Source organism: Acidovorax sp. NO-1 (assembly GCF_000238595.1).
Lineage (GTDB): Bacteria > Pseudomonadota > Gammaproteobacteria > Burkholderiales > Burkholderiaceae_C > Acidovorax.
Window position 1 is genome coordinate 1 of sequence record NZ_AGTS01000137.1, and the last position, 55815, is coordinate 55815.

General features: G+C 63.9%; 56 protein-coding genes, 1 tRNA gene and 1 pseudogene (1 of these 58 only partly in view). 13 read left to right on the forward strand and 45 right to left on the reverse strand.

Going from position 1 to position 55815, the window contains the following annotated elements:
- From KYG_RS18770 to KYG_RS18905, 28 genes are all read right to left on the reverse strand, one after another.
- On the reverse strand, positions 1–1385 hold a 1385-nt coding region (locus tag KYG_RS18770), incomplete at its 3' end, for a TerB N-terminal domain-containing protein (protein WP_008906510.1).
- A complete protein-coding gene (locus KYG_RS18775) occupies positions 1354–3651 on the reverse strand; it encodes a DEAD/DEAH box helicase (protein ID WP_008906511.1) in 2298 nt (765 codons plus the stop codon). The genes KYG_RS18770 and KYG_RS18775, both read right to left, overlap by 32 nt.
- A gap of 10 nt (positions 3652–3661) precedes the next feature.
- Positions 3662–4960, reverse strand: coding sequence for an ATP-binding protein (locus tag KYG_RS18780; RefSeq protein WP_008906512.1), 1299 nt, complete (start codon positions 4958–4960; stop codon positions 3662–3664).
- Positions 4961–5786: 826 nt separating this feature from the next.
- Positions 5787–5863 (reverse strand) — tRNA-Met (locus tag KYG_RS18785).
- Between the two features lie 22 nt (positions 5864–5885).
- Positions 5886–6278 carry a 50S ribosomal protein L17 gene (gene rplQ / locus KYG_RS18790; protein WP_008906513.1) on the reverse strand — a complete coding sequence of 131 codons (393 nt, stop codon included), beginning with the start codon at positions 6276–6278 and terminating at the stop codon, positions 5886–5888.
- Between the two features lie 87 nt (positions 6279–6365).
- The gene (rpoA, locus tag KYG_RS18795) at positions 6366–7358 is read right to left on the reverse strand and encodes a DNA-directed RNA polymerase subunit alpha (RefSeq protein WP_008906514.1); all 993 of its coding nucleotides are present in this window, start codon (positions 7356–7358) and stop codon (positions 6366–6368) included.
- A 113-nt stretch (positions 7359–7471) separates the two neighbouring features.
- Entirely contained in the window at positions 7472–8095 is a 624-nt protein-coding gene (gene rpsD, locus KYG_RS18800; protein WP_008906515.1) for a 30S ribosomal protein S4, read from the reverse strand.
- Positions 8096–8185: 90 nt separating this feature from the next.
- A complete protein-coding gene (gene rpsK, locus KYG_RS18805; RefSeq protein ID WP_005793662.1) occupies positions 8186–8590 on the reverse strand; it encodes a 30S ribosomal protein S11 in 405 nt (134 codons plus the stop codon).
- 16 nt (positions 8591–8606) lie between these two features.
- Positions 8607–8972 carry a 30S ribosomal protein S13 gene (rpsM, locus tag KYG_RS18810; RefSeq protein WP_008906516.1) on the reverse strand — a complete coding sequence of 122 codons (366 nt, stop codon included), beginning with the start codon at positions 8970–8972 and terminating at the stop codon, positions 8607–8609.
- Positions 8973–8995: 23 nt separating this feature from the next.
- Complete coding sequence (rpmJ, locus tag KYG_RS18815) at positions 8996–9109, reverse strand: 50S ribosomal protein L36 (RefSeq protein ID WP_005793651.1); 114 nt, start codon at positions 9107–9109, stop codon at positions 8996–8998.
- 145 nt (positions 9110–9254) lie between these two features.
- Positions 9255–10574, reverse strand: coding sequence for a preprotein translocase subunit SecY (secY, locus tag KYG_RS18820; protein ID WP_008906518.1), 1320 nt, complete (start codon positions 10572–10574; stop codon positions 9255–9257).
- 24 nt (positions 10575–10598) lie between these two features.
- The gene (gene rplO, locus KYG_RS18825; protein WP_008906519.1) at positions 10599–11030 is read right to left on the reverse strand and encodes a 50S ribosomal protein L15; all 432 of its coding nucleotides are present in this window, start codon (positions 11028–11030) and stop codon (positions 10599–10601) included.
- 10 nt (positions 11031–11040) lie between these two features.
- Positions 11041–11223 (reverse strand): 50S ribosomal protein L30, encoded by a 183-nt coding sequence (gene rpmD / locus KYG_RS18830; protein ID WP_007861725.1) that lies wholly within the window; start codon positions 11221–11223, stop codon positions 11041–11043.
- Positions 11224–11237: 14 nt separating this feature from the next.
- On the reverse strand, positions 11238–11756 hold the full coding sequence (gene rpsE / locus KYG_RS18835) for a 30S ribosomal protein S5 (RefSeq protein WP_008906520.1): 519 nt from the start codon (positions 11754–11756) through the stop codon (positions 11238–11240).
- 17 nt (positions 11757–11773) lie between these two features.
- Positions 11774–12139, reverse strand: a complete 366-nt coding sequence (gene rplR / locus KYG_RS18840) for a 50S ribosomal protein L18 (RefSeq protein ID WP_008906521.1) — start codon at positions 12137–12139, stop codon at positions 11774–11776.
- A gap of 11 nt (positions 12140–12150) precedes the next feature.
- Positions 12151–12684 carry a 50S ribosomal protein L6 gene (gene rplF, locus KYG_RS18845; protein ID WP_034695394.1) on the reverse strand — a complete coding sequence of 178 codons (534 nt, stop codon included), beginning with the start codon at positions 12682–12684 and terminating at the stop codon, positions 12151–12153.
- Positions 12685–12709: 25 nt separating this feature from the next.
- Positions 12710–13105: a 30S ribosomal protein S8 gene (gene rpsH, locus KYG_RS18850; RefSeq protein WP_008906523.1), complete on the reverse strand. Its 396-nt coding sequence runs from the start codon at positions 13103–13105 to the stop codon at positions 12710–12712.
- Positions 13106–13125: 20 nt separating this feature from the next.
- Positions 13126–13431, reverse strand: a complete 306-nt coding sequence (gene rpsN / locus KYG_RS18855; RefSeq protein ID WP_007861712.1) for a 30S ribosomal protein S14 — start codon at positions 13429–13431, stop codon at positions 13126–13128.
- A gap of 8 nt (positions 13432–13439) precedes the next feature.
- Positions 13440–13979 carry a 50S ribosomal protein L5 gene (rplE, locus tag KYG_RS18860; RefSeq protein ID WP_005793632.1) on the reverse strand — a complete coding sequence of 180 codons (540 nt, stop codon included), beginning with the start codon at positions 13977–13979 and terminating at the stop codon, positions 13440–13442.
- A gap of 9 nt (positions 13980–13988) precedes the next feature.
- A complete protein-coding gene (gene rplX, locus KYG_RS18865) occupies positions 13989–14309 on the reverse strand; it encodes a 50S ribosomal protein L24 (RefSeq protein ID WP_008906524.1) in 321 nt (106 codons plus the stop codon).
- A 9-nt stretch (positions 14310–14318) separates the two neighbouring features.
- Positions 14319–14687: a 50S ribosomal protein L14 gene (gene rplN / locus KYG_RS18870; RefSeq protein ID WP_007861702.1), complete on the reverse strand. Its 369-nt coding sequence runs from the start codon at positions 14685–14687 to the stop codon at positions 14319–14321.
- Positions 14688–14892: 205 nt separating this feature from the next.
- A complete protein-coding gene (locus tag KYG_RS18875; protein WP_008906525.1) occupies positions 14893–16485 on the reverse strand; it encodes a glycerol-3-phosphate dehydrogenase/oxidase in 1593 nt (530 codons plus the stop codon).
- 185 nt (positions 16486–16670) lie between these two features.
- Positions 16671–18404, reverse strand: a complete 1734-nt coding sequence (locus KYG_RS18880) for an ABC transporter substrate-binding protein (protein WP_008906526.1) — start codon at positions 18402–18404, stop codon at positions 16671–16673.
- Between the two features lie 186 nt (positions 18405–18590).
- Positions 18591–18899: a DUF2160 domain-containing protein gene (locus tag KYG_RS18885; protein WP_008906527.1), complete on the reverse strand. Its 309-nt coding sequence runs from the start codon at positions 18897–18899 to the stop codon at positions 18591–18593.
- A gap of 150 nt (positions 18900–19049) precedes the next feature.
- Positions 19050–19862, reverse strand: coding sequence for a carbohydrate ABC transporter permease (locus tag KYG_RS18890; RefSeq protein ID WP_008906528.1), 813 nt, complete (start codon positions 19860–19862; stop codon positions 19050–19052).
- Positions 19855–20751: a carbohydrate ABC transporter permease gene (locus tag KYG_RS18895; RefSeq protein WP_008906529.1), complete on the reverse strand. Its 897-nt coding sequence runs from the start codon at positions 20749–20751 to the stop codon at positions 19855–19857. The genes KYG_RS18890 and KYG_RS18895 overlap by 8 nt, the downstream gene beginning before the upstream one ends.
- Before the next feature lie 148 nt (positions 20752–20899).
- A complete protein-coding gene (locus KYG_RS18900) occupies positions 20900–21976 on the reverse strand; it encodes an ABC transporter ATP-binding protein (RefSeq protein ID WP_008906530.1) in 1077 nt (358 codons plus the stop codon).
- Position 21977: 1 nt separating this feature from the next.
- On the reverse strand, positions 21978–23069 hold the full coding sequence (locus KYG_RS18905; RefSeq protein WP_008906531.1) for an ABC transporter ATP-binding protein: 1092 nt from the start codon (positions 23067–23069) through the stop codon (positions 21978–21980).
- A 190-nt stretch (positions 23070–23259) separates the two neighbouring features.
- On the opposite strand from KYG_RS18905, the gene KYG_RS18910 reads away from it, so the two are divergent.
- The 3 genes and pseudogenes from KYG_RS18910 (at position 23260) to proC (ending at position 26774) form a co-directional block, all read left to right on the forward strand.
- On the forward strand, positions 23260–24024 hold the full coding sequence (locus KYG_RS18910; RefSeq protein WP_008906532.1) for a DeoR/GlpR family DNA-binding transcription regulator: 765 nt from the start codon (positions 23260–23262) through the stop codon (positions 24022–24024).
- 191 nt (positions 24025–24215) lie between these two features.
- Positions 24216–25710, forward strand: a pseudogene (gene glpK, locus KYG_RS18915) (glycerol kinase GlpK).
- A 212-nt stretch (positions 25711–25922) separates the two neighbouring features.
- Entirely contained in the window at positions 25923–26774 is an 852-nt protein-coding gene (gene proC / locus KYG_RS18920; protein ID WP_008906534.1) for a pyrroline-5-carboxylate reductase, read from the forward strand.
- 45 nt (positions 26775–26819) lie between these two features.
- Here the strand turns inward: proC and ubiA are convergent, their stop codons facing one another.
- Complete coding sequence (gene ubiA / locus KYG_RS18925) at positions 26820–27707, reverse strand: 4-hydroxybenzoate octaprenyltransferase (RefSeq protein WP_008906535.1); 888 nt, start codon at positions 27705–27707, stop codon at positions 26820–26822.
- Between the two features lie 163 nt (positions 27708–27870).
- Here ubiA and KYG_RS18930 point away from each other — a divergent pair, with 163 nt between their 5' ends.
- The 4 genes from KYG_RS18930 to KYG_RS18945 are packed head-to-tail and all read left to right on the forward strand — an operon-like array spanning position 27871 to position 34000.
- Positions 27871–31356: a response regulator gene (locus KYG_RS18930; protein WP_008906536.1), complete on the forward strand. Its 3486-nt coding sequence runs from the start codon at positions 27871–27873 to the stop codon at positions 31354–31356.
- 15 nt (positions 31357–31371) lie between these two features.
- Complete coding sequence (locus tag KYG_RS18935) at positions 31372–32208, forward strand: protein-glutamate O-methyltransferase CheR (protein ID WP_008906537.1); 837 nt, start codon at positions 31372–31374, stop codon at positions 32206–32208.
- The gene (locus tag KYG_RS18940) at positions 32208–32825 is read left to right on the forward strand and encodes a chemotaxis protein CheB (protein WP_008906538.1); all 618 of its coding nucleotides are present in this window, start codon (positions 32208–32210) and stop codon (positions 32823–32825) included. Before KYG_RS18935 ends, KYG_RS18940 begins: the two co-directional genes overlap by 1 nt.
- A 44-nt stretch (positions 32826–32869) precedes the next feature.
- Positions 32870–34000: a hybrid sensor histidine kinase/response regulator gene (locus tag KYG_RS18945; RefSeq protein WP_008906539.1), complete on the forward strand. Its 1131-nt coding sequence runs from the start codon at positions 32870–32872 to the stop codon at positions 33998–34000.
- Between the two features lie 9 nt (positions 34001–34009).
- On the opposite strand, the gene KYG_RS18950 is transcribed toward KYG_RS18945, so the two are convergent.
- The 6 genes from KYG_RS18950 to recG form a co-directional block, all read right to left on the reverse strand.
- A complete protein-coding gene (locus tag KYG_RS18950; RefSeq protein WP_008906540.1) occupies positions 34010–34384 on the reverse strand; it encodes a response regulator in 375 nt (124 codons plus the stop codon).
- Between the two features lie 240 nt (positions 34385–34624).
- Positions 34625–35128 carry a Dps family protein gene (locus KYG_RS18955; RefSeq protein WP_008906541.1) on the reverse strand — a complete coding sequence of 168 codons (504 nt, stop codon included), beginning with the start codon at positions 35126–35128 and terminating at the stop codon, positions 34625–34627.
- Between the two features lie 60 nt (positions 35129–35188).
- On the reverse strand, positions 35189–36154 hold the full coding sequence (locus KYG_RS18960) for a LysR substrate-binding domain-containing protein (RefSeq protein ID WP_008906542.1): 966 nt from the start codon (positions 36152–36154) through the stop codon (positions 35189–35191).
- A gap of 18 nt (positions 36155–36172) precedes the next feature.
- Positions 36173–36652: a hypothetical protein gene (locus tag KYG_RS18965; RefSeq protein WP_008906543.1), complete on the reverse strand. Its 480-nt coding sequence runs from the start codon at positions 36650–36652 to the stop codon at positions 36173–36175.
- A complete protein-coding gene (locus KYG_RS18970; RefSeq protein WP_008906544.1) occupies positions 36649–37422 on the reverse strand; it encodes a hypothetical protein in 774 nt (257 codons plus the stop codon). Before KYG_RS18970 ends, KYG_RS18965 begins: the two co-directional genes overlap by 4 nt.
- A 76-nt stretch (positions 37423–37498) precedes the next feature.
- Complete coding sequence (recG, locus tag KYG_RS18975) at positions 37499–39664, reverse strand: ATP-dependent DNA helicase RecG (RefSeq protein ID WP_192810336.1); 2166 nt, start codon at positions 39662–39664, stop codon at positions 37499–37501.
- Positions 39665–39746: 82 nt separating this feature from the next.
- On the opposite strand from recG, the gene KYG_RS18980 reads away from it, so the two are divergent.
- The 3 genes from KYG_RS18980 to queA all read left to right on the forward strand — a co-directional run bounded on the left by KYG_RS18980 (position 39747) and on the right by queA (position 43231).
- Positions 39747–41027, forward strand: a complete 1281-nt coding sequence (locus tag KYG_RS18980; protein WP_034695403.1) for an HD-GYP domain-containing protein — start codon at positions 39747–39749, stop codon at positions 41025–41027.
- Positions 41028–41036: 9 nt separating this feature from the next.
- Complete coding sequence (locus tag KYG_RS18985; protein WP_008906547.1) at positions 41037–41993, forward strand: 1-phosphofructokinase family hexose kinase; 957 nt, start codon at positions 41037–41039, stop codon at positions 41991–41993.
- 86 nt (positions 41994–42079) lie between these two features.
- Positions 42080–43231 carry a tRNA preQ1(34) S-adenosylmethionine ribosyltransferase-isomerase QueA gene (gene queA / locus KYG_RS18990; RefSeq protein WP_008906548.1) on the forward strand — a complete coding sequence of 384 codons (1152 nt, stop codon included), beginning with the start codon at positions 42080–42082 and terminating at the stop codon, positions 43229–43231.
- A 77-nt stretch (positions 43232–43308) separates the two neighbouring features.
- Here the strand turns inward: queA and KYG_RS18995 are convergent, their stop codons facing one another.
- Together KYG_RS18995 and KYG_RS19000 are read right to left on the reverse strand one after the other, a co-directional pair.
- Positions 43309–44910, reverse strand: a complete 1602-nt coding sequence (locus KYG_RS18995; RefSeq protein WP_034695405.1) for a gamma-glutamyltransferase family protein — start codon at positions 44908–44910, stop codon at positions 43309–43311.
- A 142-nt stretch (positions 44911–45052) separates the two neighbouring features.
- A complete protein-coding gene (locus tag KYG_RS19000; protein WP_034695406.1) occupies positions 45053–46039 on the reverse strand; it encodes a tripartite tricarboxylate transporter substrate binding protein in 987 nt (328 codons plus the stop codon).
- Positions 46040–46235: 196 nt separating this feature from the next.
- On the opposite strand from KYG_RS19000, the gene KYG_RS19005 reads away from it, so the two are divergent.
- Complete coding sequence (locus KYG_RS19005) at positions 46236–47183, forward strand: LysR family transcriptional regulator (protein ID WP_008906551.1); 948 nt, start codon at positions 46236–46238, stop codon at positions 47181–47183.
- Between the two features lie 68 nt (positions 47184–47251).
- On the opposite strand, the gene KYG_RS19010 is transcribed toward KYG_RS19005, so the two are convergent.
- The 8 genes from KYG_RS19010 to trpE form a co-directional block, all read right to left on the reverse strand.
- Complete coding sequence (locus tag KYG_RS19010) at positions 47252–48028, reverse strand: uracil-DNA glycosylase (RefSeq protein WP_008906552.1); 777 nt, start codon at positions 48026–48028, stop codon at positions 47252–47254.
- A 54-nt stretch (positions 48029–48082) separates the two neighbouring features.
- Positions 48083–48892: an indole-3-glycerol phosphate synthase TrpC gene (trpC, locus tag KYG_RS19015; RefSeq protein WP_008906553.1), complete on the reverse strand. Its 810-nt coding sequence runs from the start codon at positions 48890–48892 to the stop codon at positions 48083–48085.
- Complete coding sequence (locus tag KYG_RS19020) at positions 48889–49374, reverse strand: hypothetical protein (protein WP_034695407.1); 486 nt, start codon at positions 49372–49374, stop codon at positions 48889–48891. Before KYG_RS19020 ends, trpC begins: the two co-directional genes overlap by 4 nt.
- A 70-nt stretch (positions 49375–49444) precedes the next feature.
- Positions 49445–50476: an anthranilate phosphoribosyltransferase gene (gene trpD, locus KYG_RS19025; protein WP_008906555.1), complete on the reverse strand. Its 1032-nt coding sequence runs from the start codon at positions 50474–50476 to the stop codon at positions 49445–49447.
- A gap of 23 nt (positions 50477–50499) precedes the next feature.
- Complete coding sequence (locus KYG_RS19030; protein ID WP_008906556.1) at positions 50500–51171, reverse strand: LysE family translocator; 672 nt, start codon at positions 51169–51171, stop codon at positions 50500–50502.
- Positions 51168–51758 carry an aminodeoxychorismate/anthranilate synthase component II gene (locus tag KYG_RS19035; protein WP_008906557.1) on the reverse strand — a complete coding sequence of 197 codons (591 nt, stop codon included), beginning with the start codon at positions 51756–51758 and terminating at the stop codon, positions 51168–51170. Before KYG_RS19035 ends, KYG_RS19030 begins: the two co-directional genes overlap by 4 nt.
- On the reverse strand, positions 51755–52090 hold the full coding sequence (locus tag KYG_RS19040) for a chorismate mutase (RefSeq protein WP_008906558.1): 336 nt from the start codon (positions 52088–52090) through the stop codon (positions 51755–51757). Before KYG_RS19040 ends, KYG_RS19035 begins: the two co-directional genes overlap by 4 nt.
- Entirely contained in the window at positions 52087–53586 is a 1500-nt protein-coding gene (gene trpE / locus KYG_RS19045; RefSeq protein ID WP_008906559.1) for an anthranilate synthase component I, read from the reverse strand. The genes KYG_RS19040 and trpE overlap by 4 nt, the downstream gene beginning before the upstream one ends.
- 365 nt (positions 53587–53951) lie before the next feature.
- Between trpE and KYG_RS19050 the strand changes: the two genes are divergently transcribed.
- Complete coding sequence (locus tag KYG_RS19050) at positions 53952–54542, forward strand: chalcone isomerase family protein (protein WP_008906560.1); 591 nt, start codon at positions 53952–53954, stop codon at positions 54540–54542.
- A 226-nt stretch (positions 54543–54768) separates the two neighbouring features.
- A protein-coding gene (locus KYG_RS19055; RefSeq protein WP_008906561.1) for a methyl-accepting chemotaxis protein crosses the window boundary here: on the forward strand, positions 54769–55815 show its 5' portion. It continues 627 nt past the right edge of the window; only the first 1047 of its 1674 coding nucleotides appear in the window; its start codon is at positions 54769–54771; the stop codon falls past the right edge of the window.

The following is a 55815-nucleotide window of genomic DNA, read 5'->3' on the forward strand; positions in this document are numbered from 1 at the left end:
CCAAGCTCCGGCACCGGCTGGGGAGGTGCCGCCTGCGCGGGATCGGGTGCGGGTTCAGGCGTCGCTGCAACAACCGGCAGCTTGCCCACCAACAACGGACTCTCGAATGGTGTCTCGGGGAGCACCGCCGGCACGGTCGGTGATGCGCTGTGAGGTGCGTGCGTTTCGTAGGACGACGAGTCTCGGGTCAGCTTCTGGACTGCCTCCTGCTCGCTTGAGGAGCGCAGACTTTCTTCTCTGGAGCGGAGGTAGGATTCCAGCTCGTTCGAAACCTCGTCTACGATGGCTTGCAGTTCCGCGAGCGGCTCGATAAGGCCCCCGCTGTCAGGTGCACCACCAAAGCCGAGGTGGATATCTTCCCCGAGCATGCCGGGTGAAGCTGCTCGGTAGGTGAGCTTCAGGACCGCATTGCTGTGTGGAAGCACCATGCCGGCGCCAAAGCGCTCGACGTATTTCTGCATGAACAGCCTTGCGAACATCTTCGGGACACGCTTCATCGGTTTGCTCACCGCAATCTGCGGCGCCAGCCTCACCCATTCCAGCGCGAACTCCGCAGGCAGGGGCGCTTGGTCCCGGGAGGCCTGCCCGAGCGCCAGGCGCAGATGGAAGGGCAACTCGGGCTCGCGCGTCATGGGTGGCGCAGGTTGCTCATACAGCTTATCGCCGCATTGCTGGGCATAGATGCTCCGGTCAACCCATTTCAGTAGTCCATAGGCGTGGCTTTTGAAGGAGCGGTCGTCTCCGTAGATGACCAACAGCCGACGCAGCTCATTACCAATCGCAGGCCAGTCCGCCTTGGCAACCGCGTGGCGCTGGGCGTCGACGATGGCCCGGCGCTCCAGGCCGTAGAAGAACAGGTACACGTAGCCGTTGTCTGCAAGCGGGTCGCAGCGGCCGCTGGCGAGCCACTGCAGGTACGCACGACGCGCGACCGGTGTTGCCGTGGAGTAGCTGGGCCAGTGGTCGACCAGCCGAAACTGGAAGTCACCCGTCTTCGCAATTGGCAGCTTCGGGTTGATGAGAGCCGGGTCGATGCCGCCGTTCGGTGCATTCAGGGTGGTCCCGACGTAAACCATGCCGCCCGGGATGGTCAGGCCGTCGATGGCGATGGGATGTCCCTCGGGAACCCAGGTTGCATTGTCCGAAGGCCACGGAGAGACTGGAGCGGCCGAGGAGCTGGGATGTACTGGCACCGGCAGGCCGACAACTGCAACACCTTTGACGCTGCGATAGATGCTGTGGCCGAAGTAGGCTACGGCGGCGAATGCGACGAGGTACCAGACTTCCGCGGGAACTTCACTGACGAACCAGATGACGCCGCCGATGGCGACGACGACCGCAAAGAGCAGGCTCTTAACTGCTGCTGCCTTCTTCTTGCGTCCCATCTGGTCCCTCATTCGCGTTCAGTGGAGTGTTCTCGTTCTCGACAGTCATTTTCTGAGCCCAAGTGCGCGCTTCGTCAAGGTTCAGGTTCAGGCTCGCATAGGCTTTGCGTAGCAGGTTGTCCGGCAGCGCCCAGTCCCAGCGTTCCTTCATCAGGTTCTTGGCTTTCCCCAGCAGCAGCTCCAGCGGCGGTGCGTCCGTTGAAGCGATGGCGGCCAGCGCGCGCATGATTTCGTCGTTGGAGGTCCCTTCCTTTTGTACCTCTACGCCCGGGCCGCCGGCTGTGGCGGAGAACCCTAATGCGCCAAACCGCGCCGCCAGTGCAACGTTGCCGGAGTCGCCCAGCCAAGTCATTAGCACCAGCTCACGGCCTTGGTCAATGGCGAACTCGCTTTCCAGGTTCAGGCGCTTGTAGGCGTCGCGGCCCTGGGCCAGCAACCGCTTGGCGCCGTCATCAAGGAACACCGGCACCTTGTCGGACGCGAGCAGTTCCCGCATCCGCTGGCGCACCTTGGTGTGGGTACTACCGGTGCCACCTGAGAACGCAGGCGGGACGCCGCCCCGGGTGCGGCTCACGTGGATGGCGCGCTGTTTTTCGTCTACCGCGTCCACCCGCCAAGTTTTTCCTGCAAAGAGGATACGTTGGTCCACCAGGAGCATCTGCTCGATCGGAAGTGTCCCGAGTGTCTTGCCGCCGGCCAGCACTCGGTATTCCTCCTTGGTCGCAAAGGCCGAATAGAAGCTGAAGTGGCCGATTAATTTCTCGCCTTTGACCCCTGGCAGCAGGACACCCGAGGACTCCTGCATGATGACGTCCTTCTCGCCCAAGTGCCGCAGCAGTACGGCGAATTCAGCCGACGTGACCCCGGCGAATGGGGCACCCGGTGCGCACAGCAGATTGAAGAGCGCCCCAGCGGAGGCGCCTCCGCTCTGGGCAATTGACGACAACAGCTGCTGCACCAGCGTCGAGAGGTGTACGCCCTGGACGCGCGGCGGCTCGAACCAGTTCTCCAACAGCAGTGTGACCATTGCCACCATCTGAATGGTGTCCAGCCGCAGCACGTTACGCAGCGAAGCGGTAGGTCCGATCTCGTCTTCGGTGCTGTAGGCCCGAAGGATGGCAGGCTCGCCGGCGCGCCGCCCTGAGCGGCCCAAACGCTGGCGCAGGCTAGCCACGGACGGAGGCGGGCCTATCTGGGCGACGCTCTTCACAGCGCCGATATCGATGCCCAACTCCAGCGTGCTCGTGCAAATGGCGGTGGCAGGGGCCTCCTTCTGCTTGAGGGCCGCTTCGGTCTCCGCTCGGATTTCTTTTGACAGGCTGCCGTGGTGAGGCCAGAACTCGTTGGGCACCCGATGCGTCTCGCACAGCTTGTTGAGCAGATGCGTAAACTGCTCCACCTGGCGCCGCGAATTCGGGAACACGAGGTTGTTGGACCCTCGTAGCGTCTGGAAAAGGTGAGAGGCGATGTACGCGGGAGTCTCCGGCTCATCATCGTCAGTATCGTCTGCCTCTGCTTGCGAGGCGGCAGTCTTCGGAGCAGGGCGGCTGTTGCGAACCGTGATGGGCTCCTCGTAGCCTTTGACCATTACCTTGAACTCAGCCCCTTCGGAGCGGGAGTTCACCTGCGCAGGGGTCGAACCCGGCCTGAGAAAGCTTCCGGCGAGCGACATGTCGCCTAGGGTGGCGGACAGCCCGATGCGCGGCACGCGTCTGCCGAGCACCGTCTCGACGCGGTGCATGAGAGCCTGCAGTTGCTTGCCGCGCTCCGAGCCAATGAACGCGTGCAGCTCGTCAACCACGAAGAAGGTCAGGCTCTGGAAGATGCCGCCCACCGAGGTGCCGCGGTTGCATAAGGTGGCCTCCAGCGCCTCCGGCGTAATGAGCAGCACACCCTCCCGCTTGGCCATGAACTTGCTTTTCTTGCTGGCGGAGATGTCGCCGTGCCAGGGCCACACGGAGATGTCTAGGTGCTCGCAAAGGCGCTCCAGGCGGCCGAACTGGTCGTTGATGAGCGCCTTCAGGGGGCTGATGTAGACGATAAGCCCTTTGCCACCGGCGGCCAACAGGTGCGTCAGTGCAGGCAGGAAGGCCGCCTCAGTCTTGCCAGCAGCCGTGGCGGCCGAGATGACGACGTCGCGGTCGGCCTTGACCACAACCGGGATGGCCTGCTCCTGGACGTCGCGCAGTTCCTCCCACCCTTCTGACCAGATGTAGCGCTGGATGCGCTCATCCAGCAGAAAGAAAGACGAACTGTCGCTGGCCATCGATGGCTGTTCAGAGCTTGAAGGAGGCTAATTCGTCGCCGTCTTCCACCTTCAGGTCGGCGGCGGCGCCCATGTCCGCCGTCATCTCCAGTCCGCCCAGTAGCTGCTCCCACTTGGCGTCCTTGTTCTGCTCGAGGACCGCCAGCAGGTTCACGAACGACGTGATGGTCGTGCGCGGTGTGCGAAAGTAGGTGTTCCCCAGCTTGTTGGCACAGTGCTCCATGAAGCTGACGAGGCCTTGGTCCGGCAACAGGTGTTTGGCCGAGTCACCGAACGCGTACACGTCGCGAATATTCTGCAGCAGGACAAAGAATTCCTCGGGCGTCAGGACGGCCAGGTGCACTACTGGTCCGCTGAAGTCGACCAGCCCGCCGGTGGCGAATGAGTTCTGCGACAACCGTCCCTGCAGGGCAGGGTAACTGTAGAGACCGCGCCGGGCGTCTAGCAGGAACTCAGGGGTACCGCCCATGATGAACCCAAGACCTATGGCATTGCCCTGCAGGGAGTCATTCAAGATGCGCAGAATCTGTTCGAAGTTCGAAGTGCGCGCCTGTGAATTAGCCAGTTTGTACAGGTTGACCATCTCGTCTAGGCAGATGATGAGACCGCCGAAGCCAGCCAAGCGCACGAAGCGGGCCATCAGCTTCAGCTGGTCGTACATATTGGCATCGTCGACGATGGTGCGCACGCCCAGCGCAGCGCGTGCGTCAGTCTTGGTTGCAAACTCACCGCGCAGCCATCGCACCGCATCGCTCTTAAGCTTGTCGTTGCCTTGCTCGTGGCCGCGGCAGTAGGCGGCAATCACCTCAGCGAAGTCGTAGCCGTTGACCAACTCCTTCAGGTGCTCCAGCTTCTGCTGGATGATGGTTTCATTGTCGACGCCGGCGGCGTTGGCCTCGCTCATCGCTGTGGAGACGAACTTCTCGACGATGCCCGATAGCGCGCCGCCGTCCGGCTTGGCGCGGGTGGCGATGTTGCGCATCAACTCAGCATAGAGTGAGCGCGCTTGGCCGCCGCTGGCATGCAGCCGGCGGTCCGGGTTCAGGTCGGCCGTCGCTACCACAAGCTTCTTTTCCAGCGCGATAGAGCGCACCAGGTTTAGAAAGAAGGTTTTGCCCGAACCGTACTCGCCGATGACCAAGCGGAAGGTAGAGCCGCCGTCGGCAACCCGCTCGATGTCGCCGAGCATCGTCTCTATTTCGCGGGTGCGGCCGACCTGAATCAGACGCTGGCCTGCACGAGGCACAACGCCAGCACGGAGGGATTGGATGACCGCGTCGCGGTCCTTGGGGCGAATCACAGCTTTCATCCGAGGAGTTTCCAATGTAGTTCTTTGTTCACCATGATAGGAAAATCCACTTCGGTCAAGGCACGCGTCGTGCACGTCGAACGATTTGTCCGTCGCACGTTCCAGCGTGCCATCGAGCATCAAGTCGAGGAAGGCTGCAAGATCTTGTAATTCTGCCCGACGATCCTGGGCGACCGTCGGAGGTAGGCGCCAAGGTGAAGCAGTCGGTCGACGCAAGCGGGGGTCAATGACCGCAGTTTGAGATCGCCGTCCGTCAAGCTGATGGCCGCGTATGACTCAGTTCAGCCTGAAGCGGAAGCAGCGCCATTCAGGTTAACAACCGTTTCTCGCAGAAACCGCTCGCAGTCAATATCCTTCAAGCCCCAAGCCTGGCAAGCACTCAACAGTGCACGCCTCAAACAATGAAATCTTGATCTGGTACCCCAGGAGCAACAGGAAACGCACCGTGAGCGGTTGATCGGGTGCTCGATGAAGTCAACTAGCGGTACGGACGTGACACGGTGAAGCTGGCTAGCGCCGAAGTGCAGGAGCAGGGAGAGCGTGCCAGTTGAGCGATGCGGCAGGAGCGCAGGTCGCCAGCGTACACAACTCGCTGAGAGGACATGTTGGAGGTGGGGATGTCTTTGTCTCATCGCCTCCAATGACGTCAACTGCTGACCGGGGTCGGCGACGATGGGTAATCCATGGAGGCCAATACCCAATGGTCTGAAACGAAATCCGTAAAAATACATGGGCCAAGAGCGGGCCACGTATGGGCCAAATTTGGGCCAAAACAAAAAGGCCCACCGAAGTGGGCCTTGAAGACAAGCTAAGTGCTTGATTTTATTGGTTGCGCGAGAAGGATTTGAACCTCCGACCTTTGGGTTATGAGCCCAACGAGCTACCAGACTGCTCCATCGCGCGGCAAGAGATAAATTATACCCTATTATTCAGCTGCTGCCGAATTATTTTCGGTCTCAGCAGCACGGTCGACCAATTCAACCAGCGCCATGGGGGCGTTGTCGCCCACACGGAAGCCCATCTTCAGAATACGGGTGTAGCCACCGGGACGCACCTTGAAACGAGGACCCAGGTCGTTGAACAGCTTGGTTACGCTGTCACGGTCGCGCAGGCGGTTGAATGCGAGGCGGCGGTTAGCAACAGAGTCTTCCTTGGCCAGGGTGATCATGGGCTCGATCACACGGCGCAGTTCCTTGGCCTTGGGAACGGTGGTCTTGATGACTTCGTGCTCGATGAGCGAATTCATCATGTTCTGCAGCATCGCGAGGCGGTGCGAGCTGGTACGGTTGAGTTTGCGGAGGCCGTGTCCGTGGCGCATGGTGCTTTCCTTTGAGTAATTAAATCAGGCAGCCGTATCAGGTACTGCCCGAGGCACTGTTCCCCGCGGGGAACCAAAAATTATAACTTAACGCTTGTCCAAACCAGCTGGTGGCCAGTTTTCCAGTTTCATGCCCAGCGTGAGGCCACGCGATGCGAGCACTTCCTTGATCTCGTTGAGTGACTTACGGCCCAGGTTAGGCGTCTTGAGCAGCTCGTTCTCGGTGCGCTGGATCAGGTCACCGATGTAGTAGATGTTCTCGGCCTTCAGGCAGTTGGCGGAACGCACGGTCAGCTCCAACTCGTCCACGGGACGCAGCAGGATCGGATCGAACGTCGCATTGCCACGTGGCCCTGCAGGTGCGTCGAACGCAGCCAGTTCGCCGCCTTCGAGCTGTGCGAATACCGCCAGCTGTTCCACCAGGATCTTGGCCGATGCACGCACTGCGTCTTCGGCAGTGATGGCACCATTGGTTTCGATCTCGACCACCAGCTTGTCCAGGTCGGTACGCTGCTCGACGCGAGCGCTTTCCACGGTGTAGCTCACGCGCTTAACGGGCGAGAACGAAGCATCCAGCACGATGCGGCCGATCGACTTGGTCGATTCGTCAGCATAACGGCGCAGGCTGCCAGGCACGTAACCACGGCCCTTTTCCACCTTGATCTGCATGTCCAGCTTGCCGCCTGCCGACAGGTTGGCGATCACATGATCAGGGTTGACGATTTCCACGTCGTGAGGGGTCTGGATGTCACGCGCAGTGACAACACCTTCACCATCCTTGCGCAGGCTCAACGTCACTTCGTCACGGTTGTGGAGCTTGAACACCACCCCCTTGAGGTTCAGGAGGATGTTGACCACATCTTCTTGAACACCGTCGATGGACGAGTACTCGTGCAGCACCCCTGCAATCGTGACTTCCGTCGCTGCGTAACCCACCATGGACGAGAGCAGGACGCGCCGAATGGCGTTGCCCAGCGTGTGGCCGTACCCACGCTCGAACGGCTCCAGTGCCACCTTGGCGCGGTTGTGGCCAAGCTGCTCGACATTGATCGCCTTGGGTTTCAGCAAATTGGTTTGCATTCAGACTTCCTCTCAATACCCCCAGCTCGTTACACCGGTAAGGCTGGTGAAGCGCCTAAACCGCGATGCCTCGCGGTTCAGGGACGGTTTTCTTGAATTACTTACTCGACGGATTAACGCGAGTACAACTCAACGATCAGCGATTCGTTGATGTCGGCGCCAAACTCGTCACGGTCCGGCACCTTCTTGAAGATGCCTTCTGCCTTCTCGGCATTCACTTCCACCCATGCGGGCATGCCCACTTGGGCTGCCAGTTGCAGGGCTTCCACCACGCGATTTTGCTTCTTGGACTTTTCACGCACGGCCACCACATCACCCGTCTTCACGAGGTACGAAGCGATGTTCACGGACTTGCCGTTCACGGTGATAGCCTTGTGCGACACCAGCTGGCGCGCTTCAGCGCGAGTGGAACCGAAACCCATGCGGTACACGACGTTGTCGAGACGGGATTCCAACAGGAACAGCAGATTGGCACCAGTGTTGCCCTTCTTGCCTTCGGCGGCTTCGAAGTAACGGCGGAACTGCTTTTCCAGCACGCCGTACATGCGCTTGACCTTCTGCTTTTCACGCAGTTGCAGACCGTAGTCAGAGGTGCGGGCACCCGAGGTACGGCCGTGCTGACCAGGCTTGGAGTCGAACTTGGACTTGTCAGCGATCGAGCGGCGGGCGCTCTTCAGGAACAGGTCAGTGCCTTCACGGCGGGAGAGTTTGGCCTTGGGGCCGAGGTAACGTGCCACTTGAGCTTCCTTTGTGTCATCTACCGCAAACAATTGCGGGAGCCGCCTGAGGCGCTTGCGCGTTCACAGGCGGCGGTGGGCTTAGAGAGATTAGATACGACGGCGCTTTTGAGGGCGGCAGCCGTTGTGTGGCACCGGGGTCACATCGGAGATCGATGTGATACGGATGCCCAGTGCACCCAATGCGCGCACCGAAGACTCACGACCAGGACCTGGGCCCTTGATTTCAACGTCAAGGTTCTTGATACCTTGATCGATAGCAGCGCGACCGGCCACTTCCGAAGCCACCTGGGCTGCGAATGGGGTGGACTTGCGCGAACCCTTGAAACCTTGGCCACCGGACGAAGCCCACGACAGAGCGTTGCCCTGACGGTCGGTGATCGTGATGATGGTGTTGTTGAACGAGGCGTGCACGTGTGCAATGCCGTCCGAAACATTCTTCCGGACCTTCTTGCGGACGCGCTGAGCTGCGTTATTGGCAGGAGACTTAGCCATGATGATCTTTCAATCTTTATTTCTTCAGTGCAGCTGCACCCTTGCGCGGACCCTTGCGAGTACGGGCATTGGTACGGGTGCGCTGACCACGCATTGGCAGACCGCGGCGATGGCGGAAGCCACGATAGCAGCCGATGTCCATCAAACGCTTGATGTTCATCGTGGTTTCGCGGCGCAGGTCACCTTCAATGGTGAACTGCTCGATTTGCTCGCGAATTTTTTCCAGATCGCCGTCCGTCAGATCCTTGATCTTCTTGGAGTAAGCGATACCAGTTGCTTCGCAGATCTTGCGAGCGCGGGTGCGACCAATGCCAAAAATGGCGGTCAAACCGATTTCCGCGTGCTTGTGCGGCGGAATGTTAATGCCAGCGATACGTGCCATATGCGTCCTCTAATACTTTCCAATCAACCTTGGCGCTGCTTGTGACGCAGATCCGTGCAGATCACGCGCACCACACCCTTGCGGCGGATGATCTTGCAGTTGCGGCAGATTTTTTTGACCGAAGCCGAAACTCTCATTGCATTCTCCTAAAACTTTTCCATCCGTCCCGGCTGCTCGCACGGAACACACATTTGTGCCCGCGAGACATCGTGGGGCGCCAACTCAACCAAAAACCAATTCTTGTCGGCAGCATCGCCATCGCGAATACCGCCTCCCTCATCATCACCCGCCGGCATTGCCCTTGAAATTGGCCTTCTTGAGCAGCGATTCGTACTGTTGCGACATCATGTAGTTCTGAACCTGGGCCATGAAGTCCATCGTCACCACGACGATGATCAGCAGAGACGTTCCACCGAAGTAGAACGGGACGTTGTACTTCAAGATAAGGAACTCCGGCAGCAGACACACGAAAGTGATATACACCGCACCTGCCAGTGTTAACCGAACAAGTATCTTGTCGATATAACGGGCCGTCTGGTCACCCGGGCGAATGCCAGGGATGAACGCACCACTCTTCTTCAGATTGTCTGCAGTTTCACGGCTATTGAAGACCAACGCTGTGTAAAAGAAACAGAAGAAAATGATCGCGGCAGCATAGAACATCACGTAGATGGGCTGACCAGGTGTCAGTGCGCCCGAGATGTCCTTCAACCAACGCATCGATTCGCCTGCACTAAACCAGTTCACGACTGTTGCAGGCAACAGGATGATGGACGAGGCGAAGATCGGCGGAATCACCCCAGCCATGTTCAGCTTCAACGGCAAGTGCGACGACTGACCACCGTAGACCTTGTTCCCTACTTGCCGACGCGCATAGTTCACGAGAATCTTGCGCTGACCGCGTTCCACAAACACCACGAAGTAGGTCACCGCAGCAACCACCAACACGATGAAGATCGCAGCCAAGATGCTCATCGCACCCGTACGCACCAGTTCAAGCAGACCGCCAATGGAGCTGGGCAACCCCGCTGCGATACCAGCGAAAATCAGGATCGAGATACCATTCCCAAGGCCGCGCTCGGTAATTTGCTCGCCCAGCCACATCAGGAACATCGTGCCAGCCGTCAAGCTGACCACCGCTGTCATGCGGAACCCGAAACCTGGGCTCAACACCAAACCAGCGGAGCTTTCCAGCGCCACGGCGATTCCCAGCGACTGGAACAGCGCCAAACCCAACGTGCCATAACGAGTGTACTGCGTGATCTTCCTGCGCCCGGCTTCGCCTTCCTTCTTCAACTGCTCAAACGTGGGGACGACATAGGTCATCAACTGCATGATGATCGACGCCGAGATGTACGGCATGATCCCCAGAGCGAAAACCGTGAAGCGCGAAAGCGCACCACCAGAGAACATGTTGAACAGGTTCAGGATGCCGCCTTGCTGGCCACTGAAGAGCTGCTGAAGTTGGGCTGGATCGATGCCAGGCACGGGGATATGAGCCCCGATACGGTATACGACCAGCGCAAGCAACAGAAAAACCAAACGACGACGGAGGTCGCCGAACTTCCCGGTCTTTGCAATTTGAGCCGCGCTAGTAGCCACAGATGTCTTCCTTCAGAGCCACACTCAGGCGACGCTGCCGCCAGCAGCTTCAATCGCTGCCTTGGCACCAGCCGTAGCGCCCACGCCATTGAGCTTGACAGCCTTGGTCAGCGAGCCGCTCTTGATGACCTTGACCACCTTGGCCAGCTCACCCACCAGGCCAGCTTGCTTGAGTGCAAGAACATCCACTTCAGCCAGGCCCAGTTGGTCCAGGGCGGTCAGCGTCACTTCTGCATTGAATTTCAGCAGATGCGACTTGAAACCGCGCTTGGGCAAACGGCGTTGCAAAGGCATTTGACCGCCTTCAAAACCAACCTTGTGGTAACCACCCGAACGCGACTTCTGACCCTTGTGACCACGGCCAGCGGTCTTGCCCAGACCAGAGCCGATACCACGGCCTACACGGCGCTTGGCATGCTTGGCACCGTCTGCGGGCTTGATGCTATTGAGTTCCATGATCTATCTCTCAGAGGACTTTGACCAGATAGCTGATCTTGTTAATCATGCCGCGCACTTCGGGCGAGTCCTGCAGTTCGCTCACACTGTTGAGCTTGCGCAGACCCAGGCCACGGACGGTGGCGCGGTGCGATTCTTTGGTGCCAATCGGGCTGCGCACCAGTTGAATCTTGACGGTTTGTTGCGTTGTCATTCTCAAGCTCCGGTTCAGGCGAAGATGTCTTCGACTGTCTTGCCGCGCTTGGCTGCCACATTCGACGGTGTGGTCGAATTGACAAGCGCGTCAAACGTGGCACGCACCATGTTGTAGGGGTTGGACGAGCCATGGCTCTTGGCCACGATGTCCGTCACACCCAACACTTCAAAAACTGCGCGCATGGGGCCGCCAGCAATGATGCCGGTACCCTTTGGAGCCGGCGCCATCATCACGACAGCTGCACCGTGGTGACCCGTCACGTTGTGGTGGATGGTGCCGTTCTTCAACGAAACCTTCACCATGTTGCGACGGGCTTCTTCCATAGCCTTTTGCACGGCAGCTGGCACTTCTTTCGACTTGCCCTTGCCCATGCCTACGCGGCCGTCACCGTCACCAACCACCGTCAGTGCGGCAAAACCGAGAATACGGCCACCCTTCACGACTTTGGTCACGCGGTTGACCGCGATCATTTTTTCGCGCAGGCCGTCGTCTTGACCTTCGTTCTGCACTTTGGGTTGAAATTTAGCCATTTTGTATTCCGCTCCGCTTAGAACTGCAGGCCAGCTTCACGGGCTGCGTCGGCCAGGGCCTTGACGCGACCGTGGTAGGCGAAGCCTGCGCGATCGAATGCAACCTTCTCGACACCAGCTGCCTTGGCCTTTTCAGCGATCCGCTTGCCGATGATCTGGGCTGCTGCGGCATTGCCACCCTTGCCCGAACCGCCAAGCGTCTTGCGCACGTCGGCTTCTGCTGTCGATGCGCTTGCCAGCACCTTGCTGCCGTCGCCGGAAATCACACTGGCGTAGATATGGAGGTTCGTACGATTCACGGTGAGACGGGCCACGCCTTGCTGTGCAATGCGGATGCGGGTCTGACGCGAACGACGAAGACGCTGCTCTTTCTTGGTCAACATGTTGCAGCTCCTTATTTCTTCTTGGTCTCTTTGATCGTGATCTTTTCGTCCGAATAACGGATGCCCTTGCCCTTGTAAGGCTCGGGAGGACGAACAGCACGGATCTCAGCAGCGATCTGACCGACACGTTGACGATCGGCACCCTTGATCACCACTTCTGTGGGGGTAGGGGTAGCCACCGTAATGCCAGCGGGCATATCGATGTTGACCGGGTGCGAGTAACCGACAGCCAGGTTCAGCTTGGAACCGGCTGCAGCAGCCTTGTAACCCACGCCGACCAGGCTCAGCTTCTTTTCAAAGCCCTTGCTGACGCCGACCACCATGTTGTTGACCAACTGGCGAATCGTGCCGCTCATGGCATTGGCTTCGCGGGAATCATTGGCAGGCTCAAAGCTGAGCTTGCCGTCGTTGCTGGACACCTTCACCAGCGCGTTCTGCGACAGCGACAGCGTGCCACCAGAGCCCTTGACAGAGATCTGGTCACTTTTCACGGACACATCCACGCCTGCGGGGATGGTCACGGGCATTTTTCCTACTCGGGACATTTCAGTTTCTCCTCAATGCCGCGGGTTAGGCCACGTAGCAGAGCACTTCGCCACCGACACCGGTAGCGCGCGCCTTGCGATCAGTCATCACGCCCTTGGGCGTCGTGACAATTGCCACACCCAGACCGTTCATGACTTGTGGAATGGAATCACGGCCTTTGTAAACACGCAGTCCGGGGCGGCTGACACGCTCGATGCGCTCAATCACGGGACGACCTGCGTAGTACTTCAGGGCAATTTCGAGTTCCGACTTGCCGGCTTCGGTTTTCACCTGGAAGCCGTCGATGTAACCTTCGTCCTTCAGCACTTGGGCGATGGCGATCTTCACTTTGGAAGAAGGCACCAGAACCGTGGCCTTGGCGACCATCTGTGCGTTACGGATGCGGGTCAGCAAGTCAGCGATGGGATCACTCATGCTCATGTTGTATCTCTCCTGCCTGCTTACCAGCTGGCCTTGGTGACACCGGGGATGTCGCCTGCAAAAGCCAGTTCGCGGATCTTGGCGCGAGCCAGACCGAATTGACGGAAGGTGCCGCGAGGACGACCGGTGATTTCGCAACGGTTGCGCTGACGCGTGGGGTTGGCGTTGCGGGGGAGCTTTTGCAGACCCAGACGGGCTGCGTCACGCTCTTCGTCGCTACGCTTGGCATCGCCAGCGATTGCCTTCAGTTCCGCATACTTGGTTGCGTACTTGGCTGCCAGTTTTTCGCGCTTCAGTTCGCGCTGGATCAAAGCTACTTTAGCCATGCTTCGCCTCAGTTCTTGAACGGGAAACGGAAACCAGCGAGGAGAGCCTTGGCTTCTTCGTCCGACTTGGCCGTCGTGGTGATGCTGATATTGAGACCGCGCAGGGCGTCGACCTTGTCGTACTCAATTTCAGGGAAGATGATCTGCTCTTTAACGCCGATGTTGTAGTTGCCACGGCCGTCAAAGGCGCGACCAGAGATACCACGGAAGTCACGGACGCGGGGCAGAGCCACGGTCACGAAACGATCCAGGAACTCATACATCTGCACGCCACGCAACGTGACCATGCAACCAATGGCCTGGCCTTCGCGGATCTTGAAACCAGCGATGGCTTTCTTGGCCTTGGTCACCACAGGCTTTTGACCAGCAATCTTGGTCAGGTCAGCCACAGCGTTGTCCATCACCTTCTTGTCCGAGACTGCCTCGCTCACGCCCATGTTCAGCGTGATCTTGGTCAGACGGGGAACCTGCATCGGCGAGGTATAGCCGAACTGCTTGGTCAGTTCGGGGGCGATCTTGTCGCGGTAGATTTCTTGGAGTCGTGCCATGTTTACCCCTTAGGCCGCCTTGATTTCAGCGCCGCTGGACTTGAACACGCGAACGCGTGTGCCGTCAGCCTGCACCTTGATGCCCACGCGATCAGCCTTGCCGGTAGCGGCATTGAAGATGGCCACGTTGGACTGATGAATCGGCATGGCCTTTTCAATAATGCCGCCGGTCGTACCCTTCATGGGGTTTGGCTTGGCGTGCTTCTTGACGAGGTTAATACCGTCGATGACGAGGTGGGAGTCATCCTTGCGCAGCGACACCGTGCCGCGCTTGCCCTTGTCACGGCCGGTCAGCACGATGACTTCGTCGCCCTTGCGAATCTTGTTCATGGCGCGTCCTTAGAGAACTTCAGGAGCCAGGGACACGATCTTCATGAACTTTTCGGTACGCAGTTCGCGCGTCACGGGTCCAAAGATGCGGGTGCCGATGGGCTCCAACTTTGCATTCAGCAACACTGCGGCGTTGCCATCGAATTTGACGAGCGAACCGTCGCCGCGGCGAATACCCTTCGCCGTGCGAACCACCACTGCGCTGTAAACCTCGCCTTTTTTGACGCGGCCACGTGGAGCGGCTTCTTTGATGCTCACCTTGATGATGTCGCCAACGCTTGCATAGCGACGCTTCGAGCCACCCAGCACCTTGATGCAAAGGACGGACTTGGCGCCGGTATTGTCGGCAACCTCTAACCGAGATTCTGTCTGGATCATTTCAATATTCCCAACTTGCACCAGAAGACAACAGCCCCAGAGAACTTCTCAAGGGCTGCAGATCAGCCAGTCAGTCTTGGGCCCGTCGTCCGCACCGCAAACCATTTGCAGCACTTCCCGCTGGGCAGAAACTTCACGTAGGAAACGCGAAGCCCTCGATTATTGCCAAAGTGTTCTGGAAAGTCAAGCGCCCCGCGTGCCACATTCACGCAGGCACGTGCAAATACTGTTGTGCCAACGTCAAAAACGCATCGAGGCGGGGATCGGCGCCCAGTTCTTCCCGCAGAACATCCGCCACGGCGGGCGCCAAGGCGATGGCCTTGCGGGCATCCAGGAACAACATACGCGAACGGCGCGCCAGGACGTCCTCCACCGTGCAGGCGTACTCGTAGCGGGCTGCAAACCGCACCATGGCAACCGTCAGCCCCGCGCCCAGATCGGTCTGCGCCCCGTGAATGCCCAACACGGCGGCGGCTTCGCTTCCGTAAGAATGCAGACCCTGCGCGTCGCTGATGCGGTGGTTTACCGGCTCTTTCGGGGTGCCTATCAAGGGCAGATGGTTGGTCACACCGGCCGGTTTCTCAGGAAGAAGCCCGGTGCTGAAGCATTTTTGCAACACATCCTCGGCCATCGCGCGGTACGTGGTCCATTTGCCACCGGTCACCGTGACCAGGCCACTGCGGCTGGCCAGCACGGTGTGCTCGCGGCTGAGGCTCTTGGTGTTGTCACCGTCGTCGTCCTGGGGCTTCACCAGAGGACGCAGGCCCACCCAGATGCTTCGGATGTCTTCCACCCTGGGGGCACGTGTGAGGTAGCGCGCCGATTCTTCCAGAATGAATTTGACTTCCTCGTTGAAGGGCTGAGGCTCCCTCACAATGTCCTGGCGGGGGCTGTCCGTGGTGCCCAGAATGAGCTTGCCCAACCAAGGGACGGCAAACAGAACACGCCCGTCCGCCGTTTTGGGCACCATCAAAGCGTGGTCAGACGGCAGAAATTCGCGGTCCACCACGATATGAACACCCTGACTCGGCGCCACGATGGGCTTGACGGGCCGGCCGATGGCCTCGCCGTCCATCTGGCGCAGGGTGTCTACCCAAACGCCTGTGGCATTGACCACGGTGCGGGCGCGCACGGTGAATTGCTGGCCGCTGTCGGTGTCCTCACACACAAAACCGGCGACTTTCCCGCCCTCATGCACCAGCGCCGTGGCGGGGCAGTAATTGACGACCAGGGCCCCCAGGCTGGCGGCCGTGCGTGCCAGGGCCAGCGCCAGGCGGGCATCGTCAAACTGCCCATCCCAGTATTTGACGCCCCCCTTGAGGCCTTCAGCACGTGCCGTTGGCAGGCACTCCAGCGTGCGCGCGCGCCCCAGGAACTCCGTAGCACCCAGCCCGGCCTTGCCCGCCAGCGCGTCGTACATCTTGAGCCCGATACCGTAAAACGGCGTCTCCCAGAAGTGGTACGACGGCATCACAAACGGCAGGGGCTGGGCCAGGTGGGGCGCGTTGTTCAGCAGCGTGGTGCGCTCGTGCAACGCTTCGCGCACCAGCGCGATGTTGCCCTGGGCGAGGTAGCGAACACCACCGTGCACCAGCTTGGTCGCGCGGGACGAGGTGCCCTTGGCAAAGTCGTGCGAATCCACCAGAACCACACTGAATCCCCGCGCAGCCGCGTCCAGCGCCACCCCCAGACCGCTCGCCCCTCCGCCGATCACTGCCAGGTCATATTGGTGGGGCTGGGCAAGCCGTGCGAGAAGGTCGGCGCGCCGGGTGGGCAGGGGAGCAGAGGGAGTGGTCATGGGAGGGATTGTCCATGGACGGGACCAAAATTTAAGGGTTTACCCTTAAATTGTTGACGTTTCCGGGGTGAAATCCGCCCGCGGCCGACAGAGCCGCGCACGAACTGGAGCGAAAAAGGCAGCCAGAGACCTTGTGGGTCCGGGCTGCCATCAAGCACTGTCACAACGCAACAGTCAGAGCGTTATCAGCGGGCCTTGCCGTCCTTCCATGCCTGCAGCAGCTTGTCGTAGGCAATGGTTTCGCCCTTGGGCTTTTCGTTGGCCAGCTTGGCCCAGGGGGCCTGTTTGTCCGACAGCCACTTCTTGGGATCTTCCTTCTTGTTGAGCTTGGGCGCGCAGTGGCTCATGCCAGCGCGTTCCAGGCGGGCCATCACCTGGTCCATCTCGTCGGCCAGCGTGTCCATGGCACCTTGCGGGGTCTTTTCGCCCGTCACAGCCTGGGCCACGTTCTTCCACCACAGCTGGGCCAGCTTGGGGTAGTCGGGCACGTTGGTGCCCGTGGGCGACCATGCCACGCGGGCGGGGCTGCGGTAGAACTCGACCAGACCGCCCAGCTTGGGTGCGGCATCGGTCATGGCCTTGGACTGGATATCGCTCTCGCGGATGGGGGTCAGGCCCACCAGCGTCTTCTTGAGCGACGTGGTCTTGGCCGTCACGAACTGCGCATACAGCCAGGCGGCAGCCGTCTTGTTGGCGTCATGGCCCTTGAAGAACGACCACGAACCCACGTCCTGGTAGCCGTTTTGCATGCCCTGCTTCCAGTAGGGGCCGTTCGGGCCAGGCGCCATGCGCCACTTGGGCGTGCCGTCAGCATTCACCACGGGCAGGCCGGGCTTGACCATGTCGGCGGTGAAGGCCGTGTACCAGAAGATCTGCTGCGCGATCTGGCCCTGGGCAGGCACGGGGCCGGCTTCGCCGAAGGTCATGCCCGTGGCTTCCTTGGGCGCGTACTTCTTCATCCAGTCCACGTACTTGGTGAGCGCATACACGGCAGCTGGCGAGTTGGTGGCGCCACCGCGGGCCACTGACGCGCCCACGGGGGTGCACTTGTCGTCCGCCACGCGGATGCCCCATTCATCGATCGGCAGCCCATTGGGCGCGCCGATGTCGGCCGTGCCGGCCATCGACAGCCAGGCATCGGTGAAGCGCCAGCCCAGCGACGGATCCTTCTTGCCGTAGTCCATGTGGCCATAGATGGGCTTGCCGTCGATCTGCTTGACATCGTTGGTGAAGAACTCGGCGATGTCTTCATACGCGCTCCAGTTGAGCGGCACACCCAGGTCGTAGCCGTATTTGGCCTTGAACTTGTCCTTGAGGTCCTTGCGGTCAAACAGGTCGGCGCGGAACCAGTACAGGTTGGCGAACTGCTGGTCGGGCAACTGGTAGAGCTTGCCGTCCGGCCCGGTGGTGAACTTGGTACCGATGAAATCCTTGATGTCCAGGCCGGGGTTGGTCCACTCCTTGCCATCGCCTGCCATGTAGTCGGTCAGGTTCATCATCTTGCCGTAGCGGTAATGCGTGCCGATCAGGTCCGAGTCCGAGATCCAGCCGTCATAGATCGACTTGCCCGATTGCATGGACGTCTGCAGCTTCTCGACGACGTCGCCTTCCTGGATCAGGTCGTGCTTGACCTTGATGCCGGTGATTTCCTCGAACGCCTTGGCCAGCGTCTTGGATTCGTATTCGTGGGTGGTGATGGTCTCCGACACCACCGAGATTTCCTTCACACCCTTGGCCTGCAGCTTTTTCGCCGCATCGATAAACCACTTCATCTCGGCCATTTGCTGGTCTTTGCTCAGCGTGGAGGGCTGGAACTCGCTATCGATCCACTTCTTGGCCTCGGCCTCGCCGGCCCAGGCAGCCTGGCCCAAAGCCAGGGTTGCGGCGGCGAAAGCGATCGCCGTGAACTGCATCTTCATTGCTGTCTCCTCAGATGGAACCCCCTTGGTGGATGAACACCGGCCCCGGGGGAAATCGGGCCGACGCTTGTCATCATCAAAAACAATAGCTGCCAGCGCTTGCTGTCGCTTTGCTTCAGATAGATTTCATGTCTAACTCTTTGCCTGTCAAGCGCTGCCAGCTATCTTTTTGTTAGTTCAAAGGCTTCAACCCTTGCGCAGGATGAACGCCAGCAGCGCCATCGACAGCACAAAACTGATCCAGATCGACGGATCGTTTTCCAGGCTCAGCCACTGGGCCAGCTTGCCGCTGATGCCCACAAAAATCAGGTTCACATAGGCCGCCGACAGCAGGCCGATGAACAGGCGGTCACCGCGGGTCGTCGCCAGCGGCAGGAAGCCCTTGCGCATCACCGTGGGTGACTTGATTTCCCACACGGTCATGCCGACCAGCATCAGCACGATGCAGATGAAAAAGACCGCTACGGGCAACGTCCAGGCCATCCAGTCAAACATCGTTTCCCCCCTGAGCGCCTGCGGCGCTTCCCCCCAGGGGGACGCAGCTGGTGGCCGGGCGAAGCCCGTTCCACGGCTGCCGCTGGCATGGGAGGCGTCCCGCGCCCTGCTGAGGAGGTGTGTGATTCATACTTTTGCTCCCTTTGCGCGTCAAACCCGCCCCATCGCAAAGCCTTTTGCGATGTAGTGGCGAACAAACCAGATCACGATGGCGCCCGGCACGATGGTCAGCACCCCTGCTGCAGCCAGCGTCGCCCAGTCCATGCCGGATGCGCTGACGGTGCGCGTCATCGTCGCGACGATGGGCTTGGCGTTCACGCTCGTCAGGGTGCGCGCCAGCAGCAATTCGACCCAGCTGAACATGAAGCAAAAGAACGCCGCCACACCAACGCCCGCCTTGATGAGGGGCAGAAAAATCTTGATGAAGAAACGCGGAAAGCTGTAGCCATCGATGTAGGCGGTCTCGTCGATCTCGCGCGGAATGCCGCTCATGAAACCTTCCAGAATCCACACCGCCAGCGGCACGTTGAACAAGAGGTGCGCCAGTGCCACGGCGATGTGTGTGTCCATCAGCCCCACCGTGGTGTAAAGCTGGAAGAACGGCAGCAGGAACACGGCCGGCGGCGTCATGCGGTTGGTCAGCAGCCAGAAGAACACATGCTTGTCGCCGAGGAACTGGTAGCGGCTGAATGCATAGGCCGCGGGCAGCGCCACGGTGAGCGAAATCACCGTGTTGATGGCCACATAGATCAGGCTGTTGATGTACCCCGAATACCAGGACTCATCGGTAAAGATGGTCTTGTAGTTGTCCCACGTGAAGTGCTGGGGGAAGAACGTGAAGGTCGAGAGGATTTCTTCGTTGGTCTTGAAGCTCATGTTGACCATCCAGTAGATGGGCAACACGGCAAAGATCAGATAGGCGACGAGGAAGATCGACCGCTTGTGGAAGCGTTTTTCATTCATGGCCGGCCCCTTCGTTGCTGGCGGTGCCCACGCGCTGCATCCAGTTGTAGAGGATGAAGCACAGCAGCAGGATGATGAAGAAATAGATCAGCGAGAACGCCGCCGCAGGGCCCAGGTCAAACTGGCCCACCGCCTTGGTGGTGAGGTACTGGCTGAGGAAGGTGGTGGCATTGCCCGGCCCGCCGCCCGTGAGCACAAAGGGCTCGGTGTAGATCATGAAGCTGTCCATGAAGCGCAGCAGCACCGCAATCATCAGCACGCCGCGCATCTTGGGCAGCTGGATGTAGCGGAACACCGCGAACTTGCTCGCACCGTCGATGCGGGCCGCCTGGTAGTACGCATCGGGGATGGAGCGCAGCCCGGCGAAGGCAAGCAAGGCGACCAGCGGCGTCCAGTGCCATACATCCATCAGCAGCACCGTGAGCCAGGCTTGCGTGGCGTTGCCGGTGTAGCTGTATTCGATGCCCGCCTGTTGCAGCATGCGGCCCATCAGGCCGATATCGGCACGGCCATAGATCTGCCAGATGGTGCCCACCACATTCCAGGGGATCAGCAGCGACAGCGCCACCACCACCAGCACGGCGGACGACTTCCAGCCCTGCGCGGGCATGGACAGCGCCAGCAGGATGCCCAGCGGAATCTCCACCGCCAGCACGGCCAGCGAGAAGGTGAGCTGGCGCCACAGCGCGGCATGCAGTTCCTCGTCGCGCATCACCGCTGCAAACCACTCGGTGCCGACAAACACCCGGCGATCGGGCGAAATGATGTCCTGCACCGAATAGTTGACCACCGTCATCAGCGGCACGATGGCCGAGAAGGCCACGCAGATGATGACCGGCAGGATCAGGAACCACGCCTTCTGGTTCACCGGTTTCGTTGTCGAACTCATGTTCGTTCTCCACAAAGTGGCGATTCACCGACGGCATCTGCACCAAGCATGGTGGCATAGGGGAGACGACCAGCAAGGGCCGCCCCGCAGCAAAGGGCGTCGTCCCCCTTCCGGGGGGAAGCCGCGGAGCGGCTCAGGGGGTAGTCCATCACGCCAGGAGCTCCTCGTTTTGATAGAAGCAGGTGTGCTCACCGAGCACCTGCAGCCACACCGCATCACCCGCCGACGGGAGTCGCGTTTCAGGGCTGAACCGCGCCTTGAGCGTGTGCTCACCCACCTTGGCGGTCAGCATGAGGTAGGTGCCGATGTCCTGCACCTGCGCCACCGTGCAAGGCAGTGCACCGGCCTGTTCGGGCTGCGCCAGCGCCAGGTATTCGGGCCGTATGCCCACCTGGAGCGCTCCGCCTGGCAAGCTCCGCCCGGCCGGTTGCGCCAGCCGCTGCCCCGCCACCGACAGGGTGGCTCCCTCAGACTGTGCCGGCAGGAAGTTCATACCCGGGGATCCGATGAAGTGGCCCACAAACACGTGCGCAGGCCGCTCGAACAGCGCATCGGCCGAACCTACCTGCACAGCGCGACCGCGCGTCATCACCACCACCTGGTCGGCAAAGGTCAGGGCCTCCACCTGGTCGTGCGTCACATAAATCAGCGTGAGCTTGAGCTCGTGGTGGATCTGCTTGAGCTTGCGCCGCAGTTGCCACTTGAGGTGCGGGTCGATCACCGTGAGCGGCTCGTCGAACAGCACGGCCGCCACGTCGGAACGCACTAGGCCCCGGCCCAGCGATATCTTCTGCTTCTGGTCGGCCGACAGGCCCGCCGCACGCAGATTGAGCTGGTGGCTCATCTCCAGCATCTCGGCAATCACGCCCACGCGTTCCTTGATCTGCGCTTCGGGCACCTTGCGGTTCTTCAGCGGGAACGCCAGGTTCTCGGCCACCGTCATGGTGTCGTAGATCACGGGGAACTGAAACACCTGCGCAATGTTGCGCTCCTGCGGGCTGGCACGCGTCACGTCGCGGCCATCGAACAGCACCTTGCCGTGCGACGGCACCAGCAGGCCCGACATGATGTTGAGCATGGTCGTCTTGCCGCAGCCCGAGGGCCCGAGCAGCGCATAGGCGCCGCCATCCTCGAACTCCATCTTCAGGGGCAGCAGCGCGTAGTCGCTGTCCTGCTGCGGGTTGGGCTTGTACGAATGCGCCAGATCCAGGCTGATGCGGGCCATGTCAGCGCCCTCCTTGTGCAGTGACGGGCCGCGCGGGCGCCCAGGCCAGTCGGCCATCCGCGCCAAACACATAGGCCTGCGCCGGGTCCAGGTGCAGCGTGATGGGCGTGCCCAGTTCAAAGTAGTGCACGCCGGTCAGCTGCGCCACCAGGTCGCCCCAGGGCGTGGCCGCGTGCACAAAGGTGTCGGAGCCCGAAATTTCGGCCAGCTCTACCACTCCAGCCACGCTGATGTCGCCCGGGCGGGCCGCCACGCGCAACGCACTGGCGCGCACACCCACCGTGAGCCCGGCCGCAGTGGCCACACCTTGCGGCAGATGCAGGGCCAGCTCCGCACCACCCTCCAGGCGCACGCCGCCCGGGGCGGCAGACGCGGCGATGAGGTTCATCGGCGGGTCGCTGAAAGCCCGCGCCACGCGCAGTGAATTGGGCGCATGGAACACCTCGGCCGTGGGGCCGTACTGCAGCAACTGGCCTTCGTCGAGCACAGCGGTGTAGCCGCCCAGCAGCAGCGCCTCGCCCGGCTCGGTGGTGGCATACACCACGGTGGAGTGGCCCGCAGCAAACAGCTGGGTCAGCTCTTCGCGCAGTTCTTCGCGCAGCTTGTAGTCCAGATTCACCAGGGGTTCGTCCAGCAGCATCAGCGGCGCACCCTTGGCCAGGGCGCGGGCCAGCGCCACGCGCTGCTGCTGCCCGCCAGAGAGTTCCGCCGGATAGCGGTCCAGAAACATGTCGATGTGCAAACGGCTGGCAATCTCGCGCACCCGGGCGTCGATGTTCTTTTCGCCGCGCAGCTTCAGGGGCGACGCGATGTTGGCAGCCACCTTCATCGATGGGTAGTTGATGAACTGCTGGTACACCATGGCCACATTGCGCTCGCGCACAGGCATGCCGGTCACGTCCACGCCATCGACCTTGACGGTGCCCGACGTGGGCGCATCCAGCCCGGCCATGATGCGCATGAGGCTGGTCTTGCCCGCCTGCGTGGCGCCCAGCAGCACCGTCACAGCGCCGCTCTCGAGCGCCAGGCTCATGTCATACAGCCAGGTCTGCGCCCCCACCTTCTTGCTGATGCTGTCCAATGCCAGCTGCATCACGCTTGCCTTTCTTTGTCGCCCGAAGGCCTTATGAACGGAGTTCCGCCCCCGGCAAACACGGTTGCCACTCTCTTTTCGATTTCGTTCATTTTTGTTCTTTTTTGATCGTATTGAATCAAGGTTTACCCTTAACAAGTTCTTTTTTGTTCGATTTAAAGTAGCTCTGCCCCCTAGCCAATTAATACGCGTGAATACGAATCCCCGACAACTGCTGCTTCTTGAAGAAGTCCGCGCGCGCAAATCCGCCACGGTGGAGCAACTGGCAGACACCCTCGGCGTGACCCTGCAGACCGTGCGCCGTGACGTGCAGCGCCTGGCAGAGTCGGGCTTGCTCACGCGCTTTCATGGCGGCGTGCGCGTGCCCAGCTCCACGGTGGAAAACCTGGCGCACACCCAGCGCGAAACGCTGCACGCCGAAGGCAAGGCGCGCATTGCACGCGCCGTGGCGCAGCAGGTGCCCAATGGCTGCTCGCTGATCCTCAACATCGGCACCACCACCGAGGCCATTGCCAAGGCCCTGCTGCACCATCGGGGCCTGCGCGTGATCACCAACAACCTGAACGTGGCCGCCATCCTGTGCGGCAACCCCGACTGCGAGGTGATCGTGGCCGGCGGCGTGGTACGCGCCCGCGACCGCGGCATCGTGGGCGAGGCGGCGGTGGACTTCATCCGCCAGTTCAGGGTGGACATCGCGCTCATCGGCATCTCGGGCATCGAACCCGATGGCTCGCTGCGCGACTTCGACTACCGCGAAGTGAAGGTGGCGCAAACCATCATCGAGCAGTCGCGCGAGGTGTGGCTTGCGGCCGACCACAGCAAGTTCAACAGGCCGGCCATGGTGCAGCTGGCCACACTGGCGCAGATTGATCGCCTCTTCACCGACGCGCCGCCGCCAGAGCCGTTTCCAGCGCTGCTGCAGGATGCCGAGGTGATCTGCACTGTCGCCGCATGACCGAGGACAACCCCCTGAGGCGCTTTGCGCCTTCCCCCTTCTCTCGAATTGCGATGCAATTCGGGAAGGGGGACGCCGCCAGCGCGGCGGGGCGGCCCTTGCGCGGCGGCCGCTGGCCTCGGCTGGGCGCTTTCATTGGCCGGCCCTCCGAATCAGGGCCCAACCACATCGCCTGACATACCCTTTCTTCTATGACCTACCTGCTCGCACTCGACCAAGGCACCTCCAGCTCCCGCAGCATCGTCTTTGACGAAGGCGGCCACATCGTGGCCCAGGCCCAGCTGGAGCTGCCGCAGATCTACCCCCCAGCCCGGCTGGGTGGAGCACGACCCGCTGGAGATCTGGCGCACGCAGCTCGCCACCGCACGCGATGCGCTGGCCAAGGCGGGCATCGCGGCCAGCGCCGTGCGCGCCGTGGGCATCACCAACCAGCGCGAGACCACCGTGCTGTGGAACCGCCACACCGGCCAGCCCGTGCACCACGCCATCGTGTGGCAAGACCGGCGCGCCGAGCCTGCCTGCGCCCAGCTGCGCGAACAAGGCCATGCCGCCGCCATCCAGGCCAAGACCGGCCTGCTGGTGGATGCCTACTTCTCGGGCACCAAGCTGCAGTGGATGCTGGACCACGTTCCCGGCGCGCGCGATGCCGCCGAGCGCGGCGAGCTCGCCTTTGGCACGGTGGACAGCTGGCTGATGTGGAAGCTCACCCACGGCAAAGTGCATGTGACGGACGTGAGCAACGCCTCGCGCACCATGCTGTTCAATGTGCACACCAACCAGTGGGACGACGAGCTGCTGGCGCTGCTGCGCATTCCCAAGGCGCTGATGCCCGAGGTGCTGCCGTCCAGCGCCCACTTTGGTGACATCGCGGCCGACCTGCTGGGCCACGGCATCCGCATCGGCGGGGTGGCGGGCGACCAGCAGAGCGCGCTGTTCGGCCAGGCCTGCTTCACGGCGGGCATGGCCAAGAACACCTACGGCACGGGCTGCTTCATGCTGATGCACACGGGCGGCACGTTCCAGACTTCGCAAAACGGCCTGCTCACCACCAGCGCGGCGCAGGCCACGGCGCAGCCGGAGTTCGCCATGGAAGGCAGCGTCTTTGTGGGCGGCGCCGTGGTGCAGTGGCTGCGCGACGGCCTGCGCGCCATCTCCACCAGCAGCGAGGTCGAGTCGCTCGCGCAAAGCGTGCCCGATTCGGGCGGCGTGATGATGGTACCCGCCTTCACCGGCCTGGGCGCCCCGTACTGGAAACCCGACTCGCGCGGCACCATCACCGGCCTCACACGCGGCACCACGCTGGGCCACATCGCCCGTGCGGCACTGGAGAGCATTGCCTACCAGAGCGCCGCCCTGCTGCTGGCCATGAGCCGCGATGCCGTGGCCGCCGGCGGCGCGCCGGTGAGCGAACTGCGCGTGGACGGCGGCGCCTGCATCAACGATTTGCTCATGCAGTTCCAGGCCGACCTGCTGGGCATTCCGGTGGTACGGCCTGCCGTCATCGAGACCACGGCGCTGGGCGCCGCCTACCTGGCGGGGCTGTCGAGCGGCGTGTACCGCAGCACGGATGAACTCTCGAACCTGTGGCGCGCCGACCGCCGCTTTGTGCCCACGCTCAGCAGCGCGCGTGCGCAGGAGCTGATGGCGAACTGGGAACACGCCGTCCGGCAAACAGTAGCTGAATAGAGTGCATCCCCCTGAGGCGCTGCGCGCCTTCCCCCCGCTCTCGCATCGCTGCGCGTTGCGGGCGGGGGGACGCTCCCAGCGCCCCTACTTGGGAATGCTGGCGGCCCTTGCGCGGGAGCCCTGGCTTTTAGCGCGCCAGTTGCATAGGCCATGGAAAAAATCGCCGGGGTAGCGGCGCTACCATCGGCTTTCCCTTTCTCGCCTGACGCAGCATGACCCCCCCCTCCACCGCTTCCTCCGCAGCACACACCACACTCCCCACCATCGCCTTCATCGGCGGCGGCAACATGGCCAGCGCCATCATGGGCGGGCTGATCCGCCAGGGCCATCCGGCCAGCCAGATCGAGGTGGTCGAGCCCTACGCCCCCATGCGCGAGGCACTGCTCAAGAACTTTGGAATCACGGCGCAGCCCGAGGCGGGCCCCGCATTGCAGCGCGCCAGCATCGTGGTGTGGGCCGTCAAGCCCCAAACCTTCAAGGACGCCGCCGCGCAGGCCAAGGCGCACACCCAGCAGGCGCTGCACCTGAGCGTGGCCGCCGGCATCCGTTCGGACAGCATCGCGCAATGGCTCGGGAGCGAGCGCATTGTGCGCACCATGCCCAACACGCCCGCGCTGGTGGGCAAGGGCATGAGCGCGATCTATGCCCGCCCGGCGGTGAGCGCGCAGGAGCGCACGCAGGTCGAGGCCATCCTGGCCAGCACGGGCGAGTTCCTGTGGGTGGAGACGGAAAAGCAGCTCGATGCCGTGACGGCGCTGTCGGGCTCGGGCCCGGCCTATGTCTTTTACTTTCTGGAAGCCATGACCCGCGCGGGCGCGGCCATGGGGCTGACCGGGCAACAGGCGCACCAGCTGGCCGTTGGCACCTTTGTGGGCGCATCGGAACTGGCGCGCCGCTCTGACGAGTCGCCCGCCGTGCTGCGCGAGCGCGTCACCTCCAAGGGCGGCACCACCTACGCGGCCCTGCAGTCGATGGAGGCCAGCGGCGTGGCTGCGGCATTTGAGGCCGCGATGCGCGCAGCAGAAAAACGCGCCAACGAACTGGGCAATGAGTTCGGCAATTGAAGCCTTTTTGGCCTCCAGCGCTTACCCATCAAGCGCAGGCAGCTATCAATTCGAGAGTATTGCCCGCAGCAGGTAGCTGCCCGCAATGCCCGCAAACACCGTGGCGCCCAGCCAGTGGTTGATGCGGAACGCCTTGAAGCAGCCCTCGCGGGTGCGGGTGCGGATGAGCGTGAAGTGCCAAACGGCCTGGGCCAGCGCGGCGGCAAGCGCTACATAAAATATAGCGCCTAGCGCATATGGGGCAAGCGCTACAGCCCAGATTCCTATGAAAAGCAGGTAGAAAATCACGATGCCGGCCACATCGAACCGCCCCAGCGTGATGGCCGAGGTCTTGATGCCGATCTTGAGGTCATCGTCGCGGTCCACCATGGCGTATTCGGTGTCGTAGGCCAGCACCCAGAAGAGGTTACCGAGCCACATCCACCACGCCACCGCAGGCACGCTGCCCTGCACCGCGGCAAAGGCAATCACGATGCCGAAGTTGAACGCAATGCCCAGCACCGCCTGCGGCATGGCAATGATGCGTTTGGTAAAGGGGTAGGCAATGGCCACCAGCACGGCGGGTACCGACCAGGCGATGGCGGCGGTATTGGTGGTGAGCACCAGGCCAAACGACACCAGCGCCAGCACCGCCCCCAGGCCCAGCGCCTCCTTCACCGACACCGCACCGGTGGTGACCGGGCGCTGCGCCGTGCGCTTGACGTGCCTGTCAAAGTCGCGGTCGGCCACGTCGTTCACACAGCACCCGGCGCTGCGCATGAGGATGGTGCCCAGCACGAACACCACCAGCAGGTGCCAGCCGGGAAAGCCGTCGGCCGCAATCCACAGCGCGCTGAGCGTGGGCCACAGGCAGACCAGCCAACCGGCGGGGCGGTCCCAGCGGATGAGATCCAGGTACAGGGCGAAGCGGTGGCGCAGGGAGACGGACGACATGCAGGTAGATAAAAATACGGGCAGACAACCCCCCGCTTCTGCGGGAGCGCACCGAATGTAGCAGCCAGCGCGCCTGCGCCTGCACCGTCTGGCGGGGCGTCGTGCCCAGGCCGCCGCAAACCCGGTAAAGTCCCCGTTCCCCCAAAACCACGGACTGCAACGCATGCCCCGATCCTCGAGCCCCCAGGCCGCCACGCGCTTTGCCATTCCCCGCACGCTGGTGGTCGGATTTGTGGTGGCGGCCCTCGCCACCCTCGTCATCGCCATCGTCAATTTCCGCTCTGCAGAGACGCGCACCAACGCCGTGCACGCCATGGACCGCACGTCCCTGGCCATGCGGCAGCTCAATTTCTTCAACGTGGCCATCCGCGATGCCGAAAGCGGCCAGCGCGGCTACCTTCTGACGGGCGACCTGGCCTACCTGCAGCCGTACGAGCAGGCGGTCATCGCGCTCAACAAGCACCTCGGGGAGCTCAAGGCAAGCGTGGAGGACGAGCCCACCCAAAAGCAGATGGTGGAGCAGCTGGACGAGCTCACGCAGATCAAGCTGCGCGAGCTCAACGACACCATTGCCCTGCGCAAGAACGGCGACGCGGTGGGCGCCATGGGGCTGGTGCATACCGGTGCGGGAAAAAGCACCATGACGCGCCTGTCCGAACTGGCCGAAAACCTGCGCGTGCTGCAGAACCAGCAACTGGCCACACGGCGCCAGCAGTGGGCCAACGCGGCCACCAACTCGAACCTGTATTCCACCGGCGGCTCGGGCGTGCTGCTGGTGCTGATCTGCCTGTCTGCCGCCGTCACGGCGCGCGAATACCGCAGCAAGTCCCAGCAGACGTGGATTTCGGCGGGGCTCAGCGGCCTGGGCCAGCGCATCCAGGGCGACCACCGCCTGGAAGACATCGGCCAGCTGGCGCTGGAATACCTGGCCAGCTACCTCAAGGCGCCCGTGGGGGCCGGGTATGTGGCGCACAGCGAGGGCGGCTTCTCGCTGTTCGGCGGCTACGCGCTGCCGCGCGAGCGGCTGGCCGAGAAGCTGCTGGCCGACGAAGGCCTGGTGGGGCAGGCCGCCCGCTCGCGCCAGCTGCTGCATGTGCGCAATGTGCCGCCGGGCTATCTGCCGGTGTCTTCCAGCACCGGGCAGGCGAACCCCACCGAGCTGCTGCTGGCGCCGGCCGTGGAAAGGGGCGAGGTGTATGCCGTCATCGAGCTGGGCTTTTACCGGCCCGTGGGCGACGCCGAGCGCGCCCTGCTGGAGCGCGCCTCGGAGATGCTGGCCGTGGCCATCCGCTCGGGCATCGACCGCAACCGCCTGCAAGACCTTCTGGAAGAAACGCAGCGCCAGTCCGAAGAGTTGCAGACCCAGCAGGAGGAGCTGCGCGTCAACAACGAAGAGCTGGAGCAGCAAAGCCGCATCCTGCAGGAGTCGCAGGCGCAGATGGAGATCCAGCAGACCCAGCTGGAGCAGACCAACGCCAACCTGGAAACCCAGACCCAGCAGCTGGAGCACCAGCGCGAGCAGCTGCTGCGCGCCCAGAGCGCCATGACCGACAAGGCCCGCGAACTGGAGCTGGCCAGCCAGTACAAGAGCGAGTTCCTGGCCAACATGAGCCACGAGCTGCGCACCCCGCTGAACTCCACCCTCATCCTGGCCAAGCTGCTGGCCGACAACAAACCCGGCAACCTCAGCGCCGACCAGGTGAAGTACGCCCAGACCATCTACGCGGCGGGCAACGACCTGCTGGCGCTGATCAACGACATCCTGGACCTGTCCAAGATCGAATCCGGGCAGGCCACTGTGGAGGTGGAACCCGTCAACATCGCCCGTGCGCTGCAATCACTGATCGACCCCCTGCGCCCGCTGGCCCAGGAAAAGGGCCTGGAGCTGACCGCCACCGTGGCGCCCGACGTTCCTGCCGCCCTGGAGACCGACCCCTTGCGACTGGGCCAGGTGCTCAAGAACCTGCTGTCCAACGCCCTGAAGTTCACCGAGACAGGCACCGTGACGATGCATGTGTCGCGCAACCCCGGCGACACGCTGTCGTTTGCGGTCAAGGACACCGGCATCGGCATCCCGGCCCACCAGCAGGAGCTGATTTTTGAGGCCTTCCGCCAGGCCGACGGCAGCACCCACCGCAAATACGGCGGCACGGGGCTGGGCCTGTCGATCTCGCGCGATCTGGCGCACCTGCTGGGCGGAACCCTGTCGGTTCACAGCGAGCCGGGTGCAGGCAGCGTGTTCACGCTGGTGGTGCCGCTGCGGCTGGTGCCCCGGCAGCCCGCGCAGCCCGCCGAAGCACCGGCACGGGGGCAGACAGGTGCAAGCCCGCTGGAACAGCCCGCCACCGCAGCCGTGAGTGCAGCGGCACCCGCCCCCATGCCGCCTGCGCCCGCCCAGGCGGCGGGCAGCGCAGGGGCGGCCATGGCCGCCATCGCTGCGTCCTCGTCGGGCCGCGCCGGGCCGCGCAGCATTCTGGTGATCGAAGATGACAAGCGCTTTGCCCAGATCCTGTGCGACCTGGCCCAGGAGATGGACTTTGAATGCCATCTGGCGCACAACGCGGCCGACGGGCTGGCGTTTGCCGCCCGGAGCCTGCCCAGCGCCATCGTGCTGGACGTCAACCTGCCCGACTTCTCGGGCCTGGGCGTGCTTGACCAGCTCAAGCGCAACCCGGCCACGCGCCACATCCCGGTGCATGTGGTGTCGGTGGCCGACTACTCGCAGGAGGCCATGGGGCGTGGCGCCATCGGCTACGCCCTCAAGCCGGTGCAACGCGACGAGCTGGTGCAGGCCCTGAAACGGCTGGAAGCCAAGTTCACCCAGCGCCTGCACCGCGTGCTGGTGGTGGAAGACGACGAGCGCCAGCGCGAAAGCGTGCGCGACCTGCTCAGCAGTGAAGAGGTGGAGATCGTTGGCGCCGGCACGGCCGCCGCCGCGCTGGAACAGCTGCGCAGCGCCACGTTCGACTGCATGGTGATGGACCTGAACCTGCCGGACCTGAGCGGCTACGAGCTGCTGAAGCAGATGACCGAGCAGGACGGCGTCTCGTTTCCGCCCGTTATCGTGTACACCGGCCGCGCCCTGTCACGCGACGAAGAGCAGCAGCTGCGCAAGTTCTCCAAGTCCATCATCATCAAGGACGCCCGCTCACCCGAGCGGCTGCTGGACGAAGTCACGCTCTTCCTGCACCAGGTGGAGTCCGAGCTCTCCGACGAGCACCGCCAGATGCTGCAGACGGCCCGCAGCCGCGAATCGGCACTGGAGGGCCGCACCGTGCTGGTGGTGGAAGACGACGTGCGCAACGTGTTTGCGCTGTCCAGCATCCTGGAGCCCACGGGCATCCGGGTGGAGATCGCGCGCAACGGCCGGGAGGCGCTGGACAAGCTGGCCCGCGCCGGCAATGCGGCGAGCCCCATGATCGACCTGGTACTGATGGACATCATGATGCCGGAGATGGATGGCTACACCGCCATGCGCGAGATCCGCAACCGCCCCGAATGGCGGCGCCTGCCCATCATCGCGCTCACGGCCAAGGCCATGAAGGACGACCAGGAGAAGTGCCTGGCCGCAGGCGCCAACGACTACATCCCCAAACCGCTAGACGTGGAAAAGCTCCTGTCGCTGGTGCGGGTGTGGATGCCCAAGTAACCGGCCCGGCCCGCCATGCCGCACCGCAAAGCGCGTACCGCCGACATCGAGCAGCGCCTGCTGATCGACGCGATCTTTCACCGCTACCACTACGATTTCCGGGGCTATGCCCAGGCGTCGCTCAAGCGGCGGCTGGCCTCGGCACTGCTGCACTTTGGCTGCAAGACGCTGTCGCAGCTGCAAGACCGGGTGTTGCACGAGCCCACGGTGTTTCCGGCGCTGCTGGAGTACCTCACCGTGCAGGTGAGTGACATGTTTCGCGACCCAAGCTACTTCAGGGCGCTGCGCACCGAAGTGGTGCCGCTACTGCGCACCTACCCGTCGCTGCGGGTGTGGGTGGCGGGCTGCAGTGCGGGCGAAGAGGTGTATTCGCTGGCCATCCTGTTGCACGAAGAGGGCCTGCTGGAGCGCACACTGATCTACGCCACCGACATCAATCCGCACGCGCTGCGCGCGGCAGAGTCCGGCGTGTTTGACATGGCGCGGGTGGCGGCTTTCACCGAGAACCACACCCGCTCGGGCGGCCACCGATCGCTGTCCGACTACTACACCGCGCGCTACGGGCGGGTGGTGTTTGACAAGTCTCTGCGCGAGCACATGGTGTTCTCGGACCACAGCCTGGCCACCGACAGCGTGTTTGCAGAAATGCACCTGGTGTCGTGCCGCAACGTGCTGATCTACTTCGACCGCGACCTGCAGAACCGCGCCCTGGGGCTGTTTCGGGAGGCCCTGTGCCACCGGGGGTTTCTGGGGCTCGGCTCCAAGGAGTCGCTGCGGTTTTCCACCCACGCCGATGCGTTTGACGACTTCGTGCTGGAAGACCGCATCTACCGCAAGAAGGCGGGCCTGTGATGCAGGGCTTCACACAGCCGCAAGCCGCTGCGCTGCGCCCCCAGGGCTACGACGCCATCGTGGTGGGTGGATCGTCGGGCGGCATTGATGCGCTGGTGCGCATCCTGCCCGCGCTGCCAGGCACCCTGAAGACCCCGGTGCTGGTGGTGATGCACCTGCCCCGCGACCGGCGCAGCCTGCTGCCCGAGATCTTCCGCCACCGGTGCGCGCTGCAGCTGCAGGAGGCGCATGACAAGGACGACATCGCGCCGGGCACCGTGTACTTTGCGCCGCCGGACTACCACCTGCTCGTCGATGCCGGCCCGCAACTGGCGCTGTCGCTGGACGCGCCGCTGCATTACTCGCGCCCCTCCATCGACGTCCTGTTCGAATCGGCGGCTGACCAGTACGGCGAGCGCCTGGTCGGCATCTTGCTTTCAGGCGCCAATGAAGATGGTGCACGGGGCCTGGAGGCCATCGGCGCGGCCGGTGGCCTCACTGTGGTGCAGGACCCTGCCAGCGCGTCGATCCCCACCATGCCCCAGGCGGCCCTCGCGCGCCACACCGCCCACCACGTTCTGCCACCCGCGGGCATTGCCGACCTGCTGGCCCGCCTGCACGCAACGGGACTGCTGTGATGCGCGCCCCACCCCACCCCCACTCCCCACCGCCCGTTCAGCCCATGCCACACACCGACCGCATCAAATGCCTGCTCGTCGATGACATTCCGGAAAACCTGATCGCACTGGAGGCTCTGCTGCAGGGCGACGGCATCGAGATCCTCAAGGCGCAATCCGGGCCCGAGGCGCTGGAGCTGTTGCTCACGCACACGGATATTGCGCTCGCCCTGCTGGACGTTCAGATGCCCGAGATGAACGGGTTCGAGCTGGCCGAGCTCATTCGCGGCAGCGAGCGCACGCGCCATATCCCGCTGATCTTCATCACAGCCGGTTCTCGCGAGCAGAACTGGCAGTTCCGGGGCTACGAAAGCGGCGCTGTGGATTTTCTGTACAAGCCCATCGACCCGCACATGCTCACGAACAAGGCCAATGTGTTCTTCGAGCTGCAGCGGCGCAAGCAGGCGCAGGCGCAGGAGCTGGAGGAGCGCACGGCGGCGCTGCGTGTCAATGAAATGTTCATGGCCGTGCTGAGCCACGACCTGCGCACGCCGCTGATGTCCATCACGGCTGCAGCCACCGTGATCAAGCGCCAGCCCGACCCCGAAAAGGCCAGCGCCATGGCCGACCGGGTCCTGAGCAGCAGCCAGCGCATGGCCCGGATGATCGAAGACCTGCTGGACGTGACGCGCATCCGCCAGGCGGGCGGCCTGGCACTGCAGCTGGGCGCGGCAGACATGCAGGCCATCGTGCAGCGCACGCTGGACGAGGTGCAGACGGGCTTCCCCGACCGGGCCATCGAATCCACGCTGCAGGGGAACCTGGCGGGCGTGTGGGACAGCGAGCGCCTGTGCCAGGTGGTCACCAACATCGTGGGCAACGCCATGCACCATGGCAGTGCAGACCGCCCGGTGCGGGTGACCGCCGATGGCACCCGGCCCCAGGTGGTGACCGTGTCCGTGTCCAACGGTGGCACCATTGCCCCCGAACTGCTGCCGCATCTGTTCAACCCGTTTCGCGGCGGTGAACGCGCGCCCGGGCGCAATCAGGGGCTGGGGCTGGGATTGTTCATTGCCCACCAGATCGTGCGGGCGCACCGGGGAAGCATCCAGGTGCAGTCGCAGGACGGCACCACCTGCTTTTCGGTGGAATTGCCCCGCGAGTCACCACCGACCGAGAAGTGGTCGCAAACCTGACGGGCCGGGTCAGGCTCCGGCGGCGGGTGGTGCCACCGCATCGTTGATGGAGCCCAGGAGCTGCTCCAGCTCCTCCAGATCAAAAGGCTTGAGCAGGGTGCGCACGTTGGGCCCCCAGGCGGCGGGATACATCCCGAGGTCGTAGCCGGAGCACAGCACCACCCAGCGCAGGGGGTCGCCTTCCAGCAGCCTGCGGGCGAGGTCGGTGCCGGACAGGCCAGGCAGGCTCACGTCAGACACGAGCAGATCGAAAGCTTGTTGCGCATCCAGTTCCAGGGCTTCCTCGGCGCTGGCGCACGAAACGACTTCATGGCCTTCGCCCTCCAGGAGCATGCCAATGGTTTCGCGCAGCTCCGGGTTGTCTTCCACGTACAGGATTCGCATACATCAGAAATTTCGTTGTGTCCTCCGTGCCGCCCGGCCCACCGGTGCAAAACGGGATGGGGCAGGCATTGCGGCGCCATGCACCCCACAGCCTGCCCGAACCCCGTGGCTGCCGCAGCAATGGCAGCGGGCAGCGGGCAGCGGGCCGCACGCCCAGCCGCAAATGATGCGGACAAGCACCCGCACGCCTTGTAGGACAACATGCCCTTTGCCAGCGCCCGCGCCACGCTGCGCTGCGGTTCACTCCTCCAGCAGCGAGCGCAGCATCCAGGCCGTCTGCTCGTGCACCGTCAGGCGCTGGGTCAGCAGGTCGGCGGTGGGCTCGTCACTGGCCTTGTCGGCCAGCGGAAACAGGCTGCGCGCGGTGCGGGCCACGGCCTCGTGGCCCTCCACCAGCACGCGCACCATGTCCAGCGCCTTGGGGGGCTTGGCCGGGGCATCGGGCACGGTGGCCAGCTTGCCAAACTCGGCATACGAGCCCGGTGCCACATGGCCCAGCGAACGGATGCGCTCGGCAATCGGGTCCACGGCGTTCCACAGCTCGGTGTACTGCGCCATGAACATGGTGTGCAGCGTGTTGAACATGGGGCCCGTCACGTTCCAGTGGAAGTTGTGCGTGGTGAGGTACAGCGTGTAGGTGTCGGCCAGCAGGCGCGACAGCCCCTGGGCAATGGCAGCGCGGTCCTTGTCGCTGATGCCGATGTTGATGGACGGAACGGCGGGATTTTTGGAGGCCTTGGCCATGGTCGTGCTCCTGAAAAGAAAAGACGAAGGATGAATGAAAACCGGCCACCGCGCACTGCGTCAGGACAATCGCTCGACGCCCGGCAGTTCGCAGGCATAGATGGCGTTGCGCAGCGCGGCGATGGCTTCATAGCGGGTAAAGCTGCGCCGCCAGGCCAGCACCACCCGGCGCATGGGCGGGGGGCCACCATCTTCCTCGCGGATGGGCAGGTAGCGGATGTAGGTCTCGTCGCTCTTGCGGCGGCGCGACACGGTGAGCAGCGCATCGCGCGGCACCGACAGGCGCGGCACCAGCGTCACGCCCATGCCTGCGGCCACCATGTGCTTGATGGTTTCGAGCGAAGAGCCTTCAAACGACTTGCGGATGCCCTCGGCATTGCTGGCAAAGCGCGCAAACTCGGGGCACACCTCCAGCACATGGTCGCGAAAACAGTGGCCGGCACCCAGCAACAGCATGGTTTCACTCTTGAGCTCGGCAGCCGTCACGGATTTTTTGGCCGCCAGCGGGTGCGAGCTGGGCACCGCAGCCATGAACGGCTCGTCATACAGGGGCGCCATGGCCAGGCCCGTGTCGGGAAAAGGTTCGGCCAGGATGGCGCAGTCGATCTCGCCGGTGCGCAGCATCTCCAGCAGCTTGACCGTGAAGTTCTCCTGCAGCATCAGCGGCATCTGGGGCGAGCGGCCAATCGCCTGGCGCACCAGCTCGGGCAGCAGGTACGGGCCGATGGTGTAGATCACGCCCAGCGTGAGCGGGCCGGCCAGCGGGTCCTTGCCGCGCTTGGCGATCTCCTTGATGGCCGCTGCCTGCTCCAGCACGCTCTGCGCCTGGCGCACGATCTCTTCGCCCAGCGGCGTGACCGTGACCTCGCCCGCGCTGCGCTCGAACAGCTTCACATCCAGCTCTTCTTCCAGCTTCTTGATGGCCACCGAGAGCGTGGGTTGCGACACGTAGCAGGCGTCGGCCGCATGGCCAAAGTGCTTCTCGCGGGCCACCGCAACGATGTACTTGAGTTCGGTGAGGGTCATGGTGAACTGCCAGTAGTGCTATTCATCAAGGAGATGTTTTTGCCCCCCATTGAACCAAGCAGCATCAAAGCCTTCCGCCAGGACAATGGCCTGCGCAGATGCTTGACCTTGGTCGCGGAGTCTTCCCAGGTACTTCACCAGGGTGTTTGAATCTTCGGTAAGGATGTGCGTGATGGACTCGCAGACCATTTGCGCCAGCAATTTGACGTCGTCCTTCACGGCCACCCGGTCGTCGCCCGTGTCACGCGACAGTACACGCATGAAATTACCGGAGGTCATGGCGTGATCGATGTTAAAGGGCAATACGTGAAAATTGCGCAAAGGAAGATCGCTCACAGGTTGTCCCACTTGAAACTCTGACGCGACCACGGCAGACAAGTACAAGGGACAGCCCTGAGCCAAGGCCTCGCGCAGATAACGCTTGGCTGTTTCGTGGTGCGCGCGCCCTGGGTCTGCCAGCGTGATCAAGTAACTCGTATCCAGAAGAATCGAGATCAAGCCGTACCTCCCCGCAGGGAGTCCACCCAATCGCTCGCACTAGGCACGTCTCGCCAGGCCTTCGCACCTCGCTCCGTCAAACGGCGCAACTGCGCTTCGTCCAAAGTCTGCTGGTGCTCTTCAAAACCGAGCAACCGCGCATTGCGGTACTTTCGGGTCACCACGTTGTACTCCGCACTGATGCGGGCCATAGCGACCTTGTAGAGGCGATTCACCGTATCGCTGCGGAAGAACTCACGATCCGACTCCACAGGAATCAAAGTGCCATCGGGCAAACGAATATGTGCATTGACTTTTTTAAGTCCGCCCATTTCGACAATCTCACCCTGCAGGTAGCGCTCAACCTGGACCCACTGGTCAGCGTCGTCCGCATGGAAGTCGGTAGCAGCGCTGATGCTGATATCCCGTTGCGGATTGCCTGGGACTGCAATTCGAAACACGCAGCGGCGCGCCCCTCGCGCGAGTTTTTGCCACCGCTCCATTACTTCCCGACGCTTTTTGTCGAGACCATCCAAACGCTCGGAGGCCGCAAGCTGCAGCAGATCCCGCAGAAGTCCCGGCGACGACACAGGAGCCGTCTGGATCGCCAAAGATCCTTTGACCACCCCCACATCCAGCGCCTGTAAATCCACTTCGGCGCCATCTCCCCGAAGGAAATCTTCCACGTCTTTTACAAAAGTTCGCAAGATCACCAGGGGCACTCTCTCCGGGGATATCTCGTATCCGGCAGACTCGTCGTGCAAGCTAATTAAAAGAGGCTGTGCGTCCATCCAGCAATTCTAGGCACTTACCGTGCTGTCCGCACCTCTCATCGAAATCCATTGGCGCACAACAGTTGCGTGCGGCTCAGGCCTTGAGATAGTCGGATTTTCCACCCAACCAGCGCGCCACGTGCTTCGCAGCCAAATCGGGGTGGCGGTCCAGCATCTGCGGGGCCAGTTCGCGCGCCCATTCGAGCAGGTGCGTGTCGGTCGCCAGGTCGGCAAACCGCAGCAGCGCGTCGCCCGACTGGCGGGCGCCCAGAAACTCGCCGGGGCCGCGGATCTCCAGGTCGCGCCGGGCGATCTCGAAGCCGTCGTTGGTTTCGGCCATGGCCTTGAGGCGCTCCTTGGCGGTTTCGCCCACGCGGCCGCTGTCGTTGGTCGAATACAGCAGCACGCAGGCCGATGCCGCAGCGCCCCGCCCCACCCGGCCGCGCAGCTGGTGCAGCTGCGAGAGGCCGAAACGCTCGGCATGCTCGATGACCATCAGGGACGCGTTGGGCACGTCCACGCCCACCTCGATCACGGTGGTACTCACCAGCACGCCCATCTGACCGCTGGTGAAAAGCGCCATCACCGCCTTCTTCTCGGCCGGGGGCATGCGCGAGTGCAGCAGACCGACCATGCAGCCCGGCAAGGCCTCGCTCAGGTCGGCGTGGGTAGCCGTGGCGTTACTCAGGTCCAGCGCCTCGCTCTCTTCGATCAGCGGGCACACCCAGTACACCTGCCGCCCGGCCTCCACCTGTGCGCCGATGCGTTCGATCACCTCGTCCTTGCGGCTGTCGGCAATGAGCTTGGTGACGATGGGGGTACGGCCGGGGGGCAGCTCGTCGATGACGGACACATCCAGATCGGCGTAGTAGCTCATGGCCAGCGTGCGCGGGATGGGGGTGGCGCTCATCATCAGCATGTGAGGCTCTTGGCCATGGTCCGCGAGCTTCTTGCGCAAGGCCAGCCGCTGCGCCACGCCAAAGCGGTGCTGCTCGTCGATGATGGCCAGCGCCAGGTTCTTGAACTGCACCTGCTCCTGGATGACGGCGTGCGTGCCCACCACCAACGCCGCCTCGCCACTGGCCACTAGCGCCAGCATGGCGGTGCGGTCTTTCTTCTTTTGCCCGCCCACCAGCCAGGCCACCCTGCGGCCGCGCGCGGCCAGCAGAGGTTCGAGCCAGCCGATCATCTTGGCGAAGTGCTGCTCGGCCAGGATTTCGGTGGGGGCCATCAGCGCGCACTGCCAGCCCGCGTCCATGGCCAGGCAGGCGGCCAGGGCAGACACCACGGTTTTGCCCGAGCCCACATCGCCCTGCAGCAGCCGGTGCATGGGCACCTGGCGTGCCAGGTCGGCGGCAATTTCTTCGCCCACGCGGCGCTGGGCGCTGGTGAGGCTGAAGGGCAGCACGGCCAGCAGTTGCTCATGCAGCGGCAAGGCACCGTCGGCGGCTTTTTGGGCGCGCAATACGGGCGCACGCAGCATGTCGCGTGCGCGGCGCGACTGCTGCTGCGACAGCTGCTGGGCCAGCAGCTCCTCGGCTTTCAGGCGCTGCCAGGCGGGGTGGCTGTGGTCCTCCAGCGTGGACAGCGCCACATCCGGCGTGGGATGGTGCAAAAAAGTGAGCGCCTCGCGCAGACTGAATAAGCGCTGGAGGCCATTTTGGCCATAAATCCGGGTCACCGGCGGCTCGGCACCGGGCGGCAAGGTGTCTGACAAGTCCACCCGTGCCAGTGCGCCCACCACGGCCCGGCGCAGATAGGGCTGGGGCAGGCCGGCGGTGGTGGGGTACACCGGCGTGAGCGCCGCAGGCAGCTCGCCGCCCGCCACGCGAAACGCCGGATGCATCATCTGCCGCCCCCAGAAGCCGCCCTTGATCTCACCCCGTATGCGCAGGCGCGCACCCACGGCCAGGGTCTTCTGGTGCGAGGGGTAGAAGCTGAAAAAGCGCAGCTCACAGCTGCCGGTGTCGTCCTCCACCTGCACCAGCAGCTGGCGGCGCGGGCGCAGCTGAATCTCGCTCGCCGTCACTGTGGCTTCGATCTGCACCATCTGCCCGTCGCGCGCGTTGGCCAGCGGGGTGATGCGGGTTTCATCCTCGTAGCGCAGGGGCAGGTGCAGGGCCAGATCAATATCCCGCACCAGGCCCAGCTTGTGCAGCGCCTTGTGCGCCACCGAGGCACCACCTTTGGCTGTGGGGGCGGGTGCACAGCCCGGCGATGCCGTGGCCTTGGTGGATTTGCGGGGTGCGGCAGTGGGCATGGGCAGGTGGAGGGAATGTCAAAAAGGCTACCATGGTTACCATTGCTTACGCCTCATCACGGCGCACTTTCTGGCCACGTTCATGCTCAAGCGCATCCACATCGAACACCTCACCCTGGGCATGTACCTGCACGAGTTCTGCGGCTCGTGGATGGACCATCCCTTCTGGCGCGCCCAGTTTCTCCTGAAGGACCCGAAGGACCTGGCCCGCATCCGGGCCACCTCGATCCACGAGTGCTGGATCGATACCGACAAGGGGCTGGATGTGGCTGCTGGCACCGCGTCGATGTCGCGCGAAGAGGTGGACGCGCAGATCGAGACCGACTTCAGCCGCCTGGAGGAACTACCTCCCGTCAAGGTCAAGCTGCCCGCACCGCCCCCGCCGCCCAGGCGCGACCGCAAACCGGCCGACATGCACACCGAGCTCACCATGGCTGCCGCCATCTGCGTCAAATCCAAGGAAGCCGTGGTCTCGATGTTCAGCGAGGCCCGCATGGGCCGCGCGGTGGACTCTGCAACGGCACAGGGCCTGGTGGAGGAAATCTCCGACTCCGTCACCCGCAACCCCGGTGCACTCATCAGCCTGGCGCGGCTGAAGACGGCCGACGACTACACCTACATGCACTCGGTGGCGGTGTGCGCGCTGATGGTGGCCCTGGCCAAGCAGCTCAAGCTCAAGGAAGACCAGCAGCGACTGGCCGGCATGGCGGGCCTGCTGCACGACCTGGGCAAGGCGGCTGTTCCGCTGACAGTGCTCAACAAGCCCGGCAAGCTCACCGACCAGGAATTCACCGTGGTGCGCAGCCACCCGGTGGAGGGCTACCACATGCTCAAGGAAGGCGGCAACGTGCCTGACGCGGTGCTGGACGCCTGCCTGCACCACCACGAAAAGGTGGACGGCTCGGGCTACCCCGACAAGCTCAAGGGCGACGGCATCAGCGTGATCGCACGCATGACGGCGATTTGCGACGTGTACGACGCCATCACCTCCGACCGGCCCTACAAGCGCGGCTGGGACCCGGCCGAGTCGCTGCGCCGCATGGCCGAGTGGACCCAGGACCATTTCGACGCGCGCATCTTCCAGGCGTTTGTCAAAAGCATCGGCATCTACCCTGTGGGCTCGCTGGTGCGGCTGACGTCGGGGCGCATCGGGGTGGTGACCGAGCAATCGCCCACCGCCCTCACGGCCCCCATGGTCAAGGTGTTTTTCTCGACCAAGTCCGACCTGCGCATCCCGCCCGAAATGGTGAACCTGGCCGCGCCGGGTTGCGCCGAGAAGATCGTCGCGCGCGAAGACCCGGACAAGTGGCGCTTTCCGGACCTGAACGAGCTATGGTCGGGCTTTACCGACAAAGTCTGGTAGTCACAGCCCATGCCCACCCTGCTCACACTGACACCCAACCCCGCGCTCGACCTGGCCACCACCACCGAGCGCGTGGCCCCCACCCACAAGCTGCGCTGCGGCCCGGTGCAGCGCTTCGCGGGCGGCGGCGGCATCAACGTGGCGCGGGTGCTGCACCGGCTGGGCGCGGATGTGCAGGCCTGGGCGCTGGCCGGTGGTGCGGCCGGGGCACAGGTGCAGCAGCTGCTGGCCGAGGAGGGCGTGGCCACGGCACTACAGCCGATTGCCGGCGACACGCGCGAGAACTTTTCGGTGGTGGAAACCGGCACGGGCGAAGAATTCCGCTTTGTGCTCCCGGGCCCCACGCTGCAGGCGGCGGAATGGCAGGCCTGCCTGGATGCGCTGACGGCGCTGCAGGCTCCGCCCCGCTGGCTCATTGCCAGCGGCAGCCTGCCGCCCGGCGTGCCCGATGACTTTTACGCCCGGCTGGCACGGGCCCTCACGGCCCGGGGCGTGCGCGTGGTCGTCGACACCTCGGGCCCGGCGCTGGCCGCCGCACTGCGGGCGGGTGTGGCGCTGGTCAAACCCAGTCTGCGCGAACTGCGGGAGGCGATGCAGCAGCCGCTGGCCCAGGCGGCCGACTGGTGCCAGGCCGCCCAGTCGCTGGTGCACAGCGGCGCCGCAGGGATTGTGGCTTTGTCCGTGGGCGAGCAAGGCGCCGTGCTGGCCACGCGCGAGGGCGTGTGGCAGGCGCCCGCCCTGAACGTGCCCGCCACCACCGGCACCACGGGCGCGGGCGACTGCTTTCTGGCAGCGCTGGTGTGGGCGCTGGACCGGGGCGATGCACCTGCCGAGGCGCTGCGCTGGGGCGTGGCGGCCGGCGCCGCGGCGTTGCTGCACCCGGGCACCACCCTGGCCCAGGCCGATGATGTGCAGCGGCTGGTGCACAGCGTGCCCGCGCCCGTGGCCTTCACAACCCAGCCATAGCCGCCCAGGGGGCGCACAGCCCCGTGGGACAATCGCGCCTTCCGCAATTTTTACCTTGGCACGGGCCCGTTCGGCCCTCAAGCACGATGACTGATTTTTCCCCCGGCGCAGCCAGCGCGCCCCACGCTCCCCGCGTGTTCACCCTCAGCGACTTCGACTTTTCGCTGCCCCCCGAACTCATTGCCCAGCACCCCGCGCCCGAGCGCAGCGCCTCGCGCCTGCTGGATGGCAGAGCGATGCAGCCCGTAGACCGCATCTTTCGCGAGCTGCCCGGCCTGCTGCGCGAGGGCGACCTGCTCGTCTTCAACGACACGCGCGTGGTCAAGGCGCGCATCTTTGGCGAGAAGGCCAGCGGCGGCAAGCTGGAGCTGCTGATCGAGCGCGTGCTGCCCGCCGAGGCGGGCAACCCGGGCAACGAAGTCGTGGCCCACATGAAGGTCAGCAAGAAGCCCCTGCCCGGCAGCGTGGTGCACATGGCCGGAGGCCGCCAGGCGGGCGGCTTTGACGCGCAGCTGCTGGGCCGCTGGCCCACCGGGGACGGCCCGCTGTTCCGCTTTGCGCTGCACGGCCCGGCGGCCGAATCGCCCTGGGAGCTGATGGACCGCCACGGCCACCTGCCGCTGCCGCCCTACATCGAGCGCAACCAGAACACCGCCCACGACCCGGACGAGGCCGAGGACAGCCAGCGCTACCAGACCGTGTTTGCCCGCAACCCCGGCGCCGTGGCCGCGCCCACGGCCGCGCTGCACTTTGACGAAGGCGTGCTGGCCGACCTGGCCGAGCGCGGCATCGAGCGTGCCAGCGTCACGCTGCATGTGGGCGCAGGCACCTTCCAGCCCTGCAAGACCGAAAACCTGGCCGAGCACCAGATGCACAGCGAGTGGTACGAGATTCCGCTGGCCACGCTGGCCGCGCTGGAGCGCTGCCGCCAGCGCGGCGGGCGCGTGGTGGCCGTGGGCACGACCACAGTGCGCACGCTCGAATCGTGGGCCCGCTCCGGCCTCACCTCGGGCGACACCAACATCTTCATCACGCCGGGCTTTGCGTTCCAGGTGGTGGATGTGCTGATCACCAACTTCCACCTGCCCAAGAGCACGCTAATGATGCTGGTGAGCGCGTTTGCGGGGTATGCCCACATCATGGGCCTGTACCGGCATGCGATTGCGCAGCAGTACCGGTTCTTCAGCTACGGCGACGCGATGCTGCTGGAGCGTGCGCCGCCGGTGCCTGCCGCCTGAAAATACGAGTCAAATCAGGCTCTGGCGCTTAATGGATAAGCGCCAGCAGCTATTTTTTTGATACCAAACGGGTGCGATCAGTACGCCACCGCGTGCCCGTCCTTGCGCGGGTCGGAACCGGCGATGTAGGTGTTGCCATTCCTGAGCACCAGCTGCGCGCCACCAAAGGCAAACACGCCGTTGCCCTCTTCCACCGTCACCTCGTGCCCGCGCGCGCGCAGCGCGGCCACCACGGCGGGGTCGAACCCCAGCTCTACCGACACACCCTTGCCGCCGGTGATGCGCCAGCGCGGGGCATCGACAGCGGCCTGCGGGTTCTGGCCGTAGCGCAGCACGCGCAGCGCCATCTGCGTGTGGCCCTGGCTTTGCATGGGGCCGCCCATCACGCCGAAGGCCATCTGGGGCGTGCCGTCGGCATGCATGGCAAAGGCCGGAATGATGGTGTGCGAGGGGCGCTTGCCCGGCGCCACCTGGTTGGCGTGGCCCGGCACCAGATTGAAGTTGTGGCCGCGGTTCTGCAGGCTGATGCCGGTACCCGGCACCACCACGCCCGAACCAAAGCCCATGTAGTTGGACTGGATGAACGAAATCATCATGCCCTGGCTGTCTGCCGCCGCCAGGTACACGGTGCCGCCGGGGCGCGGGGCGCCGTGGCCGGGATCGCCCGCGCGCTCGGGGTCGATGAGGGCGGCGCGACCTTTCAGGTAGTCGGGGTGCAGCAGCTCGGCGGGCGTGACGTGCATGGCGTCGATGTCGGCGTTGTACTGGTGCAGGTCGGCAAATGCGAGCTTCATGGCCTCGATGCTGGCGTGCACGGTCTCGATATCGTCCACGGGGTGCTGGCCCACGCCATGGGCGTCGAGCATGCCCAGCGCCATCAGTGCGGCGATGCCCTGGCCGTTGGGCGGAATTTCATGGATCACGGAATCGCCAAAGCGCTGGCTGATCGTGCCCACCCAGTCGGCCTGGTGCGCGGCCAGGTCGGCCAGCGTCATGGCGCCGCCGTTGGCCTGCGAATGCGCGGCGATGCGCTCGGCGATCACGCCCCGGTAGAAGGCCTCGCCCTCGGTTTCGGCAATGAGCTCCAGCGTGCGCGCATGGGCCTCGCTGCGAAAAATCTCCCCCGCCACCGGCGTGCGGCCGCCGGGCATGAAGCACTCGGCAAAGCCCGGTTGCGCCCCCAGCTTGGCCGCACCCAGCGCCCACAGTTTGGCAATGGTGGGCGACACGGGAAACCCGTTGCGCGCGTAGTCGATGGCGGGCTGCGCCAGCTGTGCAAACGGCAGCTTGCCCAGTCGCCTGGAAAGCGCCACCCAGGCGGACACGGCGCCGGGCACGGTGACGGCGTTCCAGCCCGTCTCAGGGATGCCGCCCAGCTTCTCGAAATACTCCGGCGTCCACGCCGCAGGCGAGCGGCCCGAGGCATTGAGGCCGTGCAGCTCCTTGCCGTCCCACACGATGGCAAACCCGTCGCTGCCCAGGCCACAGCCCGTGGGCTCCACCACCGTGAGCGCCATGGCGGCGGCAATCGCGGCGTCCACCGCATTGCCCCCGGCGAGCAGCATGCGCAGCCCCGCCTGCGCGGCCAACGGCTGCGAGGTGGAAACCACATTGCGCCCCATGACCGCGCTGCGGTGGGAGGCATAGGGAAGGGACCAGTCGAGAGATGGGGTGTTCATAGCGTTCTGACTCTGTTGCCCCGCACAGGGCGGGCTGCATGAAACTGGCGCGGCGCAAAGCGGGGACGCCGAGGAAGGGCCGCCCCGCACCGAGGGCGTCGTCACCCTGGGGGGAAGTCGCCAAAGGCGACTCAGGGGGATGTCACTCCACCACTATTTTGTGTTGCCGAATCACAGCCGCCCAGCGGTTGCTGTCGGACTGCACCATGGCGCCAAACTGTGCCGGGGTGCTGGGCGCTGCGGGTTCCACACCCAGCTTGGCCAGGCTCTCGGCCACCTCGGGCGCCTGCACGGCCTTGGCAAAGGCCTTGTGCACCTTGTCGACCAGCGCCGCCGGCGCGCCTGCAGGCAGGTACACACCAAACCAGGTCACCGACGAATAGCCGGGCAGGCCGGATTCGGCCAGCGTGGGCAGCTCGGGCGCGAGGGCGCTGCGCTTTTCGCTGGTGACAGCGATGGCGCGCAGGCGGCCCGCCTTGGCGTGGGGCATGCCGGTGGGCAGCGAATCAAACAGCACATGGGTCTGCCCGGCGATCAGGTCGGGGATGGCCAGGGCCGTGCCCTTGTAGGGGATGTGCGTCATCTCCACACCCGCCTGGGCGCTGAAGGCCGCCGTGTTCAGGTGCACGATGGTGCCGTTGCCGCTGGTGGCGTAGTTGAGCTTGCCGGGGTTGGCCTTGCCGTAGGCGATCAGCTCGGCCACGGTCTTGACGGGCAACGAGTTGGTGACCAGCACCACGCTGGGCGCGTCGGCCACATGGGCCACCGGCACAAAGTCCTTGCGCGGGTCGTACGCCAGCTTGGGCATGAGGTGGGGCGAAATCGCGTGCGTGCTGCTGGTAGTCAGCAGCAGGGTGTAGCCGTCAGGCGCTGCCTTGGCGGCTTCGGCCGTGCCGATGGTGCCGCCCGCGCCGGGCTTGTTGTCCACCACCATCTGCTGGCCCAGGTCAGTGGCCACACGCTGGGTGACCACGCGGGCCACCAGGTCGGTGGCGCCACTGGCCGGAAACGGCACGATCACGCGCACGGGCCGGTCAGGCCACGCCGCAGCCTGTGCATGCGCGGTGGAAACAGATGCCAGCAGGCCGGCCAGGCCCAGCACGCCAAGACTCCAGGAAACAAGACGCATACAAAGCACTCCAGAACAGGACGACGACCGTCGGAAAAAAGGAAGCGCAGGCCCTGACCCCAGTTTGCAGGCACCGCCCGCGCGCTGCGGAACGGGCCCATCTTAGGAAGCTCTGCCTTGCTTTACCACCAGCAAATCAGCAAGCAGCTTTGCCATTGCGGCAAACCGGCGGATACTCGGCGGCGCCAGGACCGCCATGACAAACCCACCCACGCCCCCACCGCCACGCGCGCACCTGCTGCAAGACACCACCCTGCGCTATTTTCTGGAAGTGGCGCAGAGCGGATCGCTCACCGAGGCATCCGCCCGCCTGCACGTGGCCGCGTCTGCGCTGAGCCGCCAGATCGCCGGGCTGGAGGCCCAGCTGGGCACGCCGCTGTTCGAGCGCCACCCGCGCGGCATGGTGCTGACGGCGGCGGGGGAGATTCTGGCCGTGCACGCCCGCCGCACAGTGCTCGACGCCGAGCGCGCCCTGGGCGAGATCGGCGCGCTGCAGGGCCTGCGCGCCGGGCAGGTGCGCCTGGCCACGTCTGATGCCTTTGCCAACGAGCTGGTGCCACGCCTGTGCGTGGAGTTTCAGCGCACGCACGCGGGCATCGAGTTCAGCGTCATCGCGCTGCCCACGGCCCAGGTGCCCGACGCCGTGCGCAGCGGCGCGGCCGACATTGGCCTGTGCTTCAGCCGCGCGCCGCACAAGGACATCGCGGTGGCCTACCGCCAGAGCGCCCCCGTGCTGGCGCTGGTGCTGCCCGGCCACCCGCTCGCAACCCAAGGCAGCGTCACCATCGCCGAGCTGACGCGCTACCCGCTGGCGCTGCCACCGGCAGAGACCACTGTGCGCCAGATGATCGACATCGTGTGCAGCCGCCTGGGGCTGCAGCTGGCGCCGGTGCTGATCAGCAACCATGCGAAGACGGTCATCCACTTTGTGCTGCACGGCGGCGGCGTGTCGGTGGCCAGCGAGATCGCCGTGCGCCACCTGGTTGCAGAGGGCGCCATCGTGGCCCTGCCCATCAGCGACCAGGGCATGGATTTTCGCGATGTGGAGGTGCAGACGCTGGCCGGGCGCAGCCTGCCGGTGGCCGTGCAGGCGTTTCTGGAGCTGCTCAGGGAGCGGCTGCCAGGCAGCGTCGGGCCCCATTGAGTCGGGATCAATCCACGTCAAACCGTTCACGCTCGCTTGTCGAAGCGCCGCGAAAGGCTTCGACTAGCTCAGCCCGAACGGGGGTGGTTCAGTTCAAAGATGCCGACCCCATGCGGCACTGAGCCCCCCTCCTGCTGTTGGCGAAAATCCCGCGCCTTGCCAAAGTGCCCGTTGCCAATGAAAGGCACCGGCGGGCGCAGCGCCGACAGCGGCGAGGGGTGGTTGGACATGAGCACGAGGTGCCCCTTGTCCTGCGGGATCAGCGCACGCTTGCCCTGCGCGTGCGCCCCCCACAGCATGAACACCACCGGGCGCGGGCCCTCGGCCACATGGCGGATGACGGCGTCGGTGAGCTGCTCCCAGCCCTTGCCCGCGTGGCTGGCGGGCTGGCCCTCTTCCACCGTGAGGCCGGTGTTGAGCAGCAGCACGCCGTTTTGGGCCCATGTCACCAGGCTGCCGCCGGGCTCGGGAAAGGGCGGAAACGGCGTACCCAGGTCGCGCTGCATTTCCTTGAAAATGTTGCGCAGCGAGGGAGGCAGCTGCACGCCGGGCGCCACCGAGAACGCCAGCCCCTCGGCCTGCCCGCGGCCGTGGTATGGGTCCTGCCCCAGGATGACCACGCGCACCGCGTCGGGCGGTGTGAGACTCAGCGCGCGCAGGGGCTGCGGCGGGAAGATCACAGCCCCCGCGTGCAGCCGCGCCTGCAGGAACGCGAGCAGCGCCTGCCCCCGGTCCCCGGCAAAGAACGCATCCACCAACGCTTGCCAGCCCGTCGCCACCGGCCAGTCGGCCGGGTTGGCACTCTGGAGCTGGGTGGCAGTCTGCCAATCTGAATTTATGGTCAAAACAGGCTCCAGCGCTTACCCATCAAGCGCAAACAGCTATCAAAACAGGAGTGTTCAACCTGTCTCACCGAAGAGCTTGGCCAGTGCCTGGCCGGGATCGTCGGCGCGCATGAAGGCTTCGCCCACCAGGAAGGCATGCACGCCGGCGTCGCGCATGGTCTTCACATCGGCGGGCTTCAAGATGCCGGACTCGGTGACCAGCAAGCGATCCTGCGGCACGTCTTTCAACATGCCGAGCGTGGTGTCCAGCGTGACCTCGAACGTGCGCAGGTTGCGGTTGTTGATGCCGACCAGCGGGGTCTTGAGCTTGAGGGCGCGCTCCAGCTCGGGCCGATCGTGCACCTCCACCAGCACCGCCATGTCCAGGCTGCGGGCAATGGCTTCAAACTCGGCCATCTGGGCATCGTCCAGGCAGGCGGCAATCAGCAGGATGGCATCGGCACCCATGGCGCGCGACTCATAAATTTGATACGCGTCGACCATGAAATCCTTGCGCAGCACCGGCAGCAGGGTGCTCGCGCGGGCCTGCTTCAGGTAGTCGGGCTGGCCCTCAAAGAACTGGCGGTCGGTCAGCACCGACAGGCAGGCCGCGCTCACCTTCCCATCGCCTTCCATATAGCTCTGCGCAATGTCAGCGGGCTCGAAGTCGGCGCGCAGCACGCCCTTGGAGGGGCTGGCCTTCTTGATCTCGGCAATCACCGCCGCCTGGCCCTTGGCGATCTTGGCGCGCAGCGCGCCTTCAAAGTCGCGCGTGAGCACACGGCTCTCGGCGTCGGCGCGCATGGCTTCAAAGGACAGGCGCTTTTTGGCGGCGGCCACTTCTTCGTGCTTGACGGCCACGATCTTATTCAGGATGTCACTCATGGCGATTTATTGGAGAGTTTGGAGATGTGGAAGTGAAGACGCCACCAGAACCAAATTTGAATCCCGTTAAAGATAAAAAATTGGACCACCTGCCAGGCAAACACGGGATCACGAAACGACTGATGGTTGATGACCAATGGGAATAGATACCACGAGGCCCAATAGAGTGCCTGCGACGCCAGCAAGACCACCATTCCGAGTGGCACGCTCAATGGGATCAGTCGAAGAAGTAGATCACGCCCCGATGCTCCTCCATTGGCTTTGAATACCTCATGCAAACCGATCCAGAGCACGGCTAGCGCAGCCAATACGTCGTACAGTAAAAACCAGCCCAGCTGCAGACCAGCCCAGGCTGCATGGTAGTAATAAAAGAGCCAAATCACTGACGAGACAAGCCAGTAGCGCATCTCATCGTGTGCAGTAACGCTGCCGATCCTAAGCGCCTCCCTAGTGTGTCGAGCCGAAAAGGGGTGAAAACTCATGGCCTGCCTTTGACGATTGACCTCAGACGGGATAAACAAACTGACGGAGGCAAAACGGACTGACTTGACATCACACCGCCAGCACATGCGAGCGTGTAACCATCTGCTCCAGCTTGTCCAGCGCCGCACCGGAGGCGATGGCGGCACGCGCCTTCTCGAGCCCTGCGGGCACCGAATCGGCCACATTGGCCGCATACAGCGCCACGCCGGCGTTCAGGCAAACGATGTCCTGCGCGGCGCCGGGCTCACCCTTGAGCACGCCGATCAGCATCTCGCGCGACTGCTCGGGCGTTTCGACCTTGAGCGCACGGTTGCTGGCCATCGGCAGGCCGAAGTCCTCGGGGTGGATTTCGTACTCGGTGATCTGGCCGTTCTTCAGCTCGCCCACCAGGGTGGCGGCACCCAGGCTCACTTCGTCCATGCCGTCGCGGCCGTAGACCACCAAGGCATGCTCGGCGCCCAGGCGCTGCAGCGCGCGCACCTGGATGCCGACGAGGTCGGGGTGGAACACGCCCATCAGGATGTTGGGTGCCCCGGCCGGGTTGGTCAGCGGGCCCAGGATGTTGAAGATGGTGCGCACGCCCAGCTCCTTGCGCACCGGCGCCACGTTCTTCATGGCCGGGTGGTGGTTGGGCGCAAACATGAAGCCGATGCCGACTTCTGCGATGCACTGGGCGATCTGCTCGGGCTTGAGGTTGATGTGGATGCCCAGGGCATCCATCACGTCGGCGCTGCCGCTTTTGCTGGATACGCCCCGGCCGCCATGTTTGCTGACCTTGGCGCCCGCTGCGGCGGCCACGAACATCGAGCAGGTGGAGATGTTGAAGGTGTTGGCGCCGTCGCCGCCCGTGCCGACGATGTCCACCAGGTGCTTGCTGTCCGGCACGTGGACCTTGGTGGAAAACTCGCGCATGACCTGGGCTGCGGCGGTGATCTCGCCGATGGTTTCCTTCTTCACGCGCAGGCCGGTGATGATGGCTGCGGTCATGACGGGCGAGAGCTCGCCGCTCATGATCATGCGCATCAGGTGCAGCATTTCGTCGTGAAAGATTTCGCGGTGCTCGATGGTGCGCTGCAGCGCTTCCTGGGGGGTGATGGACATGACGGTGTCTCCTGGGTTGGCGGTCAGGCCGCCGGTGGATCGGTAAAGGCCAGCTTGAGTCCGAAGCCGATGAACATGGCACCCGCCGCGCGGTCCAGCCAGTGCATGCCGCGCTGCAGCGCCGTGGCGCGGCGGGCCATCCACGACGCTGCCAGCGCCCAGCCCGTGTTGACGGGGATGGCGTTGACGTTGAACAGCACGCCCAGCAGCACAAAGGCCAACGCCTTGTTGTCCGCGCCCGGCGCAATGAACTGCGGCACAAAGGCCAGGAAGAAGATGGCGACCTTGGGGTTGAGCACGTTGGTCCAGAAGCCACCGAGGAACACCTTGGAGAGCGGTGTGTGTTGCACAGGGGCGGCCCGCGCCGCCGCAAGAGCAGCCGTGTTGCCGTTCTCAGCGTTGGGCTTTGCCAGCAGCATGCGCACGCCCATCCACATCAGGTACGCCGCGCCGATCCACTTGAGCACAGTGAACGCCGTGGCCGAGGTGGCCAGCAACGCGCCCACACCCACGGCCGCGGCAAAGATGTGCACAAAGCACCCGGCCGTGATGCCCAGCCCCGCCACGATGCCCGCGCGCGTGCCGGAGCGCAGCGCGTTGGTGACGATGTAGAGCACATCCGGGCCGGGCGTGAGGTTCAGCAGCCAGCCTGCGGCGATGAAGATCACCAACTGGTGGAGATCGATGAAGTTCACGCGCGCTGCTCCAGAAAGTTCTGGAGCATGGCGTGGCCGTGTTCGGTGAGGATGCTCTCGGGGTGGAACTGCACGCCTTCGATGGGCAGCGTCTTGTGGCGCACGCCCATGATTTCGCCGTCGTCGGTCCAAGCGGTCACTTCGAGCACGTCGGGGCAGGTGGCGCGCTCGATGGCCAGCGAGTGGTAACGGTTCACCGTGAACTTCTCGGGCAGGCCCGCAAACACGCCCTTTTGTGTGGTGGTGATGACGCTGGTCTTGCCGTGCATCAGCTCCTGCGCACGGATGATGTTGCCGCCGAACGCTGCGCCAATGGCCTGGTGGCCCAGGCACACGCCCAGGATGGGCAGCTTGCCCGCAAAGTGCTCAATCGCTGCCACGGAGATACCGGCCTCCGCAGGTGAGCAAGGGCCGGGCGAGATGACCAGGCGGTCGAGCTGACCAGCGTTCAGGCGCGCCTCGATCTCGGCCACGGTGATCTCGTCGTTGCGGAACACCTCGACCTCGGCGCCCAGTTCACCAAAGTACTGAACGATGTTGTAGGTGAAGCTGTCGTAGTTGTCGACCATCAAGAGTTTGGTTGTCATGCGGCGCTCCCGGCAGTGGCGGGCTCGCGCAGGCGGGCGAACTCGCGGTGTTCATAGGCAATGCAGGCTTCCATGAGGCTGCGGTAGATGGCTTCGATCACGTTGGCATCGCCACCTTCGGCCTGGGCGCGTTCGCGCACGCGGGCCACGATGGCCTCAATGCGCGCTTCATCGCGCACCTGTTCCACGCCTTGCTTGATGCGCGCGGCCTGGGTCATGTAGCCCACGCGCTCTACCAGCAGGGGCACCAGCACGTCGTCCAGCGCATCCACTTCGCGGCGCACGTCCTGCATCGTGGCGCAGTGTTTGGTTCGGGAAATGGCGCGGGTCATTCCAGTCCCTCCTCGACCAGTTCGGCGGCGCGCAGCAGCGCGCGGGCCTTGTGCTCGGTTTCCTTCCATTCCAGCTCGGGCACCGAATCGGCCACCACGCCCGCAGCGGCCTGCACATAGAGCGTGCCGTTCTTGATGATGCCGGTGCGGATGGCGATGGCCACATCCATGTCGCCCGCGTAGCTGAGATACCCGCAGGCGCCGCCGTACAGGCCGCGCTTGGTGGGCTCGAGCTGGTCAATGAGTTCCATGGCGTGCACCTTGGGCGCGCCGGTCAGGGTGCCGGCCGGGAAGGTGGCCTTGAGCACGTCCATGCTGGTCATGCCATCGTTGAGGATGCCTTCCACGTTGCTCACGATGTGCATCACGTGGCTGTAGCGCTCCACCGCAAAGGCCTCGGTCACCTTCACCGTGCCGGTTTTCGCAATGCGGCCGATGTCGTTGCGCGCCAGGTCGATCAGCATCACATGCTCGGCGCGTTCCTTGGGGTCGTTGATGAGCTCGACCTCGGTGGCCTTGTCCTTCTCGGGCGTGGCGCCGCGCGGGCGGGTGCCGGCCAGGGGGCGGATGGTGACCTTGGTGCCTTCTTCGGTCTTTTCCTGGCGTACCAGAATTTCGGGGCTGGCGCCCACCACGTGGAAGTCGCCAAAGTCGTAGAAGTACATGTACGGCGACGGGTTCAGCGAACGCAGCGCGCGGTACAGCGACAGGGGCGACTCGGTATAGCGCTTGTGGATGCGCTGGCCCACCTGCACCTGCATGAAGTCACCCGCGGCGATCAGCTCCTTGGCGCGATTGACGGCGGCGAGGTAATCGGCCTTGGCAAAGTCGCGCTGGGCGGGGTGGCTTTCGGTGGCCTTGACCACCGGGGCGCTCACCGAATACTTGAGCTGCTCTTTCAGTTCGCGCAGGCGCTTCTTGGCCTTGGCATACGCCTCGGGCTGGGCCGGGTCGGCGTAGACAATGAGGTAGAGCTTGCCCGAAAGGTTGTCGATGACGGCCAGCTCCTCGCACTGCAGCAGCAGGATGTCGGGGCAGCCCAGGGTGTCGGGCGGGCAGGTGGTCTCCAGCTTCTTTTCGATGTAGCGCACTGCGTCGTAGCCGAAGTAACCCGCCAGGCCACCGCAAAAGCGCGGCAGACCGGGGCGCAGGGCCACCTTGAAGCGTTTCTGGTAGGCATCAATGAAGTCGAGCGGGTTGCCCTCGGCAGTCTCCACCACCCGGCCATCGGTTACCACTTCGGTCTTGGCCTCTGCGCCAAAACCGCTGGCGCGCAGCAGGGTGCGTGCGGGCAGGCCAATGAAGCTGTAGCGCCCGAAGCGCTCGCCGCCCACCACGGATTCGAGCAGAAAGCTGTGCTTGCCGCCGTCCTTGGTGTGCGCCAGCTTCAGGTAGAGCGAGAGGGGGGTTTCCAGGTCCGCAAAGGCCTCGGCCATGAGCGGAATACGGTTGTAGCCTTCGCTGGCCAGGCTTTTGAATTCAAGTTCTGTGATCACGGGGAGGGCTCCCAGCAGTCGCAGCGCGTGTCCCTCTGTGCAGGAAAAAAGGGGCGCTGCGGTCCATTTGATCGGCCTCACCGCATCGGGGTGGAGGCCACGGGTGCACGCTGGGGCGGTTGCCCAGGTGCCATCAGGCGTTCAATGCGGCAGGCTGGCGCCAGGGCCAGGCTCCCCGGTCGCTGCAACCTGTGATGAACACGTGGTGAATGAACATGGGGCAAAGTGTAGCAAAGCTTTCTTGCAACCATGGTTTGATGTCGCTCAAACGGGCGGCGCACAACCCATCGAAAACCCTGTTGTGGAGATTCGCGAGCGCTGCAACAATTTGAAACGAACGACCGGTCTTTTTTTAGGAGCCGCGCATGAAATTCCTGTCCCGATGCGCCTTGCTGGCTGCTTCCTGCACCCTCGCAGCCGCCGCCATGGCCCAGCCCATCACTGTGGCCGATGTGAAGTACGACGAAACCACCAGTGTCGGGGGCAGCACCTTGCAGCTCAACGGCGCAGGGGTTCGTTACAAAGCCGTGTTCAGGGTGTACACCGCCGGGCTCTATCTGGAGAAGAAAACAGAGACTGCGCGGGACGTTGCAGCCCTCAAAGGGCCCAAGCGCCTGAGCATCACGATGCTGCGCGAAATCGACTCGACCGAACTGGGCAAGCTGTTCTCTCGCGGGATGGAAGACAACATGGACCGCGCCGCGTTCTCCAAGCTGATCCCGGGCGTGTTGCGCATGAGCCAGATCTTCTCGGATCACAAGAAATTGCAGGCAGGAGACCAGTTCATGATCGACTGGATCCCGGGCACTGGCACGGTGATCACCGTGAAAGGCAAACCGCAGGGCGAGCCCTTCAAGGAGCCAGAATTCTTCAATGCGTTGATGGGCATCTGGCTGGGCAACGCTCCGGCAGACTGGAAGCTCAAGGATGCATTGCTGGGCAAAACCCCCGGCTGAGCACGCCGCTACGGAAAAACCCGCCCCCCGCAACCTGCAGGCTGTCACCCTTCCGACAGTCGACGCACTTCGGGGGGCGTAATCTGCACACCAAGGTTTCCGCCGCCCCGCAGGCCACTTTGCACCACCCCCGCGAGTGGCCATTGCGTCCAGCCACCCGCGTGCCATTCCCGGTGCAACCCCCTCAGCGCTCCCGCCCCCGACCCTTTTCGCGCCAGCCACCACCATGAAACTCAGCAACTTTTCCGTCGGCATGCGCCTGGGCGCATCGTTTGGCGCCATCCTGCTCATTACCGCGCTGATCGCCGCGACCGGCATGTGGCGCATCGCCAGCCTGCAGGCGGCCAGCGAAAGGGTCGCCACCCAGGAGATCGAGCAGCAGACGCTGGTGGAAGACTGGGCCTCCGACATTCGCCTGAACTGGGTGCGCACCGAAGCGTTCCTCAAGGCGATTGACCGGGACTATATGGACAAGCTCACGGCCGACACGCAGGCCACGGCCAGCGGCATCGAAGCCAAGGTCAAGCGCATCGACGCCCTGGTGCAAGGCGACAAGAACCGCGCACAGCTGGCCACCATTGCCGCAGCCAGCAAGGCCTACACCGAGAAACTTGCCGAAATCCGCGAACTGCATCGGGGCGGTGAGCCCAACGTCCCTGCCTTGGTAGACAAGGACCTGCGCCCACTGGCCGATGCTTACCTGAAATCCCTGGACAACCTGCGCACCGCCATGGGCACCGAGCTGGCCGACAGCCAGGCCGACACCAGCACCCTGGCCAAGGCCAGCCAGGTGCTGCTGGGCGTGGGCACGCTGATTGCCGTGGCACTGGGCGCCCTGCTGGCATTCACCGTGACGCGCTCCATCGTGCAACCCGTGCAAAGGGGCAAGCAGGCGGCAGAAAACATTGCAGACGGTGACCTGACCCATCCGATTGACGCCAGTGGCAACGACGAGACCGCGCAACTGCTGCAGGCGCTGGCCACCATGCAGTCGCGGCTGTCCACCATCGTGGGCAATGTGCGCCACAACGCCGAGGGCGTGGCCACCGCCAGCGTCGAGATCGCCACGGGCAACAACGACCTGTCGGCCCGCACAGAGCAGCAAGCTTCCGCGCTGCAGCAGACGGCCGCCTCCATGGAGCAGCTGGGCTCCACCGTGCGCCAGAACGCCGACAACGCGCGCACGGCCAACCAGCTGGCCATGAGCGCATCAACCGTGGCCCAGCAGGGCGGCAATGTGGTGGCCGAAGTGGTCGAGACCATGAAGGGCATC

Excerpts from the sequence above, each read along its gene's own strand:
- queA (WP_008906548.1), top strand. The coding sequence starts at position 42,080 with ATGACTGATTTTTCCCCCGGCGCAGCCAGCGCGCCCCACGCTCCCCGC.
- KYG_RS18885 (WP_008906527.1), bottom strand. The coding sequence starts at position 18,899 with ATGTTTGACTGGATGGCCTGGACGTTGCCCGTAGCGGTCTTTTTCATC.
- KYG_RS18960 (WP_008906542.1), bottom strand. The coding sequence starts at position 36,154 with ATGACCCTCACCGAACTCAAGTACATCGTTGCGGTGGCCCGCGAGAAG.
- rpsE (WP_008906520.1), bottom strand. The coding sequence starts at position 11,756 with ATGGCTAAATTTCAACCCAAAGTGCAGAACGAAGGTCAAGACGACGGC.
- KYG_RS19040 (WP_008906558.1), bottom strand. The coding sequence starts at position 52,090 with ATGACCCGCGCCATTTCCCGAACCAAACACTGCGCCACGATGCAGGAC.
- KYG_RS18970 (WP_008906544.1), bottom strand. The coding sequence starts at position 37,422 with ATGGACGCACAGCCTCTTTTAATTAGCTTGCACGACGAGTCTGCCGGA.
- KYG_RS18935 (WP_008906537.1), top strand. The coding sequence starts at position 31,372 with ATGCCGCACCGCAAAGCGCGTACCGCCGACATCGAGCAGCGCCTGCTG.
- KYG_RS19035 (WP_008906557.1), bottom strand. The coding sequence starts at position 51,758 with ATGACAACCAAACTCTTGATGGTCGACAACTACGACAGCTTCACCTAC.
- rplQ (WP_008906513.1), bottom strand. The coding sequence starts at position 6,278 with ATGCGCCACGGACACGGCCTCCGCAAACTCAACCGTACCAGCTCGCAC.
- KYG_RS18890 (WP_008906528.1), bottom strand. The coding sequence starts at position 19,862 with ATGAATGAAAAACGCTTCCACAAGCGGTCGATCTTCCTCGTCGCCTAT.
- rplR (WP_008906521.1), bottom strand. The coding sequence starts at position 12,139 with ATGTTGACCAAGAAAGAGCAGCGTCTTCGTCGTTCGCGTCAGACCCGC.
- KYG_RS19005 (WP_008906551.1), top strand. The coding sequence starts at position 46,236 with ATGACAAACCCACCCACGCCCCCACCGCCACGCGCGCACCTGCTGCAA.
- rplX (WP_008906524.1), bottom strand. The coding sequence starts at position 14,309 with ATGAACAAGATTCGCAAGGGCGACGAAGTCATCGTGCTGACCGGCCGT.
- rpoA (WP_008906514.1), bottom strand. The coding sequence starts at position 7,358 with ATGCAAACCAATTTGCTGAAACCCAAGGCGATCAATGTCGAGCAGCTT.
- KYG_RS18950 (WP_008906540.1), bottom strand. The coding sequence starts at position 34,384 with ATGCGAATCCTGTACGTGGAAGACAACCCGGAGCTGCGCGAAACCATT.
- rpmJ (WP_005793651.1), bottom strand. The coding sequence starts at position 9,109 with ATGAGAGTTTCGGCTTCGGTCAAAAAAATCTGCCGCAACTGCAAGATC.
- trpD (WP_008906555.1), bottom strand. The coding sequence starts at position 50,476 with ATGTCCATCACCCCCCAGGAAGCGCTGCAGCGCACCATCGAGCACCGC.
- KYG_RS18775 (WP_008906511.1), bottom strand. The coding sequence starts at position 3,651 with ATGGCCAGCGACAGTTCGTCTTTCTTTCTGCTGGATGAGCGCATCCAG.
- KYG_RS18780 (WP_008906512.1), bottom strand. The coding sequence starts at position 4,960 with ATGAAAGCTGTGATTCGCCCCAAGGACCGCGACGCGGTCATCCAATCC.
- rplF (WP_034695394.1), bottom strand. The coding sequence starts at position 12,684 with ATGTCCCGAGTAGGAAAAATGCCCGTGACCATCCCCGCAGGCGTGGAT.
- KYG_RS18985 (WP_008906547.1), top strand. The coding sequence starts at position 41,037 with ATGCCCACCCTGCTCACACTGACACCCAACCCCGCGCTCGACCTGGCC.
- rpmD (WP_007861725.1), bottom strand. The coding sequence starts at position 11,223 with ATGACAACGCAACAAACCGTCAAGATTCAACTGGTGCGCAGCCCGATT.
- rpsN (WP_007861712.1), bottom strand. The coding sequence starts at position 13,431 with ATGGCTAAAGTAGCTTTGATCCAGCGCGAACTGAAGCGCGAAAAACTG.
- KYG_RS18880 (WP_008906526.1), bottom strand. The coding sequence starts at position 18,404 with ATGAAGATGCAGTTCACGGCGATCGCTTTCGCCGCCGCAACCCTGGCT.
- KYG_RS18875 (WP_008906525.1), bottom strand. The coding sequence starts at position 16,485 with ATGACCACTCCCTCTGCTCCCCTGCCCACCCGGCGCGCCGACCTTCTC.
- KYG_RS18955 (WP_008906541.1), bottom strand. The coding sequence starts at position 35,128 with ATGGCCAAGGCCTCCAAAAATCCCGCCGTTCCGTCCATCAACATCGGC.
- rplN (WP_007861702.1), bottom strand. The coding sequence starts at position 14,687 with ATGATCCAGACAGAATCTCGGTTAGAGGTTGCCGACAATACCGGCGCC.
- recG (WP_192810336.1), bottom strand. The coding sequence starts at position 39,664 with ATGCCCACTGCCGCACCCCGCAAATCCACCAAGGCCACGGCATCGCCG.
- KYG_RS18945 (WP_008906539.1), top strand. The coding sequence starts at position 32,870 with ATGCCACACACCGACCGCATCAAATGCCTGCTCGTCGATGACATTCCG.
- proC (WP_008906534.1), top strand. The coding sequence starts at position 25,923 with ATGACCCCCCCCTCCACCGCTTCCTCCGCAGCACACACCACACTCCCC.
- KYG_RS19000 (WP_034695406.1), bottom strand. The coding sequence starts at position 46,039 with ATGCGTCTTGTTTCCTGGAGTCTTGGCGTGCTGGGCCTGGCCGGCCTG.
- rplE (WP_005793632.1), bottom strand. The coding sequence starts at position 13,979 with ATGGCACGACTCCAAGAAATCTACCGCGACAAGATCGCCCCCGAACTG.
- ubiA (WP_008906535.1), bottom strand. The coding sequence starts at position 27,707 with ATGTCGTCCGTCTCCCTGCGCCACCGCTTCGCCCTGTACCTGGATCTC.
- KYG_RS19050 (WP_008906560.1), top strand. The coding sequence starts at position 53,952 with ATGAAATTCCTGTCCCGATGCGCCTTGCTGGCTGCTTCCTGCACCCTC.
- KYG_RS18905 (WP_008906531.1), bottom strand. The coding sequence starts at position 23,069 with ATGCAGCTGGCATTGGACAGCATCAGCAAGAAGGTGGGGGCGCAGACC.
- KYG_RS18995 (WP_034695405.1), bottom strand. The coding sequence starts at position 44,910 with ATGAACACCCCATCTCTCGACTGGTCCCTTCCCTATGCCTCCCACCGC.
- rpsK (WP_005793662.1), bottom strand. The coding sequence starts at position 8,590 with ATGGCTAAGTCTCCTGCCAATAACGCAGCTCAGCGCGTCCGCAAGAAG.
- KYG_RS18940 (WP_008906538.1), top strand. The coding sequence starts at position 32,208 with ATGCAGGGCTTCACACAGCCGCAAGCCGCTGCGCTGCGCCCCCAGGGC.
- rplO (WP_008906519.1), bottom strand. The coding sequence starts at position 11,030 with ATGGAACTCAATAGCATCAAGCCCGCAGACGGTGCCAAGCATGCCAAG.
- KYG_RS18980 (WP_034695403.1), top strand. The coding sequence starts at position 39,747 with ATGCTCAAGCGCATCCACATCGAACACCTCACCCTGGGCATGTACCTG.
- KYG_RS18895 (WP_008906529.1), bottom strand. The coding sequence starts at position 20,751 with ATGAGTTCGACAACGAAACCGGTGAACCAGAAGGCGTGGTTCCTGATC.
- KYG_RS19020 (WP_034695407.1), bottom strand. The coding sequence starts at position 49,374 with ATGAGTTTTCACCCCTTTTCGGCTCGACACACTAGGGAGGCGCTTAGG.
- rpsH (WP_008906523.1), bottom strand. The coding sequence starts at position 13,105 with ATGAGCATGAGTGATCCCATCGCTGACTTGCTGACCCGCATCCGTAAC.
- rpsM (WP_008906516.1), bottom strand. The coding sequence starts at position 8,972 with ATGGCACGTATCGCTGGCATTAACATTCCGCCGCACAAGCACGCGGAA.
- trpC (WP_008906553.1), bottom strand. The coding sequence starts at position 48,892 with ATGAGTGACATCCTGAATAAGATCGTGGCCGTCAAGCACGAAGAAGTG.
- KYG_RS18900 (WP_008906530.1), bottom strand. The coding sequence starts at position 21,976 with ATGGCCCGCATCAGCCTGGATCTGGCGCATTCGTACAAGCCCAACCCG.
- KYG_RS18930 (WP_008906536.1), top strand. The coding sequence starts at position 27,871 with ATGCCCCGATCCTCGAGCCCCCAGGCCGCCACGCGCTTTGCCATTCCC.